The organism is Nocardia sp. NPDC004711 (assembly GCF_053601595.1).
Genome location: NZ_JBSGCB010000009.1, coordinates 1 through 54,703, shown reverse-complemented (window position 1 = coordinate 54,703; position 54,703 = coordinate 1). Strand labels below are relative to the sequence as shown.

Sequence of the window (54,703 nt, the reverse complement as noted above, 5' to 3'; positions counted from 1 at the left end):
TCGCTGGGCACCGGCGTGACCCGGTCGCCACTCCGGTCGGGTCATCACCGCGGCGCAGTCGCCGATCAGGCTCCGGGATCCGCGTTCGCCAGGTGAGGGGTGCGGTTCAATCCTCTTCCGGCGGAGTGGGTATCAGGGTGGCGATGTCTCCATAGGTTGTCACCGGTTCGACTCGGCCGCCGTCGCGGACCGTGCGCGCGGCGGTCACGGCCGCGTCGAGTGCGGCGCGGTAGAGGAGGGAACCGGTGCTGACGCGTTTGACGCCGAGGCGTGCCAGTTCGGCGAGGGGGCGTTGGGCAAGGACGTTGAGCGGCACGGGAATCGATCGGACCAGAGCGGTGATGTCGTCGTCGCGGATGACGCCGGGTACGAAGATGCCGTCGGCGCCGGCGTCGACGTAACGATGCGCACGATCGAGGGTGGTGTCGTGGTCGCGGCCCAGCCAGTAGGTGTCGACGCGGGCGTTGACGAACAGTCCGGGCGCACCGTCCTTGAGTCCGCGGACCAGGTCGGCGTGTGCGCGGGCATCGCCCACCGCGTCCTCCACGTTCACCCCGGCGACGCCCAGGTCCCACAGTCGCGCGGCCAATTTGCGCGGGTCGGCGCCGAACCCGGATTCGATGTCGACGGTCACCGGGACCGGGAGCCGCACGAGTGCGCCTGCCAGCGCGAGGGTTTCGTGCAGCGTCGATCCAGCCTCGTCCGGCAGTCCGTGTGCCGCGGCCACGCCGAGACTGGTGGTGCCGATCGCCGGGAACCCGTCCGCGACCAGCGCGGCCGCCGTGGCGAAATCCCAGGCATTGGGCAGCAGCAGCGGCTCGTCCTGATAGTGCAGCTGGTGGAAGCGCGAAACCGGCGGTACCGGAAGATCCAACATGATCATCACGTTAGAGCCGGAAAGGTTCGGCAGGCACCGAAGTGTCGCGGACGCAGAGTCGGGCTCCCGGTCCGAATAGGCTCGGCCCGTCGGCAATCGCGGTGGACAGGGCGAATGCCCGGACCGATGCCGTAGTGGTGGCCGGCGGATTCGCCGAGGTTGCCGGGATCGCTGGGCACGAGTCTGTGACCATCGCCTCCTCAGGAAGCTGATTCGAGCGATTCCTCGGCCGTGTGGTGCTCGAGACCGGCCGCGGTCGCGTGTGCGCCGGGAGCCTTTGCCGGATCATCGAGTCCCCCGGGATAGTGCTCCGCGGTGAAATGGCGATCGATCGTCCGGGCGATGTCGGTGAGGGCGTCGAGTTGTTCCGGGCAGAGCACGTCGGCGAAGCAGTGGCGAATACCCGCCACGTAGGAGGGCCAGGCGGCCTGGAAGGCAGCACGGCCCGCATCGGTCAGGACGACGTCATAGCCCCGGGCGTCCCCCTCGCTGGGCGCGCGCACGACCGTGCCGCGCGTCTCCATCCGAGAGACCTGGCGGGAGAGGCGGCTTCGTTCCCACTGCAGGGCAGCGGCCATATCGCGGGCGCGCAACCGGTGCCCCGGGGTGTTGGACAGCCTGAGCAGGATCACGAAATCCGCCTCGGTCAGCCCGAAGTCGCGGACCAGCATGCGGGCCAGCACCACATTGATCTCGATGCGCATGTGCTGGAACGCGACCCAGGCGCGGGTCTCCCGCTCGTTCAGCGACTCCTGATCCATGACAGGGAGCCTACCCGGGATCGCTCTTTTTGTTGACATGTAACTCTCTGGCGGCCTACAGTGGGTTTTGTTTACATAGCAACAAAAAGTGGATGAAGGCCGCGCCGTTCGGCAGGGAGTTCGCACTGTCGCCACCGACGGCCGGCCGGGCCACCACCACTCGATCCCGGCGTACGCCAGGGACCGTGAACGACAGGAGTTCGACATGAGCGAGGCGCTCGACTGGAACGCACAGACGATCGCGGAGTTTCGAGCGAACGGCGGCAAGGTCGGCGGAGTGTTCGAGGGTGCGCCGATCGTCCTGCTGCATCATCGCGGCCGCAAGAGCGGTCGGGAGTACGTCAGCCCGGTGATGTACCTCCCGGACGACACCGAACCGGACATCATCTACGTCTTCGCCACCAGCGGCGGAGCACCCACCAACCCCGACTGGTACTACAACGTGACCACTGCCGGCGACGGCCGCATCGAACGCGGAACCGAGGCGTATCGGGTGACCGCGCGCGAAGTGCCCGGTGCTGAGCGCGATCGCATCTACGCCGAGCAAGCGCGGCGGTATGCGGGCTTCGCCGAATACGAACGCCAAACCACCGGCGTGCGCACCATTCCCGTTCTCGAACTCCGCCCTGCGGGAACGGAATAGCCGCCATGCCCACGTCATCGAATGCGGCCGGCCCGGTCCTCGTGGTCGGCGCTACCGGTCGTTCGGGATCCCAGGTCGTCGGCGATACGACGCGGCAAACCGAAGTCTTCGGGCAGCCACCGACCACCGAGGACGTCACCGAACACCTTGCCGCACAACTACTTGCGACAGCTGGCTCCGTATCCGCGCGCTGACGGGCCCGGCCCGTCCGGGGTGTTGTCAGGCGAATCCACCCGAAGGAGAGTCGAAGATCATGGCAAAGGCAGTCAGGTACAACGAGTTCGGCGGAATCGACGTGCTGCGGGTCGACGAGGTCGAACGCCCGGTGCCCGGCGACGGGCAGGTCCTCGTCCGGGTCAGGGCAGCCGGTATCAACCCCAGCGAGGCGGTCATCCGCACGGGAGCACTGGCCGACATGTTCCCCTCGACATTCCCCTCCGGGCAGGGCAGCGATCTCGCCGGGGTCATCGAGGAGATCGGCACCGGCGTCGGCGGATACTCCCCCGGCGACGAGGTGATCGGATTCTCGGAGAACCGGGCCGCCCAGGCCGAGCTGGTCCTCGTCGAGGCCGCCAATCTCACCCGCAAGCCGGAGAACGTCCCGTGGGAGGTGGCCGGCGGCCTGTACGTCGCGGGTGTAACCGCATGGGGCGCAGTGCGTTCCGTCCGCCTCGCGCCGGGCGAGACCGTCGTCGTCTCCGGGGCCGCCGGGGGTGTCGGCTCGCTCGCCGTCCAGCTCGCGCGCCGTGCCGGGGCCACCGTCATCGGCCTGGCGAGCGAGCGCAACCACGCGTGGCTGCGCAGCCGCGGCGTGATCCCGATCGCGTACGGCGACGACGTCGCGGACCGGATCAAGGCCGCCGCCCCCGGCGGTGTCGACGCCTTCATCGACACCTTCGGCAACGGGTACGTCGAGCTGGCCCTCGCCCTCGGCGTCGCGACCGAGCGGATCGACACCATCGCCGATTACGCCGCAGCCGCGCAGTACGGAGTGAAGACCGACGGCGGAGCGGAGGCCGGGCCCGGCGGCGCGATACTCACCGAGCTGGCCGGCCTGATCGCCGGCGGACATCTCGAAGTCCCGATCGCGAACGTCTACCCGCTGGCACAGGTCCGCGAGGCCTACACCGAACTCGAACGCCGCCACACCCACGGCAAGATCGTCCTCAGGCCCTAGTCGTGGCGGAGCCGGTCCGGGACAGTGTCAGAGACGACTGCGCAGCGTGGGCACGCCGGGTCCGGTCAGATCGTCGCAATAGGCGGCTCTACCCGCCATCGCCATGGTCAAGGCGATCGTCGTTCCGCTGACCAGAGGGCCGGCTCCGAGGGCGAAGGGTCCGTCGGTCGCTTCCAGCCGCAGATCTTCGATAGCGCTGCGGCTGCGAACGGTGAAGTCCCGGCTCGCGAAGAACCGGGCGACCTCGGTGACGGCCTCGACCGAGGGCTGGCGCGGCAGTCCCAGCGGACGGCGGATGTCCTGGCCGTGGACGACCACCTCACCGAGCCAGGCGGCCGTATGGCCGAACGGCGCGATGGTGCTGGTGATGATCGCCCGGAACCGGTCCAACGTCTCCGCCGGAGTCGCGCCGCGATGCTCGGCCAGCCGCCGGGCATTGTGTTTCTCGAAGTCGAAGCGGGCCCCGAAAGCGCTGACCAGCCACCGGATTCGGCCGGTACTCGCCGCCGCGGTGAGGTGGGCGACGACCTCTTCCACCGTCCACTCTCCGCACAGCGACCGCACCGCCCACTGCCGATCGGTCAGATCGGCGAGATCATCGGCCAGCGCCGCACGTTCGGCGTGAGCCATGGCCCACAACTCGTCACGAGAAATAGCGTTCGACACTCGAAATAACCTCCCGGCTCAGCGCAGCCTGCCGGTGCGAGCGCGGTCATGGCCCGGCCATCGATCCGTCACGTCACAGCGGCATGGCTGCGGTTCGTTGTTCCTCCGTACTGACCGCGCCACTCGCCCAAACTCATCGGCCCACGCTATCGCCGAACCCGCACAGCAAGATATCGCCGGGCTATCCCACACGATCCGCGAAGTTCAGCAGGTGCGCGGCCAGCGCGCCGGGAGCGGACAGGAACGGGGAGTGCCCGGTGGGCAGCGAGACCGTGTCGGTGATGCCGTCACGCCGGTAGAGGGTCTGCTGGACATCGGCGGGGAGGAGCGCGTCCGCCGAGGTGATCACTCCCAATCGTGGGAGGGCCAGGTATCGGTCGGTGGTGTGGTCGATGCGGCTGGTGATGGTCGCGGTCGGCTCGGGGGTGAGCAGCCGGAGCGCGAGGGCGATATCGATTGCGTCGCAGTCGTTGTAGAAGTATCGCGTGGCCGCCTCGTGCGCGATGTCGAAGGTCTCGGCGTCCACGTCGGCCGAGATGTGGGGACCCAGCGTCACCAGGATGTCCGCCAGGGCCGGATCGGTGGCGAGGGACTGCCCGCCCGCGACCACGTCGGCGGCGACGTAGGCGACCCCAGCGATCCGGTCCGCATAGCGTTCCGCGGCCGCCTTCACCGTGACACCGCCCATCGAGTGACCGACCAGAATCGCCTTGTCCGCCAGCGAATTCAGGACCGATCCCACGCGATCGAGATAGGCGGCACCGGTCAATCCCTTGGCCGGGGTGCGGTCTCTGCCGTGGCCCGGCAGGTCGGGTGTCACGACCGTGTGCCCGCGGGATTCGAGCACCGGCACGATCTTGTACCAGCACCACGCGCCATGGCTCCCACCGTGAATCAGCACGAATGTGCTCATGCCGAAGCCCTCAGTTCTTTCCGCGGACGTCGATCGGCGTCAGGTTCCACCCGGCGACGCGGTGCTCGATCCGGCGTTTGAGGTCTTCCGGATAGCTGGTCGCGAAGTCGCTTCGCAACGGAATGTCCTGTGGTGCGAGGTCGATCGGCCAGGTGCAGTCGAGCAGGACGTTCGCGCCGCCGCCCCCGAGGGCGCGCTGCGGGCCCGGCGGCAGGTAGGGCTGCAAGGGTGCGTTGTAGAAGCCGGGGTAGACGTGGATGTCCCGTGCCGGATGGCATTTGGCCACGATGGCGTGCAGGACGGCATCGGTGTCCATGGGGTCGACATCGGTGTTCACCACGATGACGTAGGGCGTGAGTTTGCTACCGGCCGCGTCGGACCAGATCGTGGCAGCGATGCGCTGCGGGAGCCCCGCGATCGGGGTGTCGGTCGAGACGACGACGGCCATCCCGTTGCCGGCCCGGGGTACCCCGACCTTGTCGATGGGCAGTCTGGCCTGCAGCAGGGCGCGTTTGAAGTTCGCCGCCATCTGGATCTGCGGGAACACCATGTCCATCGGGATGCCCATGCTGCACGTCGGCAGGATCGCCCGGTGCCGGTAGGTGACGGCGGTGACCCGCACGACCGGGGCCGGGGCCGGATCGGACACCAGGTAGCCCGGGTATTCGGCGAACGGCCCCTCGGGCAGGACGTCACCCGGGGACACCGTGCCCTCGACCACGATCTCGGCGTCGGCGGGGACGGTGAGATCGACGGTCTTGCACCGCACGAGTTCGACCGGGCGGCCGCGCATTCCGCCCGCGATGTCGACCTCCGAGACTCCGGGCGGCGCGCCCGGACCGCCCAGGATCGTGTAGAGCGGGTCACCGCCGAAGAACATGGCGTACGGCATGGGCCGGTCGTCGCGGTGGTAGGCGGCCATGATGCGGCCGCCGTGGTTGATCTGCGGATGCAGGGTGATGCCGAGCGCCCGGGGTCCGTGGATCATGCCGCGGTAGATGCCCCAGTTGGTCCAGTCGCTGTCGGGGTCCTTGGTGACGCTGACGCCGAAGGTGCCCAGATACCGGCCGCCGTCACCGGGATGGCCGTGGATGGCGGGCAGTCCGGTGAGGTCGGCGTCGTCGCCGAGCAGGACGTTCTGCTGGCACTCCCCCTCCGCGACGACGACGGGTTCGGTAGTACGGCCGAATCGTTCGCGATAGCAGTCGATGATGTCGTGCACATCGGTGTCGGCGGGCAGGCCGAGCGCGATCGCGACACCCGGGAAGGTCGCGAACATGTTGGCCGCCAAGCGCATTCCGGGAATCGTATCCTTGATGTGGCTGTAGATCGGTCCGGGCAGCCCGGACTCGAGGAGGTGGCGGTTGATCGCGCCGGCCTCGAGGTACGGGTCGACGGGCTCGTCGATGCCATGCATCAGCCCCGCCACGGTGAGGGTGTCCAGAAATGCTCGGAAATCGGTGCGGGCGTGGTTCATCAATCCTCTTCGGGAGTGTGCCAGCGGGCGAAAAGGTGGTGGTCGATGCCGAATTGGTCGAGGATCTTGCCGGCGGTCTGCCGGAGCAGGTCATCGATGGTCCGGGGCCGGTGATAGAAGGCCGGCACCGGCGGCAGTACCGTCGCCCCGGCGAGGGTGACGGTTTCCATGTTCCGGATGTGGATCAGGTTGAGCGGTGTCTCGCGCACCGCCAGCACCAGGGGGCGGCGTTCCTTGAGGGTGACGTCCGCCGCCCGGGCCAGCAGGTTGTCGCCGTGTCCGGTGGCCACGGCCGCGAGCGTGCGCGCCGAACACGGCACCACGGCCATGCCCAGGGTCCGGAAGGATCCCGAGGAGATGGCGGCGGCCAGGTCGGCGGGGTGGTGGACGACATCGGCCAGGGCTGCCACCTCCTCGACGCTCGATCCGGTTTCGAGCCGGATGCAGCGCCGCGCCCCGTGCGAGATGACCAGATGCGTTTCCACCGCCCGGGATTCGGCCAGCGCACGCAGCAGGGTGATGCCCAGCTGCGGTGCGCTCGACCCGGAGATGCCGACGACCAGGCGGGGCTTGGAGGCGTTCAATCCGTCCCGCACCAGTCGATCGCGGCTACCGCGTATGTCTTTGCGGCACAGACCAGTTCATCGATCGCGCAGCGCTCGTCCACCGCGTGCGCCATGACGAGCGGGCCCGGTCCCAGCCCGACGGCGGGGATGCCGGCGGCGGTGAACCAGGTGAGATCGGTGGCCGACGGGAAGGGCCGCACCTCGGGCACACCCGCGAAGGCGGTGTCGAGCGTGGCCCGTTCGCGAGCCGCGCAGACCGTCCGGGTGAACGGATGATCGCCGTCGGTGCGCCCGCCCGGATAGTGCATCGGCCAGTCGATGCGCGGCGGGTTGGCGCGCAGCCACGGGTCCTGCTGCGCGATGCCGGTGACCGTCTGCACGACTTCGGACTGGATCTCGGCCACCGCCGCGGCCGGCGGATAGAAGATCGCGTAGTCGAGGGTGGTCTCGTCGGGAATGAACGCGACATTGTGGCTACCGCGCGCACCGCCGTCGATCACATCGAGGCCAATGGTGAACTGGCCCTTGTCGAACAGCGGATCGACGCGGCTCGTCACCCACTCGTCCTCCAGCCGGCGCAACCCGTCATGGATGCGCAGGGCCGCGTCGATCGCGCTGGCGGCGACAGGTTCGCCGGGATGCCCGGCCCGCATCAGGGACCGCATCGACGCGTGCGCCGAACGCCCCGTCACCGTAATGCGCATGACCAGCACGCCGGGAGTCGCGGGCATGACGGTCAGCGGGACGCGGGCGCCGGTGGGCTCGGCGATGATCGCCGCGTCCGCGGTGAAGCCGCGCTCGAGGACCGCGGAGGTCCCCATGTGGTGTTCGAGATTCTCCTCGCCCGCCACGCCCTGCAGGATCAGGTCGCCGCGCAGCCGCACCCCGGCCTGCCGTAATGCCATGGCGGCGAACGCCTGCGCGATCAGTCCGCCCTTCATGTCCACCGAGCCCCGGCCCCACACGTGGGTGTCGTCGACGAAGGCCGTGAACGGGTCGTGCGTCCACTGCGCGGCGTCATCGGCCGGAACGACATCGACATGACCGTTGAAGATCAGCGACCGCCCGCCGCCACTACCCCGCAGCACCCCGACGACATTGTCGCGGCCCGGCGCCTTGCCGAACAGCTGGGTCTGCGCGCCCGCCTGCCGGTACAGCCCGGCCAGCAGCCCGGAGACCTCCGATTCGCCGCCGGCCAGGTCGTCGTAGTCCTGGTCCGGGTAGGTGGGGTTCACGCTGCGGATGGCGATGGCATCGGCGAGCGTAGCCACCAATTCATCACGCAGGCTGTCGATCCGATCGAGCACCCGATCCGTTGCCCGGGCGTTCACGCGCGCACCTCCTCGGTCTCTTCGGCTGCGGCGAGATCGCCGCTGTCGTGGACGACCGTGCCGCCCAGATAGGTGCGCAGCACCGTGGTGTCCCGCAGGTCGTCGATCGGGCACGTCACCGGATCGCGGTCCACGATCACCACATCGGCGTGGTTTCCCGGTGCGAGCGAACCGATTCCGGGCCAGCCGAGCACCTTCGCCGCGCCCGTGGTCCACATGCGCAGCGCGTCGGCGCGGGACACCTTCTGGTCGGGTCCGTCATTGCGATGGTCGCTGCCCGCGAACCGGTGGGTGTGCGCGAGTTCGATCTGCTCCCAGGGGTTCTTCGGTCCCCAATCCGATCCGCCCGCCAGATCCAGGCCGCATTCGGTGAGCCGGTGCAGCGGTTCCAGGTCGCGCCAGACGTGCTCGCCCATCCGCTCGCCGTACATCGCGCCCTTCCCCCACGCGAAGCCCGCACTGGTGGTGACCTGGAAGCCGAGGTCGGCGTAGCGGCGGGCCTGCTGCGGGGTGATCGTCATGGCGTGCTGCAGAATCCAGTGCCGGTCGCGGAAATCGTGTTCGCGCACCACGCGTTCGGCGATGTCGAGGAAGTCGTCGTGCTCACGGTAGGCGCCGAGGCACAGGTTCGCGCGAATGTCGTTGGCGGCGCAGAACCTGACGAACGCCTCCTCCTTCTCGAGCGACACGAAACGCACACCGCGCGTGGGACGGCCGAAGGGGTCGGAGTAGGTCTCGTAGGTGGCGAAGTAGCCCGAGAAGCAGGGGCCGCCGGGACTGAGGGTGAGGCCGTCGACGCGCAGCAGATCGTCCTCGAGATCCGAGGACAGCGCGGCGAGGTGGCGCAGCCGGTCGTCGAACTCGGCGCCGGTCAGCGGATCGAAGGGATAGAAGATCACCGACTCGGCATCCAGCGTCGCCTGGACGCGCAGCGTCAGGGCATCGGTGGCGCGCAGATGCCGGTACAGCGCAAGGTGTTCCGGTTCCATGGCGTGGCCCTCGTACACGCTGGTCACACCCTGCGCCGAGTAACGGGCCATTTCGGCGGTCGTCCCGGCAACCGCGTTCGCCATGTCCGGCGGTGGCAGTTTGGTGAGGATCTGACCCCAGAAGGGGTCGTAGGTGTAGTAGTTCGTCACGGGTCCGCGCAGGATTCCGGTCAGGTCGCCGGATTCGTTCTTCTCGATCTCGACATCGCAGACCCGGTCCGGGATGAACGCGGTGAGCCCGACGGCACGCAGGCCGGCGGTGTTGAACGCCACCACATTCGGCATGCGTGGCGCCCAGGCCTGGATGAGCACCGGATGCGCGTCGGTCGCCGTGTCGAGGGTCCACCGATCGGGCAGGCGTCGCTCGTGCAGATCCCGCTCGGAGCGGCGGATGAAGTAGTGCGGCTCGCCCACCGGCGTGCACATGATCCACTGCCCCGGCGGCGTGTGCGCGGCCTTGGCCCGGATCCGCGCCACGATGTCCGCGTGATCGACCGCGTCGGTCAGATCCACCAGCCCGCCCGCCAGCATCCCGAAGTGCATGACGTGCGGGTGGGTGTCGATGAGGCCGGGCAGCACCACGCCGTCGCCCGCCTCGACGTGCAGGGCATCCGGTCCCGCCGCCGCCCGCATGGCGTCCCGGTCCCCCGCTGCCAGAACGCGTCCCCCGGACAGCACGAGTGCCTCGGCTTCCGGGGTGTTCGGATCGAGCGTGCGTACCCGCCCGGTGATGATCGTGTTGGTCATAGCTGTCCTCCGCTGCCAACCAGTTGTGTTCACTGCTGCGCACACCGTACCTCGAGTTTTCTCCAAATGGAGAAGTTTGGTGAATCGAGGTCGACGGTACGATGACCCCCATGACGACGTCCGTGCGCGAGCCGCGGATGGCCCGGGGGGCCGCCCGCCGCGAGGCCCTGCTGGAGGCCGCGATCCGACTACTGGCCCGCGAAGGCGCCCGCGCCGTGACCCACCGCGCCGTCGCCGCGGAGGCGGGAACCACTCACGGCAATGCCCGCTACTACTTCGGCACGCTCGACCAACTGCTCGACGAAGCCCTGCGCCGGCTGGCCGCGCGGCAGATCGACGAGGTACGCGCCCTGTTCGACAGCCTGCCCGATGTGGATGTCCCCCAACGGATTTCACGCCTCGTCGACTACGTGACCGGAACCCTGGCCGGGGACCGTGACGCCGCCGTCGCCCGCTACGAGTTCTTCCTGGAAGTCGCCCGCCGCCCCAACCTCCGGGCCAGCCTCGACGAATGGGGAGCCACCCAGCGCGCCGCCTTCGCCGGTGAACTCCGCGGCGCCGGAGCCGCCGACCCCGAGGCCGCCGCCGCCGATCTCCTCACCCTCGTCAACGGCCTGATCCTCGAGCAACTCGCCCTGCCCGCCGACGATTTCGAATCCGCCCGCCTCCGACCGGCCATCGCCCGCTTCTTCCCCTGAGCCGCTGCTGCGGCACATGACGTCGGCGCGCGTCATCGCCCTGAACGTCTCCGACGACAGGTTCGAGTTTGCGAAATTCGCTGGGGCACAGGAGGCAGCGCTGTCGGACGACTGGGCGGCCGAGAACGTCCGCGAGACCACCGGCGGACGCCGGAGCGAGCTCGGTGCTGGATTTCGTCGGCCATCAGCCGACCGTCGATATCGCGATGGCGGGGGGAGACGGAAAGTCCACGGCGCGAGTCGGATTCGGCATCAGCCCGTACGAGGCGGCGGTCACCGCCCCGTCCTGGGGTTCATGCTGTGAGCCGATCGAGCTGATCGGTCTCGCGCAGGAGGGTGTCTTCGAGATCGCGACCGAGCGCTTCGGGCTCGACGTAGGCCCGGAAGCCTATCGGGGGCCGACGGCGGGCACGCTGCGCGGCCGCGCCGTCATCGTGCCCTGGATACCGCTGCCTGCGCGGGCTACCGGTCGGCGGTGAGATGGACGGGCAGCGAGGCGTGTCCGTTGGAGATGAAGCTGGGCAGCGCCGGGAGTTCGTCCACCGGGACGGCCAGGCGCAGGTCGGGGAAGCGGTGGAAGAGCTGTGGGAGTGCGATGTTCGCCTCCAGGCGGGCCAGGGGCGCGCCGAGGCAGTGGTGGACGCCGTGACCGAAAGCCATGTGGCTCTTGTTCTCCCGGGTGAGGTCGAATTCGGTGGCCGTGTCGCCGTGCACCTTCACATCCCGACCGGGGGCGGCGTAGCAGACGATGATGGGGTCGCCCTTGGCGATGTGGACGTCCTCGTAGTCGATGTCCTCGACGGCGAACCGCAGCGGGGCGTGCACGACCGCGGTCTCGAAACGCAATGACTCCTCGACCAGTTCGGGCCAGGCGACATCCCCGCCGCGCAACGCCTTCAGCTGATCGGGGTGCCCGAGGGCGGCGGTGATGGCCTGGTCGAGCAGGTTGATGGTGGTTTCGTGGCCCGCGCTGATGACCAGCAGCAGGGTGTCCACCAGTTCCTGCTCGGCCAGTCGCGAACCGTCCTCGTCGTCGCGGGCGGCGATGAGCGCGCTGGTCAGGTCGTCGCCGGGCTCGGCCCGCTTGCGGGCGACGAGTTCGCCGAGCAGGCGGTAGAGCTCGAAGTAGTTGGCCGCCGCTTCCTCCGCGCCGAGGGTGGTGTCGAACAGCCTGTCGGCGCAGACCCGCAGGCCGGGCAGCATCTCGTCCGGGACACCCATCAATTCGGAGATGACGCGGATGGGCAGCCGGTAGCAGAACGTCTCGCGCAGGTCGACCACCTCACCGGCCGGCAGCGCGGCCAGCGTGTCGAGCAGTTCCGCGGTGATGGCCTCGATCTGCGGCTGCAGGGCGGCGCTGCGGCGCGCGGTGAAGGCGGGGGCGACGAGCTTGCGCAGTCGCCGGTGGTCGGCGCCGTAGGCGGTGAACATATTGTTCACCGCCACCCACGCGAACAGCGGCCAGTCGGTCTGCACCTCACCGTTGATGAACGCGGGCCAGTGCTGACGCGCGTCCTTGGACACGCGGGCGTCGGTGAGCAGCAGTTCGAGCAGACGGGTATCGGTGACCGACCACGCGCGCACCCCACCGGGCAGCTCCACCAGGGTGGCGGGCCCGCGCTCGCGGAGCCGGGCGATCTCGCCCTGGGTGTCGACGCCGGTGGGGTCGAGGGTGATGGGTTCGGCGGGCATCGGTGTTCTCCTCAGTTCACGTGCATGGGCAGGGCCGGCGGGAAAACGACGGGGAGTGCGCTCAGCGCGCGATGGAAAGGCCCCGGCCGCCAGATCAATTCGGCATCGGGGACGGCGAGCCGCAGTTCCGGCAGCGCGTCGAGCAGCTGGTCGATGGCGTCCTGGGCGATGAGGTAGGCCGGTGACCGGGCCGGGCAGGCGTGCGGTCCGACGCTCCACGCGAGATGCGCGCGGTTGTCGGTGAATTCGCGCGCGCCGACCGCGGGATCGTTGTTGCAGGCCGCCATGCTCACCACCACCGGCTGATGCGCGGGCAGCCACACGCCGTCGACGAGAATCGGATGCCGCGGATAACTGACGCAGTAGTTGGCGCCGGGCGGGTCGGTGAACAGCACCTCGTCCAGGGCGCCGCGGGTGGACAGGCTGCCGCCCAGCAGGTTTCCCGCGAACCGGGTGTCGGTGAGCATGAGCCGCAGGGTGTTGACGATGAGGTTCTGCTCGGGCTCGATGCCCGCGCCGTAGAGGGTGACGATCTGGTGGATCATCTCCTCGTCGGTGAGCTGCGCCGGGTGCGCGACCAGCCGCGACACGACGTCGTCGCCGGGCTGGGCGCGTTTGAGCACGACCAGCTCCAGCACCGCCGAGGTGATCATCTGGTTCCCGGCCTCGGCGTCGACGCCCTCCCAGATCGCCGCCTGACCGGCCGCGATGCGCTGCCCGATGGCCGGCGGGCAGCCCAGCAGTGCGTTGACCATGTGGAACGCGAGCGGAAACGCGTACTGCGACACCAGATCCGCACTCCCGTCCGCGCAGAACGCGTTGATCAGCGGTACCGCGACCCGTTCCACGGTGGCGTGCAGGGCGTGCGGATCCACCGCGTCGAGTGCGGCCACATTGACGGTCCGGTACCGCCGATGATCGGATCCACTGCTGCGCAGCGCATTGGGCCGCCATTCGAGCATCGGCATGACCGGGCTGTCCGGCGGCGCGGTGCGCTGCCATACGCGCGGATCGGCGGGAAAATGCTCCGGGTCGTTGAGGATTCGCAGTGCCGTCCGGTACCCGATCACCAGCGTGGCCGGCACTCCCGGCGCCAGCTCCACCGGCGCCAGCGATCCGAATCGCGCCCGCAGCTCACGATAGATACGATGTGGATCCGCCGCGAACTCGGCCGAGTACAGCGGCACGCGTGATTCTCCACCCACGGCCTGTGCCCCGTCGGCAACGCCGCCATGCGTCATAACCAGTCAATTCTCTTGTGCTCCAGCCGATCCCGGGACCGGCCTTCGCCACCGTAACAGAGGGACCGGTGTACGCGACGGCAACGAGCCAGAACGGCGAACTCACGCTCGGCGCGGGCCGCGAGGTGGCCGTTCGCCCCGCCTCAGCCGATGATCATGTCGGCGGCAGAGCGCAGTCCGGCCGCCGCGAATTCGGGGATCCGGGTGTCGTCGAGTGCGGTCCCGATCAGCATCCGGCGCTGCCCGATCATCCGCTCCACTTCGAAACGTGCGGTGACGGACAGGATGTCGCGGCAGAGCGCGGCGCCGGACTCGTCCAGGCGCGCGTTGCCGACGAGCCCGGTCAGGTGGTCACGGCGCTCGGGGGTGGCATGGCGCAGGGCCAGCGCGAGCAGGACCGTGTGCCTGCCCTCGCGCAGATCCTGCAGGCCGGCGTGGCCGACCGGCTCGACATCGTGGAAGACGTTGCGCAGCTCGTCCTGCAGCCGCGCGGCCTCGCCCAGCGGGCAGGCGTAGGCGGTCAGCGCCCCCATCACATCCGCGTCCGCGTCGGCCAGCGCCGCGTCGACGTGCAGGGGCCGCTCCACCATGCATGCCACGGTGCGATAGCGCAGGATCTCCAGCGCCTGATCCAGATCCGAGGTCGGGCGGCCGCTGGTGACCAGTTCCAGGTAGCGGCCGTAGTTCACCTCGGTGCGCAGGGTGTCGAGCACCGCCGCGGCCGCCGCGCTCTGCGCCGGGGAGAGTCCGGCGCCGTGCAGCAGCTCCTGGGCCCAGCCCAGGCCGCAGTCGCCGAGGACGATGGCGCTGCGCGCGCCGAACCGTTCGGCCGCGTGCCCGTCCCGGATCCGACGGCTGCGGTCGGCGGCGATGCGATGCACGGTGGGCCGCCCGTCGCGGGTGTCGCGATCGTCGAGGAGGTCGTCGTGGATCAGCGTGGCGGTGTGCAGGAGTTCGACCGCGGCCGCAGTCCGCACCACCGCGTCCGGCAGTTCGATCCCGCCGCCCGCGTACCAGCCGAGGACGCAGAACAGCGACCGGATCCGGTTCCCGCGGGCGAACAGGAAGGAGCGGACCGCGCCGACCACGTCCGCGGGCAGCCGGCAGGCCGCCGCCGATTCGGCCTTCCGGTCGAGGAATTCGTGCAGGGCGGCATCGATCCGCACGCGAATCGCGCCATGGTCGAGGGGTGAATCGGTCACGGCCGACACCGTCATCACAGTCTCCAATCCCGGGCGCCGAAAACGTCGAACAACTCCACCGCGTCCGGCCGGGCCGAACGGGACTGAAACCAAAGAGATTGTAATGGATATCACGGAGGTGGGTAAACCGGCACCGCCGCCACGCCAGGCGGCACACCGGCCCCGGCACGTCACGAATCCCTTTGTTGCACAAACCAATAGACGCACGGATGGTCGCCCGATCGTCGAATCCCGCGCGTCATCGGACCAAGCGTCCGGAACACGAACGGACGGGGGTGGGTCGGCGCACCCGATCGCCGATGTGCAGAATCGGACATATGCCTCACTCAAATCCGATCAGCGCCTGGAAATCTCTTCGCGAAGGCAACGAGCGTTTCGTACGGGGCACCCAGGTCCACCCCAGCCAGGGCGCCGGTCACCGCGCCGAGCTGGTCGGCGGCCAGCACCCCACCGCCATCCTGTTCGGCTGCGGCGATTCCCGGGTCGCCGCCGAGATCATCTTCGACCAGGGTCTCGGCGACATGTTCGTGGTCCGCACGGCCGGGCACGTCATCGACAGCTCGGTGCTGGGTTCCATCGAATACGGCGTGCAGGTGCTCAATGTCCCGCTGATCGTGGTGCTCGGCCACGACAGCTGCGGCGCCGTCAAGGCCACCCTCGACGCGCTCGACGGCGGGGCGGTCCCCGGCGGGTTCATCCGCAGCCTCGTCGAACGCGTCACCCCGTCGATCCTGCTCGGCCGCCGTGAGGGCCTCAGCACCGTCGACGAGCTCGAGGCCCGGCACGTGGCCGAGACCAGCCGCGTGCTGATGGAGCGCTCGCAGATCATCTCGCACGCGGTCGACTCCGGCCGCTGCGCCATCGCGGGCGTCACCTACCAGCTCGAGGACGGCCTCGCCCACCTCAACCAGGTCATCGGCAATATCGGCGAACAGCCCTGAAACCTGCCGCGCGTCGACCTGGAACCTGCCGCGCGTCGATTCGACACCGTGGCAGGTTCCCGAACCCCCTGCGCTGCAGCCCTTCTCGACGTCACGGGTGCGCGCCGACCGCCTGCACCCGGTCCTGACGGCGCGCGAGCACCGCGATGAGCACGACCATGGGGACCGCCGCGGCCAGGGTGACCCAGCCGGTGCCCAGGTTCAGGCCGTCGCTGCGGTCGGAGGCGAGCCAGTCGGTCACCGACGCGCCCAGCGGGCGGGTGACCACGTAGGCGGCCCAGAAGGCGAGCACCGGATCGATCCCGCCCCAGCGCCAGGCCACCGCCGGCACCGCGATCGCGACGGCGAACAGCAGTGACGACACCAGGTAGCCCAAATGCAGTGTCGCGGCGGTGAAGTCGCCGGCGACGGTGCCGAGCGCGAAGGTCACCACGACCGTGGTCCAGTAGAAGCCTTCGCGCCGGCGGGTATCGATACTGTGCACGTCCAGGGTGCCCTCGACGCGATACCAGAGCAGCAGCACGCCCGCGAGCAGGGCCAGGAACAGCACTGTCGAGATCCCCAGCGGAATTCCGACCACGAAATCCACGATGTCGGCGACCATGGTGCCGAAGATGGCCACCATGACCACGGCGGTCCAATAGGTCCAGACGCGGTAGCGGGGTGCGCGGATCTGGGCGGCCAGGCTCACGGTGAAGAGCACCAGCGCACCACCGACCGCCAGCAGCGGCGGCAGATGCTTGACGAGGAAGTCGGAGAAGGTCTCTCCCATTCCGGTGGAGAGCACCTTGATCACCCAGAACAGCGCGGTGATCTGCGGGACCTTGACGGGCAGCCCGGAGCGGGCCGAATCAGGAAGTGTCACACGGTTTGTCACGCCGACACTGTGCCGTCCGGCCGCTGAGAAACCGCTGTGAAGACCACCCTCCCGCCGCGGCCGCGGGCGTCGGCCCGCGGCCCCGAGGGCCTACGCGTGGTAGGGGTGACCGCCCAGCGAGGCGGTGTAGACCGCGACCCGGGAGCGGGCAATGCGCAGGTTGGCACGCTCGGATTCGGTGAGGTGGTGGCGCGCGCGAACCCGCCGCGCGGAGTCGCCGAGCACGGACAGGACGGTCAGCGGGGTACGGGTACGCGGAAATGCGATGACGGCCATGAGAGAACTCCTTCGGAGGATCGGCCCGCCACGGATCCGAATGCTTCAGGAAGCGCTCAGTGCGCGGCAAGCCGGGAACGACAATGGTTTTCGAACCGGACTGGGATGCGGACTATCGCCGGAACTCATTCGCCCCTCACCTCCTTGCTGCCTGGACGCACGCGCGTCGACCACATCCACGGGTGTCGCACCGGGCGGAGGGGATGAACAATGCCACGACCAGTGACAGTGCGGGCACCCCTCTCGTCAGAGCTTCGGCACTGCACGACGTATCCCTTCGCGGGAAGCCACTTCGGATCACCCCTTAATCCGGGGAGATCTGTCCTAACCCTGGGCGTCTCTCGACGTCGTCGGATCAGTGGCCTGTGTTCGTACAGGAGCCTCGCCTAGCGAGGTGCTGACCAGCCCATACTGAACCCGGGGACACGACCGAGTCAAATCACCCGGCGCTCGAAGTCGTCGATTTCACCGCCCCGCAGCCGGGCCGGCTTCCCTTCGAATCCACCGGATCCGTTCCATCGCAACGAAACTCGGCCAGGCCCCTGGTCCTTTCCGCCGCGCCTTCCAACGCTGGCACGGCCACCCGAGGGCCACCCTGGATGCCGCGTCCGCACCCGGAAGCCGCGACGGAAGGGGCGTGATCTGACCCACATCGCCAGCGGAGATCCGCGTAGGCTCGCTATCCTGTTCGAGCATGCGGCGGTGGGGCTCGCCGCTCCGAACTCCGGAACAACCGCAGCCACCGGCCGCCAACAGTCCCTACCCCACAATGACACCCTCGGGGTGCGCTGGAGTAGGAGACGCGTGTGAGCAGTGAGCTGGATTCGACCCATGGTGTCGAGACCTTCGAACCGATCGACCCCGATGTCGATCTGCATCAACCCGGGCAATCACAGGAACTGTCGCGATCGCACGGTGCGATCCTGGCCGTGATCTCGATCGGCGGGGCGCTCGGCGCGCTGGCCCGATACGGGCTCGCGCTGGAGTGGCCCACCCCGGTCGCCGGGTTCCCCTGGGCCACCTTCCTCACCAATGTGGCCGGCTGCTTCCTCATCGGTGTGCTGATGGTGATCGTCACCGAGACCATCACCGCCCACCCGCTGGTGCGCCCGTTCCTCGGCGTCGGCATCCTCGGCGGATTCACCACCTTCTCCACCTACGCCAACGAAACCCGCGGACTGCTGCAACCGGGCACGGTCGCAACGGCATTCACCTACATGGCCGCCACCCTGGTGTGCGCGTTGCTGGCGACCCTGGTCGCGGTCCGTCTCACCCGCGCGGCCTGCACCCACCAGATCGCCCGACGCCGGGAGGCCACCGCATGACCGCGTTGCTCGTCATTCTCGGGGCGATGGTCGGCGCCCCGGCGCGGTATCTCACCGATCGCGCCATCCAGACCCGCCACGACAGCGTCTTCCCCTGGGGCACACTGACGGTCAACCTCACCGGCTGCCTGATCCTGGGCTCGCTCAGCGGCGCCGCGGTCTCGTCTCCCACCTACGCGCTCGTCGGCACCGGATTCTGTGGCGCACTGACCACGTACAGCACGTTCGGCTACGAGACCGTTCGTCTCGCCGAGCAGCGCTCGTATCTATACGCCACGCTCAATGTCGCCGTGAGCATCATCGCGGGGCTCGGCGCGGCGCTGCTCGGTTACACCACCGCCCACGCACTGGGGTAGGGCGGCAACACATCTCGATCGACACCGCTGGTAGTCCACGCCTGCGGAACTCGTCGGCCTCGGACCTCGGCCGCACCATTGCCCGACGCCCGGCGGTCACGGCGTGTTGCCGATTCCGAGGGAGTCCAGGATGTCGGCCGGACGCTCGACGAACAGCAGGTGGCCCGCGCCGGGCACGAGGTGCAGCCGGGCGTCCGGGAGCGCCGCGGCGAGCCGCCGGGCATCATCGGCGGGGACATTGCCGTCGACCTCACCGTGCCAGACCTGCACCGGCACAGTCACGTCGGTCAGCCGGAATCCCCATTCGCGGGTGAAGACCAGGCGAATGTCGGAAGCGAAACCGCGGCTGCCCTGCTCGAAACTGCGCCGCAGATTGGCCTCCAGCTTGTCGGCCAGCTCGGGATCGCTCTCGACCCGCTCGCGATCCACATCCGCCATTTGCGCGACCAATCCCGCGACCCCCTGCTGCCGGCGGATCACCAGCGACATCTCCAGCGCCATCGGATATACCAGAAAAGGGGCCCGCCGCAGGACATTCAGCCCCCGCCGACGCCGGCGCGCGACCGGATCGAGGTCCGCGGCGGCGGCCTGGTCACCGAGCGGCGCGGGCGCGGAAATGAGCGCCACACCCGTCACCCGCCCGGGCAGCCCGGCTGCGACGGCCAGCGCGAACGGCCCGCCACCACTCACCCCGATGACCCCGAATCGCCCCAGCCCCAGCCGATCCGCCAGCGCGGCCACCGTGCCCACCCAGTCCGCCACCCGCTCCCCCGCCGGCAGCGACGATTCCGCCATTCCGGGCCGGTCGACCGCGATGACGCGAATTCCCGCCGCCACCCCGGCCGCATCGAAAGCCTCACCCTCCAAATGTGTTCCGGGCACGCCGTGGCAGTACAGCACCGGTATTCCCGCTCCCGCACCGTACTCGGCATAGCTCACCCGGCAGTGCGGCAAAGCAATCGTTCGCGACGCAGCGGCACTCACGCCGAGCAGCCTAGGCCAAACCCGACCCCCGCAGGTCGAGGTCGAGCAACCATGTTCCACACCTGCCGGGTCGCCGCGGCGTCACCTGGGTTCGAGAAGGACGACCGCTATCACCCGCCTTCCCACGGGCCGGGTGGACGATGTGCCGTTGGAAGGCGCTGACTCACCTTCGCCGAACTCATGGCCCGGCGGCTTCGCAGGGATCCTTCCGGCCCCGCTGTGGCGGATCCTCCGCCCCGAGCGATCTCCCCGCTACAGATTCATGACGTCTGACCTGTGTTGTTGCCAGATCTGCGGAACGCCTGGACTATCGAAGGGGACGGGCTCGACGTGGTCGAGAAGTGTTGGGGCAGGGTGGCCCACGAGTGCCATGTGGTGAAACTCAATGGGCTGACCTGTGTGTCGCTCTTGTGCCACCGTGCCGGACCGGCCCACAGCGAGATGGTCGCCGCCTAATGAGCGAATACATGGCAATCGCTGTGTGGTGCCGTTGCACCGCCTCGCTCTGCGCCCGGCATCGAACCCGGTAGTGGAATTCGGCACGGAAGGATCGAAGGCGATGACCGACATGATGATCGACCCGGCGGCCGCGCGTAGCCAGTTCGCCCGCCCCGGGGCGGCGGCGCCCGCCCCGATACCGGCGCACGGCGAAATCTTCAGCCCGGCCACCGTCTGGCAGCAGGCGAAAACGGTGCTGGTGACCCGGACCACCGGCCCGCGCCGGCTGGTCACCGTGCCGCGGCTGGTGGTCCCCATCGGTGACAACGGTCTCGCCTTCCGGACCTCGTCGTTCTCCACCGAGGCCGAGCAACTCGCCGAGGACGGCCGGGTGCTGGTGCAGCCCGGCGACTGGCGCGGCAATCCCAAACTCGGTTCCCGCCAGCTCCAGGGCACGGCCCGCCTGCTCAGCACGGGCACTTTCGTGCCCCGGGTGCAGGCCGAGATCGAGGCCAAGTACGGGTGGCGCACCGCCCTCGCCCGAGCCGCGCACCGCCTCGCCAACGGGAACGCGCCCTACGGCAACCTCATCGTGCTGGTGACCGTGTTCGAACCCGGCCCGCTCGCCCTGCCCCCGATCGACTAGCCTACTGCCGCACGGGGTTTCACGACCGACCACTGGGTCACCGGCAGCTGTGGCCGCCAGGCGGTGAAGCCGCCCAGCGGCTCGGCCCGATACACCTGGAAACGGCGCAACGCACCGCCGTGCCGCTCGGCCAGGCGCAGCAGCAGCACATCGGATTCGGCGGTCACCGCGCTCGCGACCAGCCGGCCCCCCGGGCGCAGCCGCTCCCAGCAGGCGTCGAACATGTCGTCCTGGGTGAGCCCGCCGCCGATGAACAGCGCGTCCGGCGCGGGCAGCTCCGCGAACGACTCCGGGGCCGCCCCACGCACCTCGACACCCGGAACGCCCAGGGCCGTGGCATTGGCCGCAATCTGCTTGCGACGGCTCTCCATTCGCTCGAAGGCGACGGCGCGGCAGGCCGGGTTCGTGCGGCACCACTCGATGGCGACGGTGCCCGAGCCGCCCCCGACATCCCACAGCAGCTCGCCCGGTGTGGGCGCCAGCGCCGCGAGGGTGAGCGCCCGCACCTCGGCCTTGGTGAGCTGGCCGTCGCCGCCGTACACCTCGTCGGGCAGGCCCGGCATCCGCGTCAGGCGCGGCGAAACCCGGTCGGCGACACCGTCGATGGCCACGACGTTCAGCGCATCTCCGGCCGGATGGTCCCACCGCGCGGCGGTGCCGCGCACGATCCGCTCGTCCGGCCCGCCGAGCTGTTCCAGCACCGTGAGCGCCGACCCGCCGAAGCCATTGCGCGCCAGCAGCTCCGCGACCTGCGCCGGAGTGTGCTGGTCGGAGCTCAGCACCAGCACCCGGCGCCCGCCGGACAATTCCGGGAGCACCGTCTCGACAGGCCGCCCGACCGCGCTCACCACCGGCGTCTCGTTGAGTGCCCAGCCCAGCCGTGCACACGCCAGCGACGCCGACGACGGCGACGGCAGCACCCGCAGGGCCTGCGCCCCAAGCAGTTTCGTCAAGGTCACGCCGATACCGAAGAACATGGGGTCGCCGCTGGCCAGCACACCGAGCCGCCGCCCCGCGTACCGTTCCAGCAGCCCCGGCAGCGCGGGCACCAGCGGCGAAGGCCACGGCACCCGCTCCGCCCGCGCCGCATCCGCGGGGATCAGCACCAATTGCCGTGCGGAGCCCAGCAATACCTCACACGCGGCGATCTCGCGCCGCGCCGCGCCGCCCAGACCGTCCCAGCCGTCAGCACCGATGCCGATCACCGGAATCGGCACCGACGGGCGTGAGGTTCCGGTCATCGCGGCATCCGCCGCCACACCGAGTACGGCACATAGCGCATGGCCACGAACAGCAGCCGAATCCGCCGCGGCACCGCCACATCCCGCACCCGCCGATACAGCCCCGCCACCACCGCGTCGGCCACCTGATCGGGTGTGCTCGACAGCGGCGCGGGCTCCATCCCGGCCGTCATCCGCCCGATAACGAATCCGGATCGCACCATGAGCAGGTGAACTCCGCTGCCGTGCAACGCCATCTGCAACCCGGACGCGAACCCGTCCAGACCGGTCTTCGCCGAGCCGTACACGTAGTTCCCGCGCCGCACCCGCACGCCCGCGATGGAACTGAACACCACGATCTGACCGTCGCCCTGCTCGCGCAGCAGATTCGCCAGACTGGTGAGCACGCTCACCTGGGCGACGAAATCGGTCAGCACGATCTCGACCGCGTGCGCCGGATCCTCCTCGGCCCGAGCCTGATCCCCGAGAATCCCGAACGCCACCACCGCCACGCCGATGCGTCCGTGCTCGGCGATGATCTTCTCCAGCAGCGGCTGGTGCGATGCCATGTCGTCGGCATCGAACTCGACGCAGTGCACCGCCGCCGCCTCGGCGATCAGTAACTCCTTCGTCTGTTCCTGTAGCTGGTCACTGCGGCGCGCCGCCAGAATCACCACCCGGCCGGGCGACAGCCGTCGCGCCACCTCCAGCCCGATCTCACTGCGCCCGCCGAGCACCAGCACGACGCCCTTGTCGACGTCCCGCGATCCGAAACCCATGGCCCACAGTTTGCCACCCGGGCACCGCTGTCCGGTGCTCCCGAGGCCGGATTGCTAGCGTCGGATCATGACCAGCACCGCCGCACGCCCGGAACTGTCGCCCGCCGCCGCCGACTTCGTCACCGAACGCCACCTGGCCACCCTCTCCACACTGCGCGCCGACGGCACCCCGCACGTGGTCGCGGTCGGGTTCACCTGGGATCCGGAGGCCGGCATCGCACGCATCATCACCAATGACGGGTCGGTCAAGGTCAACAATGTGCGGCGCTCGGGCTACGCGGCGGTGAGTCAGGTCGACGGCCCGCGCTGGATCACCCTCGAGGGTCCCGCCACCGTGCTCGACGACCCCGATTCGGTGGCCGACGCGGTCGAGCGCTACGCCGGGCGCTACCGGCAGCCCCGGGAGAACCCGACCCGCGTCGTGATCGCCATCGATGTGCAGCGCGTGATGGCCAGCAGCGTCTTCAAGGGCGATTCCGCCGGGCACTGACACCCGATCCCGGTTGGTGCGCGACCGGTTGCTTTGCGGCACACGGCACGTCCGATCTCTCGAATGCGCACCAGCGAGGGAGAGCCATGCCCACGCTCCGAGAGGTGTTGCAGGCACACGTCGACGACGGCGGTGTGCCCGGCGCGGTCGGCCTGATCGCGCATGGCGACCGGGTGGAGACCGCCGCCGTCGGCCTGGCCCACGCGGGCGGGACGGTCCCGATGACCGCGGATTCACTGTTCCGCTGGGCGTCCATCACCAAGCCGCTGACCGCCGCGGCCGTGCTGATGCTCGTCGAGGACGGGGTGATCGGGTTGCACGACCCCATCGCCCCGTGGCTGCCCGAGCTCACCCGCCCACGCGTGGTCCGCACCCCCGGCAGTCCCCTCGACGAGGTGGTGCCCGCCCATCGCCCGATCACCGTCTTCGACCTGCTCACCTCCCGGGCGGGCTACGGCTGGGCCTCCGATTTCGAGCTGCCCGCGGTCCGGGCGCTGTTCCCCGTGCAGCGCGACGGCCGGGAACCGCAGAGCTACCCGCCCATGGACGAGTGGCCGGCCGAGCTGGCCGCGCCGCCACTTTCGACGTGCAGGCCACCGGCAGAGGGACCCCCGAACCCCCGGGGATTAGCCGTTGATCACCGAGGCTGCGGGCCGAAGGCGATCGGGCGCTATAGGCGGGTCAGTCCGTGCGGGCGGTTGTTCATCGACTCGCAGCCGTCCTCGGTGACGATCACGATGTCCTCGATGCGCGCGCCCCAGGCCCCCGGGAAGTAGATGCCCGGCTCGATGCTGAAGGCCATGCCCGGTGCGAGGACCAGGTCGTTGCCGGCCACGATGTAGGGCTCCTCGTGCACCGACAGTCCGATGCCGTGGCCGGTGCGGTGCACGAAGTAGTCGGCCAGCTCGGCCGCGGCCAGGACATCGCGGGCGGCGGCGTCGATGGATTCGGCGGTGACGCCCGGGCGCACGGCGGCCACCGCGGCGGCCTGGGCGCGTTCCAGTTCGGCGAACTGCGCGGCGACCTCCTCGCTCGGCTCGCCCAGCACGTAGGTGCGGGTGGAATCGGAGAAGTAGCCGGGCTCGACCGGACCGCCGATATCGATCACCACCACGTCACCCGGCTCGATCACCCGATCCGACACCAGGTGGTGCGGGTCCGCGCCGTGCGGGCCGCTGCCCACGATGACGAATTCGGCCTCGGTGTGGCCCTCCTCGACAATGGCGGCCGCGATATCCGCGCCCACCTCGGCCTCGGTGCGGCCGGGACGCAGGAACTCGGCCATGCGGGCGTGCACCCGGTCGATGGCCGCGCCGGCCCGGCGCAGGGCCTCGATCTCGCTGGGGTCCTTCACCATTCGCAGCTCCCGCAGCAGCGGGGTCGCCGAAACCGGTAGCGAGCCAAGCTGATCGGCGATGGGCAGCAGGTGCAGGGCGGGCATGACATCGGTGACCGCCACCCGCGCACCGGCATTGAGCACGTTCCGGACAATGCGATACGGGTCCACCCCGTCCACCCAGTCCACGATCTGCAACCCGAGCTCACCGGCCGCCGATCCCTTCAGCGAGGCCAGCTCCAGCTTCGGGATCACCACCGAGGGCGTCTCCCCGCTGGCCGGGATCACCAGACAGGTCAGTCGCTCGAAGGACTGCGCCCGCGACCCCATGAGGAACCGCAGGTCAGGACCCGGTGTGATGAGCAACGCGTCGAGATGGGCGTGGCGCGCCAACTGGGCCGCCCGCTCCAACCGTGACCCGTAGACCTCCGCCGCGAACCGTGACTCGTCATGAGCGCTCATGCCCACCGACGCTACTCCCCAACCCCGCCACCCTCCAGCCACTGTCGAACTTCGCACCCCACCACTGTGTGCCACCACCGGACAACACCCCGAGCCCCCTGCCGCTCAGCACTTTTCGGCCCACATGCGAGCCAGTGCGGCTTCGACCGCACCAACGCGCCACCACACCGGGTCCCGCGAGCAATCCCCCGGCGGCACCCGCGTGGGACGACGACCGGCGGACACGCGGCGCTGCGCGGACCTGTCGGCCGGTCCCGGTAGGGTCGACCGCTATGAGCACCCCTGCCGCCGGTCCGCTGCTGCTGCTCGATGGGGCCAGTCTGTGGTTCCGGGCGTTCTATGCGATCCCGGAGAAGATCACCGCGCCCGACGGGCGGCCGGTCAATGCGCTACGCGGGTTCACCGACATGGTCGCCGCGCTGGTCAAGCAGCACGCGCCGAGCCGGTTGGTGGTGTGCCTGGACCTGGACTGGCGGCCGCAGTTCCGGGTGGACCTGCTGCCGTCGTACAAGGCCCACCGGGTGGCCGAGGACGCCGGCGAGCCGGTCGCCGGGGTCGTGGCCGAGGAAGTGCCGGACACCCTCACCCCGCAGGTCGACATGATCATGGAGGTGCTCGAAGCCGCCGGCATCGCGACCGCCGGCGCCGAGGGCCTCGAGGCCGACGACGTGATCGGCACCCTGGCCACCCGGGAGGGCACCGACGAGGTGATCGTCGTCAGCGGCGATCGGGACCTGCTCCAGCTGGTCCGCGACACCCCCGCACCCCCGGTGCGCGTCTTCTACGTCGGCCGCGGCCTGGCCAAGGCGGAGCTCTGGGGCCCGGCCGAGGTCTCCGCCAAATACGGTGTGCCGGAAGAGAATGCGGGCCCCGCCTACGCCGATATGGCCACCCTGCGCGGCGACGCCTCCGACGGCCTGCCCGGCGTCGCGGGCATCGGCGACAAGTCCGCCGCCCAGCTCATCTCCCGTTTCGGCTCGGTGGAGGCCCTGCGCGCCGCGGCCGCCGATCCGGACTCCGATCTCGCCAAGGGCGTGCGCGCGAAACTCGTTGCCGCCGACGACTATCTGAAGGCCGCGGCCCCCGTCGTCCGGGTCGTCCGGGATGCCGACGTCGCACACTCGGGCCCGGACCTGCTGCCCGTCACTCCGGCGGACCCGGATCGCCTCACGGAACTCGCCATCGCCTACAACGCCGAGAACCCGGTCAAGCGGCTCATCACCGCCATGGCCAAGCGCTGATCAGTGTCGTAGCGGGCCCACGGGCCAGGTCTCGGGCTTGCCGTCGAGATCGGTGATGGCGGCCTCGGTGAAATAGCCGTCCTGCAGATTGCGCAGGGTGATGTGGGTGGTGCCGCTGGCAGTGTTCCCAGCGGCGCAGCTCGGCTGGCACACGCGCCGGTACTCGGTACCGTCACCTTCGGCGGTGTCGGGACCCCAACTGCTCCAGGTGATGTCGCGGACGCTGAGCCCGCCGTCGCCACACGCCAGCACCATGGCGGCAGGCTGTACATCGGCCTTGTTGGTAATGCAGTCGTTGACCACGGGACCGGTTGCCTTGGCCCCCGCGAACGGCGCGGACGCCAGCCCGGCGCTCGCCACGGCCACCACGGTCGCGGTCCAGCCCACGATACGAACAGTCGAATTCATCTTGCCCCCCGATCACGATCAACGAGAAGATTTCGGCCCACTGTACTCGTCAGCGACGATTAGCCAACCCCTGGCAAACGCGAGAGCCCGGCCGCGATCGTCCGATCACGCCCGGGCCCAACACAATTGCCCAGTTTCCCCCGCCCGAAAAAAATCAGCTGGGGCGGCCGACCTCGTAGGTACCGTCATCCTTGGTGATCTTGATGGTCACCTTCTTGCTCTCGCCACCCACCTTGAGGGTGCAGTCGAAGGTCTTGTCGACCTCGACCTTCTGACCCGATGGGCAGCTCACGTCCTGGACGTCGTCGATGCCGTAGGAGTCCTTGAGCACCTTCTGCACCCCGGACTGCACGGCCTTGTTGTCCAGCTGGTCCTTGCTCAGCAACCAGGCCAGACCACCGCCGGCCGCGGCCAGGACCACCACGACGGCGACCACGATCCCGATGATCAGACCGGTCTTCTTCTTGCCGGCGGGCGGCTGCTGCGGCTGCGGCCACTGCTGGCCCGCCTGCTGGTTCCAGTCCTGCTGACCCGGCTGTCCGGGCTGACCCTGCTGCGGCCACTGCGGCTGCGACTGCCCCCACTGCTGGTCGCCCTGCGGCTGCTGCCACTGCGGCTGGCTCTGCCCCCACGGCTGCTGCACCGGCTGCTGCGGCTGCGACTGCGCCCAGGGCTGCTGCGGCTGGCCCTGCCCCCACTGCTGGGCCGGCTGCTGCTGCGACGGGTCGCCCCACTGCGTGGTCGGCTGCGCGGGCTGCTGGCCACCCCACTGCTGAGTCGGTCCGGCGCCGGGCGCGGGCTGCTGGCCGCCCCACTGCTGCGTCGGATCGTTGCCTCCCCCTTGACCAGGGGCGTCATTCGGTCCGTACGGGCCGCTCATCTGCTTGCCTCCAATAGCAATCCGTTGTACTCACGCTAGCCCCCCGAGCGGGAACACGCTCGTGTCCCCACTGCGGTCGGTACATCCAAGAATCAAAGCACAGTCGTATCTACTACGCCGCGTCCACGGCTACGACACCCCGGCGGATGGCCCGCACCGCCTTGCTCGCGGTGGCCGCCACCTCGAGGTCGTCGGCGGTGCTGTGAATCTGGTCCAGCAGATCGATCACCTGGCGGCACCAGCGCACGAAATCGCCCGCGGAGAGCGGGTTTCCGCGATCACCGCTGGCGAGCAACGCATCGGCAAGATCGTCGCCGCGAGCCCAGGTGTAGACACCCGTGACGAAACCGAGGTCGGGTTCCCGGGTGGGCTGCACCCGGTGCCGGGACTCGTCGGCGCGCAACTGCGACCACACCCCGATGGTGGCGTCCACGGCCCGGCGAATCGGCGCGGTCGGGCCCGAAGCGCCCAGGTAGCCGCCCTCCTGCCGGGATTCGTACACCAGGATGGACACCACCGCGGCCAGCTCGGCCGGGCCGAGCCCGCGCCACAGTCCCTGCCGGAGGCTTTCCGCCACAACCAGATCCGCCTCGGCGTAGATGCGGGCCAGGCGGCGGCCGTCCTGGGTGACCTCGCCGTGCTCGACGTAGCCGCGCTCCTCGAGCAGCCCGAGGATGCGGTCGAAGGTGCGTGCCAGGGAGTTGGTGGTGGCCGCCACCTGCTGGCGCAGGTGCTCGGTCTCGCGCTCGACCCGGTTGTAGCGTTCGCCGATACGCGCCAGCTGCTCCCGGTCCGGCCGCGCGTGCGCCGGATGATTGCGCAATGCCCGCCGCAGGGTCTGCAGCTCGCGGTCGTCGGCGGCCTTGGACTTGCCACCGCCCTGCCGCCCGCGCCGGGGCGCGGTGATGCCGGTGCTGCGCAGCGCGGATGCCAGGTCACGGCGCACCCGCGCGGTGCGGTGGTCGACATGCTTGGGCAGCCGCAGCCGGCCCAGCGATTCGGCCGGGGTCGGGAAGTCGGCGGCCGAGACCCGGCCCGCCCATTTGTCCTCGGTGAGCACCAGCGGACGCGGATCACCCGGTGTCGCATCGGGTTCCAGGATCACGGCCAGACCCTGCCGGCGTCCGGACGGAATCGCCACCACGTCCCCGCGCCGCAACGCGGTGAGCGCCGACACCGCGGCCTGCCGCCGGTCGGTGCGGCCCTGCCGTTCCAGGTGCCGCTCGCGGTCCCGGACGCGTTCGCGCAGCTGGATGTATTCGAAGAAGCTCTCGTCGCCGAGCTGCGAGCGCAGCTTGCGGAGCTGGTCCTCGTTGCGTTCGATGCCCCGTACCAGGCCCACGACCGACCGGTCGGCCTGGAACTGGGCGAAGGACCGCTCCAGCAGCGCCCGCGACTCCACCGCGCCCATGCGATCGACCAGATTGATCGACATGTTGTAGCCCGGCCGGAACGACGACCGCAGCGGATAGGTCCGCGTCGAGGCCAGACCCGCCACCGCGCTGGTGTCCACCTCCGGCTGCCACAGCACCACCGCGTGGCCCTCGACGTCGATCCCGCGCCGCCCGGCCCGCCCGGTGAGCTGCGTGTACTCCCCCGGCGTCAGCTCGGCGTGGCTCTCGCCGTTGAACTTCACCAGCCGCTCGAGCACCACGGTCCGCGCCGGCATATTGATGCCGAGAGCCAGTGTCTCCGTGGCGAACACGGCCCGCACCAGCCCGCGCACGAACAGTTCCTCGACCGTGTGCCGGAAGGCGGGCAACATGCCTGCGTGGTGCGCGGCGAAACCGCGGTGCAGCGCCTCGCGCCACTCCCAGTACCCGAGCACCTCGAGGTCACTGCGCGGCAGGTCCCCGGTGTGCTTCTCGATGATCGCGTCGATCTGCTCGCGATCGTCCTCGCGCGAGAGATCCAGCCGCGAGCGCACGCACTGTGCCAGTGCCCCATCGCATCCGGCGCGGCTGAAGATGAACGTGATCGCCGGCAGCAGCCCCTCGTCGTCGAGCCGGGCGATCACCTCCGGCCGCGGCATGGGCCGGAACGAGCGCCGCGGCCCGCCGCGACCACGACCCGGCACCGCCCAATTGTCCATCCGGTCAACGGCTTCGCGGTGCTTGATGTAGCGCTGCAGGTCCCCGTCCACGATCACCTTGGCGTCGCTGGACTTCGGGTCGAACAGATCGAACATGCGCCTACCGACCATGACGTGCTGCCACAGCGGCACCGGCCGGGTCTCGTCCACGATCACCGCGGTGTCACCGCGCACGGTCTCCATCCACGCGCCGAACTCCTCGGCATTGGAGACCGTCGCGGACAGGCTGACCAGGCGCACCTCCGGCGGCAGGTGCAGGATGACCTCCTCCCACACCGCGCCGCGGAAGCGGTCGGCCAGGTAGTGCACCTCGTCCATGACGACGTACGACAGCCCGCGCAGCGCATCGGAACTCGCGTACAACATGTTGCGCAGCACCTCGGTGGTCATCACCACCACCGAGGCGTCGGGATTGATGGACTGGTCGCCGGTCAGCAAGCCGACCTCGTCGCGGCCATAACGTTCGGTGAGATCGGCGAACTTCTGGTTCGACAGCGCCTTGATGGGCGTGGTGTAGAAACACTTCCCGCCCGCGGCCAGCGCCAGATGCACCGCGAACTCGCCGACCACGGTTTTGCCGGCGCCGGTGGGCGCGCAGACGAGCACACTGTGCCCGCCCTCGAGCGCCTCACACGACTGCCGCTGGAACGGATCGAGCTCGAATTTCAGTTCGGCGGCGAATGCCGCCAGTTCGCCAGTAAGCGACCTTGATGTCACTTTTCAGAGAGTATCGGAGTAATCCGACACGCCTCGCGTTGTTTTCTCGAGCGGTGCGGCAACCACGGGTTCCGCGGTCGGCACCGGGGTCGGGGCGTCGACACCGCCGGGCGCGGTGTCCAGCGGGGACGCCTCGTCGTCGGCCAGCTTGTCCCAGGCCTCCGCATTGCGGGCCCGGCGCTTGTCGTTGAGGCGCGCGAACTGCACCGCGACCTCGAACAGCAGCGTCAACGCGAGCGCCAGCGACAGCATGGAGATCGGGTCCTGCGGGGTCACGATCGCCGCGAACACGAACAGACCGAAGATCAGTCCGCGCCGCCACTTGGTGAGCCGCTGATAGGTCAGCACCCCGAGGAAGTTCAAACCCACGATGAGCAAAGGGGTTTCGAAGCTGACGCCGAAGATGACCAGCAGCTTGATGATGAAGCTGAAGTACTGCGCACCGCTCAGCGCGGTGATCTGCACGTTGTTGCCGATGGTCATCAGGAAGCTGAGTGCGTGGGCGACCACCCAGTACGCCAGCACCGCGCCGGTGACGAACAGCGCCGCGCCCGCCGCCACGAACGAGATCGCGTACTTGCGTTCCTTGGCGTACAGACCGGGCGTGATGAACGCCCACAGCTGATACAGCCAGAACGGGCTGGCCACCACCACACCCGCGGTGGTGCCGACCTTCAGGCGCAGCGTGAACTGCTCGAAGGGCGCGGTCGCCAGCAATCGGCAGGCACCGTCGGTGCTCAGATTGGCCCGCGAGGAGGCGGGCAGATCACAGTAGGGACCGCGCAGGATCTCACCGAGACTCTCGATCCCGAAGATCGAATGCGAGTACCAGAAGAACCCGAACAGGGTGCCGACCGCGACCCATGCCAGCGCGATGAGCAAGCGCCTGCGGAGCTCCGAGAGGTGCTCCACCAAGGACATGGTGCCGTCGGGGTTCGTGCGGCGCTTGCTGCGCCGGGGATCGAACGGGATGCGCATGTGTGTGTGACTGCCTCCGCCTTGCGGCCAAAGAAGACGCGGGCGCGACTGCACGCCCCTGAAGATCCGGAGAAACCGGACCCGGACACCGCCTCATCCGGGATGAGCGACGCTCATCCCGGCTGGTCGTGGCCTCAGGCCTTCTGCTGGTCGTTCGGCTGCGGCGTGGGCTGCACCGGCTGGGCGGGCGGCAGCTGGGCCGGCGGCTGCACCGGCTGGGCCTGGGCCTCGGGAGCGGCCTCGCCCGTCTTGCCCTCGTTCTGCATCTGGCTGACCTCGGTCTTGAAGATGCGCATCGAGCGACCCAGGCTACGGGCCGCGTCGGGCATGCGCTTCGAACCGAAGAACAGCAAGAAGATCAGCACGACGATCAGCAAGTGCCACGGGCTGATGGCGCCTGTCATTCCATTACCTCCAAAGACTCTGGTGAGTCCGATGCTACCGGACCCGCATATCGCGAAGCTTGTTGTCAACCCTTGTTCGCCGCGCCGTCACGCGCGGCGTCGGTGAGCTGTTCCAGCAATTCCGGGCCCGACCAGGTGCGCCGGTCGCCGTTCTCCGCAGCTGACACGAGTTCGATCAGCTTCTGGTTCACCGGCGTGGGTATTCCTACCATGGCCCCGAGACTCACGATTTCACCGCACAGCCAAGGGATTTCGGTTCTGCGCCCGGCGGCCAGGTCGTCGGCCATGGACGAGCGGGCCACCGGATCGACTGCCAGCACCTTTCCGGCAACCCGGCGGAAGACGCCATCGGGCACGGTCAGCAGCCGGGCCATCATCTCCGGCGGCAGCGGCGTGAGCCGGGCCGGGCGGATGCGGGCCGCCGCCATCACGGCCAGGGCCTCCCGCTGGGCCAGCGCCAGGCAGCGACGGTAGTCGCGGGCACCGAGCTCCTCGCGCAGCGGGCGGCCCGACAGCGCGTTGATGGGGTTGTTCAGATTCAGCAGCAGCTTCGCCCACTGGATGGGCAGCAGATCGGCATACCGTTCGAAGCCCAGCCCGGACTTGGCGAAGACCGGGCCGAACCGGTTGAGCACAGGGTCGTCGGCGACGTCGACCGTGCCCGCGGTGCCGCGATGGAAGCGGCCCTGACCGTGATGAACGACATTGAACATGACCATCCCGGCCAGCACCACACAGGTGGGCAGGAGCTCGCGGATGACCGCGTCGTTGCCGATACCGTTCTGCAGGCTGATCACCACCGTGCCGGGCCGCAGCAGGCCGGCCAGTTCGGCGGCGGCGGTGGCGGTGGCCGCGGATTTCACAGTGATCAGTACCAGATCGGCATCGCCGGCGGGCTCGGTGACCGCGCGGAAGGCGTCCGGTTCGACGCGCGCGTCATTGCCGTCCAGATCGGTGAGCCGCAGCCCGAAGGTGCGCAGTTCCTCCACCACGCGCGGCCGTCCGACAAAGGTGACCTCGGCCCCGGCCGCGGCGAGCCGGCCGCCGACGTAACAGCCGATGCTGCCCGCCCCCAGCACCGTCACACGGAAACTCAAGCGGGACCGACCCCCTCGAGCCCGGCGTAGGCGGCCAGCGCCGAGCTGGACCGCTCGCGCACCGCGGTCACCAGTTCGGCCGGGCCGAGCACGGTGACGCCGGCGCCGAAGCCGAGCAGCAGCCGCGCCATCCAGTCCAGGGTCGCGAAGCGCATGGTGGCCTCGACGCTGCCGTCCGGGTGGACGGTGACCCGGTGCATCGGGTACTGCTCGAGCACCCAGGCGTAGTCGGGGCGAATCAGCAAGCGCGCCAGCGGGACCGCGGGATCGTCGACGAACAGGTCCAGGGCGGCGGTCTCGTCCGCGGCGGCCTCGGCGGGCGGGCGGGCCGGCTCGTCGAGCTCGGTGGCCTCCTCGATGCGGTCGAGGCGGAACAGGCGCACGCCTTCGGCCTGCCGGCACCACGCCTGCAGGTAGCTGTTGTTGTCCACCAGCACGATTCGGATCGGGTCCACGATGCGCTCGGAGACCACGTCGCGGCTCGCCGAGTAGTAGACCAGGCATAGCGCGTGATCGTGCTCCAGCGCGGACCGGACGGTCGCCACAGCGGGGGCCTCGACCGGCACGGGGAGCGGCGGTCCGGCGAATTCCCGTCCGGTGATGGCGGATTCGATCTTCGCGATGGCGGCGTGCGCCGCGCTCGGATCCACCATGCCGGGCAGGTCCGCGATGGAGCGCAGCGCCACCAGCAGCGCGGTCGCCTCCAGCGAGGTGAGCCGCAGCGGTCGGTCGATGCCCGCGGAGAAGGTGACCTCGATGCTCTCCTCGGAGAACGACAGGTCGATGAGATCGCCCGGACCGTATCCGGGCAGGCCGCACATCCACAGCTGGTTGAGATCGGTCATCAGCTGCTTGGAGGACACGCCGAGTTCGGCCGCCGCCTCCGCCGCGCTGATGCCCGGATTGGCCTGGAAGTACGGAATCATGTTGAGCAGCCGGGCCAGCCGGGTCGAGAGCCGGCTGGTGCTGGCGGCCGCGCTCCCCCGCCGGTCCTTCGCACCCTCGGAAGCCCGTGCGCCGTCACCGGTTCCGCCCCGGCGCGCGCCGCCGGCGTCGATCACATTGTCTCCCCGGCGTTTCCGCGACGCAGCCTCACTCATGCCGACACCTCCGTCCGCTCCAGCACCGACTTCAGGCGCGCGATCACATTCTCGCGCAGGTCTTCCGGGGCGAGCACCAGGGCGTCCGCGCCGAGTCCGGTGATGAGCCGGGCCAGCCAGTCCCGGGATCGGATGGGCACCTCCACGATCGAGCCGGAACGTCCGCCGAGCGTGCGCTCCTCCATGACCGGTCCGAGCCGGCGGATCTCCTGCCCGCGGCCCTCGGCCACCCACACCGTGGCCGAGCCGCTGATCGGGGTCTGCGCGGTGACCTCGGCGACCACGGCCCGCAGGTCCAGGTCCTCGGGCTTGTGCACCGCATTGGCCGGGCCGTACTCGGTGACGTCCTCGTCGATGCGGGAGATGCGGAACACGCGCTGCGCGTTGCGGACATTGTCGTGCGCGACCAGATACCAGCGGCCGTGGTGGGTGACCACACCCCAGGGCTGCACGTCCCGTTCCACCGGATCCCCGTGGGACTGCCGGTGTTTGAACGTCACCGCCCGTCCGGCATCGATGGCCGCGAGCAGTTTGCCGAGCACCGGTTCCGAGCCGCGGGTGCGGGCCGGGACCGCGGGCACCGCCGACACCCCGGCGTCGGGCTCCACGTGAATACCGGCGGCGCGCAGCTTGAGCAGTCCGCCCTCGGCGGCCGCGGCCAGCTCCGGGGACTCCCACAGCTGCACCGCCACCGCGACGGCGGCGGACTCCTCGCTGGTCAGATCGATATCGGGCAGTTCGTACGCATCCCGGTTGATGCGGTAGCCCTCGACACCCGAATACCGGCTCACCGGACCGATTTCCAGGGGTATGCCCAGATCGCGCAGCTCGTTCTTGTCGCGCTCGAACATCCGGCTGAACGCCTCGTCGCTCGCGGACTCCTCGTACCCGGCGACCGACTCCCGGATACGCTCCGCGGTCAGGAACTGCCGGGTGGACAGCAGCGCGATAACCAGATTCATCAACCGCTCGACCTTGGATATCGCCACCCCGTAGAGAGTAATGGACTGGGTTCGATTTGCCTCCGCTGCGCTCCGGCAGGGTGCGCGGGGAGGCGGAGCCGTGAAGGTCTCGTTCTTCCCTCCCTCCGCTCCTCCGCTGCGCTCCCCTGCTCCACTCGGTCCGGAACGAGACGGGCCGCGAACCTTCGGGCGTCCTCCGAAATCGGAGAATCCGAGTGTTCGCGGCCCGTGATCAGGCAGAACAGCTCACATCGAGGCGATGAGGCGATCCACGCGCTCGTCGACCGAGCGGAACGGGTCCTTGCAGAGCACCGTGCGCTGGGCCTGATCGTTGAGCTTGAGGTGGACCCAGTCGACGGTGAAGTCGCGGCCCGCTTCCTGAGCGGCGGTGATGAAATCGCCGCGCAGCTTGGCGCGGGTGGTCTGCGGCGGCGTGGTCACCGCCGCGTCGACCGCCTCGTCCTCGGTGATCCGCTTGGCCAGACCCTTGCGGGCGAGCAGGTCGAAGACGCCGCGGCCGCGCTTGATGTCGTGGTAGGCCAGATCCAGCTGGGCGATCTTGGGATCGGACAGCTCCATGTTGTAGCGGTCCTGGTAGCGCTGGAACAGCTTGCGCTTGATGATCCAGTCGATCTCGGTGTCCACCTTGGCGAAGTCCTGCGCCTCGATGGCATCCAGGGTGCGGCCCCACAGATCCACCACGGCGTCGACCTGCGGGTCGCGGTCGCGGTTGCGCAGATGCTCGACGGCGCGGGCGTAGTACTCACGCTGGATGTCGAGCGCCGAGGCCTGCCGGCCACCGGCCAGCCGCACCGGGCGCCGGCCGGTCAGATCGTGCGACACCTCACGGATGGCGCGAATCGGGTTGTCCAGAGCGAAGTCTCGGAACGCGACACCCGCCTCGATCATCTCGAGCACCAGCGAGGCCGTGCCCACCTTGAGCATGGTGGTGGTCTCGGCCATGTTCGAGTCGCCCACGATCACGTGCAGGCGCCGGTACTTCTCGGCATCGGCGTGCGGTTCGTCGCGGGTGTTGATGATCGGCCGGGAACGGGTGGTCGCCGAGGAGACGCCCTCCCAGATGTGCTCGGCCCGCTGCGACAGGCAGAAGGTGGCCGCCTTCGGCGTCTGGAGCACCTTGCCCGCACCGCAGATCAGCTGGCGGGTTACCAGGAACGGCAGCAGCACGTCGGAGATCCGGGAGAACTCGCCCGCGCGGACCACGAGGAAGTTCTCGTGGCAGCCGTAGGAGTTGCCCGCCGAGTCGGTGTTGTTCTTGAACAGGTAGATATCGCCGCCGATACCCTCCTCCGCGAGCCGCTGCTCGGCGTCTATGAGCAGATCCTCCAGGACCCGCTCGCCGGCGCGGTCGTGGGTGACCAACTGCACCAGGCTGTCACATTCGGCCGTGGCGTACTCCGGATGGGAACCGACATCGAGGTAGAGCCGGGCACCATTACGAAGGAACACGTTCGAGCTACGGCCCCAGGAAACTACCCGGCGGAAGAGATACCGGGCCACCTCGTCAGGACTCAACCGACGGTGACCGTGGAACGTGCACGTCACCCCGAATTCGGTCTCGATCCCCATGATTCGTCGCTGCACCCTATCGACATTACAGCGGAGTTGTCGCCGGTAACGGGCTTGTCGGACAGCTGATGCAAACGTATTCACAACGATTTAGCACGGGATGCAACGTGGCACGCGCTCTACCCTGCGAAAAAGCAAGGCTCCTTTGCACTCTGCTATTGAGAGTGCAAAGGAGCCTTATCCCGAATAGCGGGATTTGCCTACGCCGGCGCGGGCCCTATGACGGGTCCCCGCTCGACGGCTTCTCGGCCTCGGCCGCCGCGTTCGCGGTCGGCGCCTGGCCGGTCACCAACTCCTGCAGCGCCGCGCCCTGGATGCGGCGGAACGCCCGCCGCGGCCGGGACTGCTCCAGGGTTGCCACCTCGAGCGAGGCGGAACCCAGGGTGCGCTGCTTGTCCTTGTCGCCCTCGGGGACGGCCTTCTGCAGCGCGGCCACCGCCGTGGAGATGGCCGATTGCAGATCCAGGCCCGGCTGGTAGGAGGCCTTGAGGGCGGTGGTGATGGGGTCGGTGTTGCCGCCCATCACCACGAATTCCCGCTCGTCGACGATGGATCCGTCGAAGTTGATGCGGTAGAGCACCGAGTTCGAGGACTGCTCCGGATAGCCCACCTCCGCGACGCAGATCTCCACCTCGTAGGGCTTGAGCTGGTCGGTGAAGATGGTGCCGAGGCTCTGCGCGTAGAGGTTGGCCAGGAAGCGGCCGGTGACATCGCGGCGGTCGAACTGGTAGCCGCGCAGATCCGCCTGCAGGATGCCCCCGCGGCGCAGCGCCTCGAACTCGTTGTACTTGCCGACCGCGGCGAATCCGACCCGGTCGTAGAGCTCACTGATCTTGTGGAGGGTGGCCGAGGGGTTCTCGGCCACGAACACCACACCCTTGTCGTACACCAGCACCACGACACTGCGGCCCCGTGCGATGCCCTTGCGCGCAAGTTCGGTCTTGTCGCGCATGATCTGTTCGGCCGACGCGTAATAAGGCAGTGTCATGCTTCGCCGATCCCCTCTGCCGCCAGCGCGGCCCGCTCCTCCACCATCGCCCGCGTGATCTCCTTCAGGCGCTCCTCGGTCACTTCCTCGGAGCCCTCGGCGTCGATCACGATCGCGGTCGGGTAGATGTTCCGCATCGTGTCGGGCCCACCGGTGGCGGTGTCGTCGTCAGCGGCGTCGAAGAGCGATTCGATCGCGATCCGCAGCGCCCGGTCCTGATCGATCCCGCGCGCGTAGGTCTTCTTCAGCGACGACTTGGCGAACAGTGAACCCGACCCCACCGCGGTGTACCCGAAGCGCTCTTCGCTGCGGCCGCCGACCACGTCGTAGGACACGATGCGCCCGGACTTGTCCGCGTCCTGCGCGTCCGGGTCGAAGCCGACCAGCAGCGGCACCACCGCGAGACCCTGCAGGGCCGCGGGGAGGTTGTCGCGCACCATCTTCGACAGCTTGTTGGACTTGCCGTCGAAGGTGAGGGGCACGCCCTCGATCTTCTCGTAGTACTCGAGTTCCACCGCGAACAGGCGGATCATCTCGATCGCCATTCCCGCGGTGCCGGCGATGCCGGCCGCGGAGTAGGTGTCGGTGATGTACACCTTCTCGATGTCGCGGCTGGCCAGCAGGTTGCCCTGGGTCGCCCGGCGATCGCCCGCGATCAGCACACCGCCGCGGTAACTGACCGCGACGATGGTGGTGCCGTGTGGCGCTATGTCCGACGGCACGCCCGGATTGGGGTGCGTGCCGTCGGGTCGGATTCCGTTGCCGGGCAACAGTTCCGGAGCGTGCAAACGCAGGTACTCGGAGAAGGAGGATTGGGCGAACCCCAACTGGAGCCGCAGGGGGTCACCTTGGGTCACTGGCCGCCCTTCTGCACGTATGCGCGGACGAAGTCCTCCGCGTTCTCCTCGAGCACGTCGTCGATCTCGTCGAGCAGGTCGTCGGTTTCCTCCGCCAGCTTCTCGCGACGCTCCTGTCCCGCCCCGCCGTCGCCGACCGGGCCCTCGTCCTCGTCGCCGCCACCGGCGCGCTTGGTCTGCTCTTGTGCCATAGCAGCCGACCTCCTCTGTGATCATCGGCGAGCACCGGAGAAGATCCGATGCTCGTCCCCCAACACTACCCACCAGCGGGGACAACATGCCGGATTAAGCGTCATTGTGCTGTTGCCGCGATCTCCCCGCCGCCATGTCGCGGACACGAAAAAGGGGCACGGGATTCAGTTCCCGTACCCCTTCCGCATGGCCTAGTGGGTCAGCTGCTGGACCAGTTCCGAGGCGGTGTGCACGCCGTCCAGGAGTTTGCCCACGTGGGACTTGGTGCCGCGGCGGGGCTCCAGGGTGGGGATGCGGACCAGGGAGTCACCGCCCAGGTCGAAGATGACCGAATCCCAGCTCGCGGCCGCGATATCCGCGCCGAAGCGGCGCAGGCACTCGCCGCGGAAGTAGGCGCGGGTGTCGGTGGGCGGGTTGGTCATGGCGTCGGTGACATCCTGCTCGGTCACCAGGCGCTGCATGGAGCCGCGGGCCACCAGGCGGTTGTAGAGGCCCTTGTCCAGGCGCACATCCGAGTACTGCAGGTCGACCAGGTGCAGCTTGGGGGCGGCCCAGGACAGGCCCTCACGGTTGCGCATGCCCTCGAGCAGGCGCAGTTTGGCGGTCCAGTCGAGCAGGTCCGCGGTTTCGAGGGGGTCACGCTCGAGCAGGTCCAGCACGTGGGCCCACTTCTCGATGACGTCCTTGGTGCGCTCGTCGTCGTTTCCGGTGCGGTCCATGAACTTCTCGACCCGGTCGAGGTAGATGCGTTGCAGCGCAAGGCCGGTCAGTTCGCGGCCGTCCGAAAGCGCAACGGTGGCACGCAGAGTCGGGTCGTGGCTGATGGTGTGCACGGCGGTGACCGGGCGGGCCAGCTGCAGATCCGAGAGATCCTCGCCGGCCTCGATCAGATCCAGCACCAGGGCGGTGGTGCCGACCTTGAGGTAGGTGGACCATTCGGCGAGGTTGGCGTCGCCGATGATGACGTGCAGGCGGCGGTACTTGTCGGCGTCGGCGTGCGGCTCGTCGCGGGTGTTGATGATGCCGCGCTTGAGGGTGGTCTCCAGGCCGACCTCGACCTCGATGTAGTCCGCGCGCTGCGACAGCTGGAAACCGGGCTGGTCACCGGACTGGCCGATGCCGACCCGGCCGGAGCCGCAGATCACCTGGCGGGACGCGAAGAACGGGGTCAGGCCCAGGATGATCTGGTTGAACGGGGTCTCGCGGCTCATGAGGTAGTTCTCGTGGGTGCCGTAGGAGGCGCCCTTGCCGTCGACGTTGTTCTTGTACAGCTGCATGCGCGGGGCGCCGGGGACGCTGGAGGCGAAGCGGGCGGCGGCCTCCATGACGCGCTCACCGGCCTTGTCCCAGATGACCGCGTCCAGCGGGTCGGTGACCTCGGGGGCGGAGTACTCCGGGTGGGCGTGGTCGACGTAGAGGCGGGCTCCGTTGGTGAGGATCATATTGGCCGCGCCGACTTCGTCGGCGTCGATCACCGGCGCGGGCCCGTTGAGCCGGCCGAGATCGAAACCGCGCGCGTCGCGCAACGGCGATTCCACCTCATAGTCCCAGCGTGTGCGCTTGGCGCGCGGCACGCCCTCGGCCGCGGCGTAGGCGAGCACCGCCTGGGTGGATGTGAGAATCGGGTTGGCCGACGGCTCGGTAGGCGTCGAAATGCCGTACTCGACCTCGATTCCGATGATGCGCTGCATGCGATCGAGCCTAGGCGAAAGGCACGCCCGGACGCGGGTGGACTGTCCGGGTTGGGGTCATTCGCTGGTCGTAGCCGGGGTCGTCCTCCCGGGCGATCCGCGCCGAACCGCGGCGACGGCACAATGACCGCCATGGTCGAATCGGCTTCCGCCCCGCGTCCGGCGCTCGCGCCCACCCCCGCCGCGGACCCGAATCCCGTTTCCGCGCAGCCGCGTTCGGGGCGGCTGGCGGCACTGGACGTGCTGCGCGGCATCGCCATCCTGGGGACGTTGGGCACCAATATCTGGATCTTCACCAATGCCGAAGGACTGCTCGGCTACATCTCGCGCGGTGACGAGCCGCACGGAGCCTGGTTGTGGACCGAGCGGCTGCTGCAGCAGCTGGCGCAGGGGAAGTTCCTGGGATTGTTGACCATCATGTTCGGCATCGGGCTGGCTATCCAGCAGCGATCGGCGGAGCGCGGCGGCCGGGCCTGGCCGGGCGGATATCCGGTGCGGGCCGGGCTGCTGCTGCTCGACGGGCTGGTCAACTTCTTCTTCGTCGCCGAGTTCGACGTGCTGATGGGGTATGCGCTCACCGGGCTGGTGGTGGCGTTCATCCTGGCGACGAGCCCGCAGGCGCAACGGCGCTGGCTGATGGTGGCGGCGGGCATCCACCTGACCATGCTGTCGCTGATCGCAATGGCGATCGTGCTGGGCCCCGGGGGCGGGGACGGCGGGCACAGGCCGCTGGACCCGAATCCGTATGCGGACGGGTCGTTCTGGGATCTGGTGGCCTTCCGCTGGGATCACGTGCTGCTGTTCCGGCTGGAGCCGATCTTCATCTTCCCGATGTCGATCGCGCTGTTCCTGGTGGGCGCGCGGCTGTTCCGGGCCGGGGTGTTCCGGCCCGAGGGCGCGCGAATCCGCAAGCGCCTCATGGTGATCGGGTTCGCGGTCGCCGCACCGGTCGATCTGATCCTGGGCCTGACCGGCGGCGACCTGATCCTGGTGACCCGCTACGGCACCGCGCCGCTGGTCTCGCTCGGCATCCTGGCTCTGGTCGCGGAGTGCTACGCGCACCGCCCGGACCCCGGGTTCGTCGCGCGCCGCTTCGCCGAAGTGGGCCGAATGGCGTTGAGCTGCTACATCGTTCAGAACCTGGTGTCGGGATTCCTGTGCTACGGCTGGGGTCTGGGGCTGGCGAGCCTGGTGTCGGCGAATGCGCGGGTGCCGTTCACCGCCGGGATCTATGTGCTGGTCTGCGCGCTCATGCTGGTGTTCGCCCATGTCTGGCTGCGCCGCTTCGACCGCGGACCGGTCGAGTGGCTGTGGAACCGCAGCTACCGCGCGCTCACCGGGCGCGGGAGCCGCTGATCACTCAGCGGCCGTCCGAGTCACTCAGCGGCCGTCCGAGCCTGTCGCGGCGGCAGGCGAGGCGGATTCGGTTGTGCTGGTTACACCACCCGCGCGGCCTCCGCGCGGGACAGCAGTTCACTCACCACGGTGTCGCGGGTGAGTGGGACATCCAGGCTGCGGGCGTTGCCCTCGAGCAGCGCCAGGACGGATTCGGCGAGGATGCCCTCGACTTGCTCGGAGGACAGAGTGGGGGCGGCGCGCCAGCTGTTGACCACGCCGTCGACGAAGCCGACGGTGCCGAAGGCCATGGGGCGGGCCCGATTCCGGTCGATGCCGAAGCGCTGTAGGGCGTCGGCGAACAGGTCGGCGAGCCGGCCGCCGATGCGGTCGCGAGCGCCGGCCAGGGCGGTCGAGGCCTCGCCGTGCGGGTCGCCGGAGGCCAGGAAGCGGTGCAGTTCCGGGTGGCGTTCGACCCAGCCGACGTAGCTGCCGACCGCGCCGCGCACCAGGTCGCGGACGGTGCCGTCGGGGTGTAGCCGCGGCAGCAGTTCGGCGGTCAGGGATTCCAGGATGTGGCGGCGGATGGCGTCGTCGAGGTCGGCGCGGCCGTCGAAGTGCCGGTAGACGACCGGGCGCGGGACCTGCAGGCGGTCGGCGATCTGCTGGACCGAGATCTCGGTGCCGTTCTCCTCGATGACGGCCAGCGCGGCATCGAGCATGTCGGCACGGCGCTGGGCCTTATGGCCGTTCCAGCGGGTGCTGCGACCGTCTGCCGCCCGCTCTCGGTCCCGGAGGGAGGGCTGCGCGGGTCTGCGTCGGGTGCCGGTCACGGGCCTCACGATACTCACCTCACCGTTGACCGAGACAGTATGTAGCACTAATCTGAGTGTAACAGCCGGTATCAGTAATGAATCAGGAGCTGTCATGGGCGACAACGCTGTCTCCGCCCCCACGGCCGCCGCACTGCCCGGGCGTGAGTCCTTCGCTCAGCGCTTGCTGACCGGATCGGTCAAGAAGTCCTACGACCCGGTCGTCGACATGGACTGGGACGCCCCGCTGGATCCGGACCAACTCTTCCTGCCGCCCGAGGTCATCTCGCTCTACGGCACCCCGCTGTGGGAGGGCATGACGCCCGCGCAGCGCCGCGAGCTCTCCCGCGAGGAGCTGGCCAATGTGCTGTCGGTCGGGATCTGGTTCGAGAACCTGCTCAACCGGCTGCTGCTGCGCGAGCTCATGGCAGGCGATCCGACCTCCCGGCATGCGCACTACACGCTCACCGAGATGGGCGACGAATGCCGGCACATGATGATGTTCGGCAAGCTCATCGAGCGCATCGGCACGCGGCCCTACTGGCCGAACCGGTTCGAGCGCTGGACGATCAGCGCCCTGCAGCTCTTCCTGCGAGGCTCGATGGTGTGGGTGGGCGCCCTGGTGGGCGAGGAGATCTTCGACGCGCTGCAGCGCCGCACCCTCGACGATCCACAGCTGCAGCCGCTGGTGGCGCGGGCCATGCGGATTCACGTCACCGAGGAGGCGCGGCACATCGGCTTCGCGCGCGCGGCCCTGGCAGACCGGGTGCCGACCATGTCGAAGGCCGAAGTGCACTACACGCGACTGTGTGTCGCGGTCGCCGCTCCCCTGTTCGTCTACCTGATGACCAACTGGCACATGTACGTCCGCGCGGGCATCGAGGACGGGCGGGCGGCCCGGAAGCTGGCCCGCGCCAACCCGCATTCGCGGCGGGCGCTCGGGCTCGGCGCCGCGAATCTCGGCACGTTCCTGGACGCGCAGGGGCTGATGGGGCCGATCGGCAAGCGTCTCTGGCGGCGGCGGGGGCTGCTGTGAGGTTCCGGCGGGCCCGGCGCGACTCCCCCGCACCGGCCGACCCGCCCGCCGGCTTCACCGAACCCGAAGCCGCACCGGACTATTCGGGGCCCGCACTGCTGGACGCCCCCGGCACGGAGGTGGCGGTGCGCGTGGCATTGACCGGGCATCTCGATCCGATCGACGGCCAATTCCATTGGCACGGGCGAATTTCCGCGGCCGACGGGAGCGAACTGCCCGATCCCGGCCGCGGGCAGGTGTTCCTGACCGTGCCGGGCGGTGCGCCCGCGCCCGGCGTGCTCCAGGAGCGGGACCCGTGGGGGAATCTGCGGATCGCCGGGATCGGCGCGCCACCGTTCCCGCTGTAGCGCACCGAGGTTCGAGCGCTACCCGGTGAGCCCGATGAGGTCGGCCATGGTCTCGACCGAGTAGGCGAAGAACGGCCCGGCCGGGTCCATCGTGTTGTCCAGCTGCCCGAACAGCTCGAAGGTGACCACGCCGAACAGCTGGGTCAGGCCCAGCATGGCGCGCGCCACCGCCGGTTCGGGCATGCCGGAGTTCAGGAATGCCGCGATCAGGGCGGATTGGGTCTCGAGTTCGGGGGTGAGGGTTTCCGTGGGCGTGGCCAGGGTGCCGGACTGCCAGGCCCGGTGGACGATGCCGAGGGCGGCGAGGGGCCCGCGTGACGCGGGTGCGACGGTGGTCTGCGGGGCGCGATAGCCCGGCACCGGCGATCCGTACACCAGCGCGTACTCGTGGGGGTGCGCGATCGCCCAGTCCCGCACGGCATTCGACAGGGCCCGCCACTGGGCACGGGGGGCGGCCTCGGTCGCGACCGCGTGCTCGACGGCATCGCCGAGGGCGTTGTAGGCCTCGATGATCAGCGTGGTCAGCAGCTCGTCGCGACTGGGGAAATACCGGTACAGCGCCGAGGACACCATGCCCAGCTCACGGGCGATGGCCCGCAGCGAGAGCGCGGGTGCGCCGGATTCGGCGAGCTGCCGGCGCGCGGCGTCGGTGATCTCGCGGGTGATCTCGGCGCGGGCGCGGGCACGGGCGGTACGGGGCACGCTCATTCCGACAGTGTGCCACGAATCGGATCACCGACAAGTTTCGAGAGCACTGCTCTTGACAGTCCGAGCGTCGTGCGCGCACACTGATCACATCAGAGAGCACCGCTCTCACAAGTCGAAGGAAGTGCCCTCATGGACGCCCACACCGCCGCCACCCGCTACCTCGGCCCGAAGGGCCTGGACCCCTATATGAACCGCTTCTTCAACCTGCTGCCCAAGCTCGGCATCAGCATCGCCGGCTCCCGGCTGCTGGCCGTGCGCGGCCGCAAGTCCGGCGAGTGGCGCACCACCCTGGTCAATGTCCTCACCACCGACGACGGCGCCCGCTACCTGGTCGCCCCGCGCGGGCACACCCAGTGGGTCCGCAACCTGCGCGTCGCGGGATCCGGCGAACTGCGCCTGGGCCGCAAGGTCCAGACCTTCACCGCCACCGAACTCCCCGACGCCGACAAGATCCCGGTGCTGCGCGCCTACCTCGACCGCTGGGGCTGGGAGGTCGGCCGCTTCTTCGAGGGCGTCACCAAGCACGCCACCGACGCCGAATTGGCCGACATCGCCCCGGGGTTCCCCGTTTTCGCGCTGGCCTGAGGCTCAGCGGAGTTCGTCGAGGGTTTCCTCGTCGCGGGCCAGATAGGCGCGGCCGTCGGCGGTGAAGACGATGGGGCGCTGGATCAGTCGCGGATGCGTGGCCAGGGCCTCGATCCACCGGTCGCGGTCGGCGGGGGTCCGGCCCCACGCCGAGACGCCGAGTTCCTTGGCCTCGGGTTCGGCGGTGCGGGTGATGTCCCACGGTTCGAGGCCGAGTTTGGTCAGGGCGGCGCGGATCTCGGTGGCCGAGGGCGGATTGTCGAGGTAGCGGCGCTCGACATAGTCGGCGCCGGTGTCGTCGAGCACCGCCTTGGCGGTACGGCTCTTGGAGCACTTCGGGTTGTGCCAGATTTCGGTCGCTGCCATGGGTTCAGCCTAGGCGGCGGCGACCGGGCCACCGCTCACCGGCACATCAGACCCAGTCGACGACCCAGCGGTAGGGGCGCATCCAGTACAGGCCGCCCTCGGGAACCGGCGCGCCCCAGCGCTGTTCGGCCTGGGTGAGCTGCCAGCGGTATTCGGGGGCGGGCTCGCCGCCGTGGATCTCGTAGAGGTGACGCCGCCAGGTGTTGATCATGGCGGGGACGGCCTGCTGGTCGTTCTCGTAGGCCCACTCCACGTTTCGCATCATGAGGCTGTCCACGGCATGGTTGGCGGCATTGGGGTCGCCGCTGCTCAGCGAGTGCAGGAAGGCCGCGACCAGGTTGTAGGCGATGGCGTCGTGGACCGAGGTCTGGCCGTTCTCGAGCGACCAGATGCCCAGGTAGGTCGGCCCCTGCTCGTCGATCCACACCGCGTGCGCCTCGCCGACCCGGTTGTCGAAGATGAGCGCGGTGAGCAGGCCCAGCGTGGACTTGCCCATGATGAGCGGATCGGGACTGCCGCTGGAGAGGGCGTCGTCGATGAGCGCCCGGTAGGCGGCCGCGGCGATGCCGGGCCGGTTGGCGTCCATGAGGGCGTCGGCGGTCTCGCCGCCGGCGAGCTGCGCGGCCGGCGGCTGGGACGGACCCGAGACCGCCTGCGGCGCACCGTCGCCGACCTGCAGGAACTGGGTCTGCATGGCGTCGGGGGCAATCGGATCCGACAGCGGCACGCCATTGCCCAGCGGGTCGTCCAGATCCAGGTTGACGGCGAGGGGTTCCTGCAGGCTGGGCGCGGTTTGCAGGTATTCCAGTGCCACCCGGGCGAATTCGTTGTCCTGACTCTCCAGCCATTCGCGCCCGGCGCGCAGGGTGTCGACGAGATGGCCGCCGACGCCCTGTTCGATGGCGGCGCACAGCGCGTAATAGCCGTAGCCGCGGTAGTCGTCGTGGCCGACGCCCTCGGTGATCAGCAGCTGCGCATATCTGCTTGCCAGATCGTGTCTTTCGATATCACCGAGCAGCGTGCACGCGGTCATGGCGGCCATCAGCACCTCGGCGTGTTCGCCGTGGGCGCGCCGCAGGTCGATGCAGCGGTCGGCCATGACGACGGCGCTGTCGGGCAGGCCCTGCTGGGTGGCGGCCTCGACGGCCATCGAGTACATGGTGGCCAGCGTGGCGGGCGGGATGTCGGCCGGGTAGCGGGCCGGGCCGTGTTCGGCCAGGCGCAGGGCCTGCGCGTAATCGCCCGCGCCGAAGGCCGATCGGAAGCGGTAGGAGACGATCCAGCCGTACTCCTTGGGATCGGGCGCCGCGTCGAGCCCGTCGTCGAACGCCGACAAACGGGCCAGCGCCTCGTCGGCCCGGCCGCTGTCCAGCATGCCGCTCGCCTCGTTCATCACCTCGACGAACGCATTTCGATCCATGGCCTACTCGCCTTCCCGCATATGTCAGCCCCGGATCGTATGACCGTGCCACCACACTGCGTGGCCAGTGAGGTCAAGGTCATAGTTCGACTCCACCCCACATGACCACGCGTTGTCATTCGCGTGGCACGTTGTGTCACAACGATATTCCCGCACCCCGACGCGAACCCGCCTCCCTGCGGGCCATTCTCGTGTCGCGGCCGATCCGTCCGGACCCCAATCTAACGACAACACGCCAGCCCGCCCCGCAACCACGCTCGGCGCGTCGGGGCTCACCTCACCGGGAGATGATTCGCACCGCATCACCGCACAGAGTGTGCATATCCTGCGGATCCGAGGTCCATTACGATCACGGGCGGCGGCTGCCGCATTGCCATTTCGGCCACGGCGGCGTCGATGGCGTATTTGTGACCATGCAGCCCCGCCGCGAGCAACAGCTCGGACGCCGCGCGGGCGCAGGCATCGTCGACTGCCTCTACGCGAATGATGGACAGCAACCCGGACAATCGCGACCGGTCAGTCTTTCGATGCGTAGCTTCGATGATCGTCAGGGCGCTGATCACTATCTCCATCCGACGCCCACGCGCCTCTGCGACCAGGGCGACAATCGCCGGATCGTCGGACAGCAGGCCCGACAGCCCCTCGCAGTCGAGCACAACCGTGCCCTGCAGCGAACTCTGCGACCGCGCTGCCTTCACCTTTCGCCCGGCCATGGATCCTCACCCGCGAGCGTCTGCTCGAACTGATCGACGGCGTGCCGCCGGGCGCCCTCCGGCAACTCGCCGTGGCGACGCTTGTAGTCGGCCAGGTACTCGTCCAGCAACAACCCTCGCAGTTCGCGCTCGACGGCGGAGGTGACGAACGCCGAGAACTCACGTTTCCCGACCCGTCGGCGAATCGCCTCGGCTGTCCCCTCGGGTAGGGACAGACTCACCCGCGTCGCGGGTCCTTCGCCGATTTCATAGACAGGCTGAGCCATGACCTCAGTTATCAATCGAAGTAGGAAAAGTAGGCCCGTTTACAGCGTCCGAGGCGTGGCGGCGGTGATGCCCAAGACCTTTCCTCGGCCTACAAGGCGGGGAGGGTGGTGCCCGGATCGGGGGTGAAGGTGACGATGCGCCGGCGGGGGTCACCGGGGAGTTCGAGGTTCTCGTAGGAGAAGCCGAGGTCGCCGGAGTGGGGGTGACGGACGAGCTTGCGGCCGTGGGTGCGGCGCTCGACATCGCCGGCGCGCCAGAGGGCGGCGAATTCCGTACTGCCGGTGGAGAGTTCGTCGACGAAGGCGATGGTGGCGGGGTCGGCGGGGTAGCGGCCCGCGACGCGGCGCAGCTGGGCGACGGTCGCGGCGGCGACATCGTCCCAGTCGCGGTAGAAGTCCCGGGCTGCGGGGTCGGAGAACAGTGCGCGGGACATGTTCTCGGCGGCCATGGGGCCGAACACGTAGTGCGCCAGCGGGTTCGCGGCGAGCACGTCGAACAGGTCGGTGATGACCAGGGCGGGCGCCTTGTCGATCAGGTCGAGCATGCGCAGCAGTTCGGGACGCGGTGCGGGAGCGGCGGTTTCGGCCGTGCGGGGCGGGCGGGCCAGGGTGTGCAGGTGCTCGGTCTCGACGGGGTTCAGCCGCAGCGCGGAGGCGAGGGAGTCGAGTACCTCGGTCGACGGGTTGGCGGCGCGGCGCTGTTCGAGGCGCTGGTAGTACTCGGCGCTGATGCCCGCGAGGTGCGCGAGTTCGGCGCGGCGCAGGCCGGGCACCCGGCGCAGACCGGACGGCGGCAGGCCCGACTCGTGCGGATCGACCCGCGCCCGCCGCGACTTCAGGAACTCCGCCAGGTCCGCGCGCACTGCCATGCCCGCAGTCTGGCACAGGGCGGCGGTGCGTGGCCCCGGGAGTACGAGGCACGGCGTGCACTGGTTACGTCCTGCCGCGGCGAGCAGGCTCGGTCTCGTGAACGAGAGATCGTCGAGGCGATCCCGCAGGCCCTCCGCTACGCGGGATTTCCGCGCGTCCTCTCCGCCATGAGCGTGGCCCGCGGCGTGCTCGCCGGCCGCGATCTGCTCCCCGTCACCACCGATTCGATTGCCCAGTAGGAGATCTGCCATGACCGCCACCGCTCAGCAGCGTGCCGACATCATCGACGCCGCCACCCGCCTGTTCTGGTTCATCGACATTCACGACTGGGACGCCTTCCCCGGTGTATTCGCCGAGGAGGTCACCCTCGATTACTCGAGCATCTGGGGCGGCGAGCCCGCGACCGTCACCCCGGCGCAGATCCGCGCCGACTGGGAGAAGCTGATCGGCAGCTTCGACGCCACCCAGCATTTGCTCGGCAATCACCTGGTCACCGTGGACGGCGACCGCGCGGAACTGACCGCGATCTTCCAGGCGATCCACCTCCTGGCCAATCGATTCGGTTCGCCGCGGTGGACGCTGGGCGGCACCTACCGCATCGGCCTGCACCTGGTCGGGGGCGAGTGGAAGGTGGATTCGATGGTGATGACAGCCCAGTGGGCCGACGGCAACAAGGACATCCTGACCCTGGCCTCGGGCGGGCAACGCCCTGCCGCGGCCTAGGAAAGCCCGGATGCGGCGAGAGGAATTCGGAAGGGGGAAGAGGGAGGAATGGAAAGGATCGTCATCCTTTCCCCTTCAACCATATAACACAGTGGGGGACTTGCGGCAAGGCCCCGGTATTGGCGCACAATCGCTGGCCGAGGGCTGCAACCTGCGCGAATGGGCGCGCGGGCGGGCAGCGGGGAATGGCTAGGCGGGAAGGTGTGGTGCTGGTGTCGGATCAGGGGTACGAGAAGGAACTGCTCGCGGAGCAGGAGTATGTGACCGGGCTGTACGCGCGGCTGGACGCCGAGCGGGCCCGGGTGAAGGGCCGCTACGGCGAGACGCTGCGTTCGCGCGGCACCACCCTGGTGGAGCGGGACGCTGAGGTGCGGGCGCTGGGCAAGGAGGTCCAGCGCCTCGAGGTGGCCGACAACGGGCTGTGTTTCGGGCGGCTGGACAGCGTGACCGGCGAGCACTCGTACATCGGGCGCCTCGGGATCTTCGACGAGGCGAACGAATTCGAACCGCTGCTGCTGGATTGGCGGGCGCCGGCGTCGCAGGCGTTCTATATCGCGACCGCCGCGAGCCCGGAGAACATGCGGCGTCGTCGCCAATTCCACACGCGCGGGCGGCTGGTGGCCGATTTCACCGACGAGGTGTTCGGCCGTCCCGGTGACGGCGAGCGCGGCGACGCGGCCCTGCTGGCCGCGGTCAACGCGCCGCGCAGCGAGGGTATGCGCGACATTGTGGCCACCATTCAGGCCGAGCAGGACCGGATCATCCGGCTCGATCACCCGGGCGTGCTGGTGATCGAGGGCGGGCCGGGCACCGGCAAGACCGTGGTGGCGCTGCACCGGGTCGCTTATCTGCTGTACACCCAGCGTGCGCAGATGGAACGCAACGGCGTGCTGGTGGTGGGCCCGAACACGGCCTTCCTCAGGCACATCGGGCGGGTGCTGCCGTCGCTGGGCGAGACGAACGTGGTGTTCACCACCGCCGGTGATCTCGTGCCCGGGCTGAGCATCACGGCCGAGGACGGACCGGAAGCGGCGCGGCTCAAGGGTTCCCTGCGCATCCTCGACGTGCTGAAGGCCGCGATCGCCGACCGTCAGCGGGTGCCGCAGGAGCCGATGTCGATCGAGTTGTCGGATGTGACGGTGCGCATCGGCGCGGATATCGCCGGCTGGGCGCGGGAGGAGGCGCGCGGTAGCGGGTTGCCGCACAACCAGGCTCGCGCGACCTTCCTCGAGGTGCTCACCTGGGCGCTCACCGAGCGGGCCATCAAGCGGATCGGCGAGGGCTGGCTGACCCGCGACGACCGTGAGGCCTGGGAGAACATGCGCACCGATCTGCGCACCGAACTCGCCGAGCACGAGGGCTTCACGGCGCTGATGGACGAGCTGTGGCCCACGCTGACACCGGAAACGCTGCTGGCGGAACTACTTTCGTCCGCCGACCGGCTGCGCGCGGCGGGCGCCGACGAGACGCTGTGGCGCGCGGACGGTGCGGCGTGGACGGTGTCCGATGTCCCGCTGCTCGACGAACTGGTCGATCTGCTGGGCCGTGACACCTCCGCCGAGGAGGCGGCGGCCGAGCGGGAACGCAAGGCCCAGGCCGCGTACGCCGAAGGCGTGCTCGACCTGCTGGTCGGCCGCGCCGACCACATGGACGACGAGGATCACCTGTTCGCCACCGACCTGCTATACGGCGACGACCTGGCCGAGCGCTTCCTGGAACGCGACACCCGGGAACTCGCCGAACGTGCTGCCGCGGACCGGGATTGGACCTACCGGCACATCGTGGTCGACGAGGCGCAGGAGCTGTCGGCGATGGACTGGCGGGTGCTGATGCGCCGCTGCCCGAGCCATTCCTTCACCGTGGTGGGCGATCTCGCGCAGCGCCGGTCCGCGGCGGGCGCAACCTCCTGGGACGCCATGCTGGAACCGTACGTCCCCGGCCGCTGGGCCTACCGCTCGCTGACGGTGAACTACCGCACCCCGGCGGAGATCATGGCCGTGGCCGCCGCTGTCCTGACCGGCTTCGCACCCGAGGTGACGCCGCCGGAGTCGGTGCGCTCCTGCGGCGTGCGGCCGTGGGCGCGACAGCTCACCCTCGGCGAGATGCCTTCGGCCATCGAGGAATTCACCCGCGACGAGGCGGGCCGCGAGGGCACCAGCATCGTGATCGGCCCGCCCGGCATGCCGGGCACGGTCCCCGCCTCCGAAACCAAGGGCCTCGAATTCGACGCGGTCCTGGTGGTCGAGCCCGAGCACATCCTCGCCGACGGCCCCCGCGGCGCGGCCGAACTCTACGTCGCCCTCACCCGCGCCACCCAGCGCCTCGGCGTCCTGCACGGGGGCCCGCTCCCACCGGCCCTCGCCGGCCTCTACACGTCGAAGTAGAGCTCGGCCTACATCCTGGACGTTTGCGGTAGGTAGATGGCCGTATCCGTTGCCTACCTGCATGTTTGGATGTCGGCACCGTTGGCGGGCCTGGGCCTCGGCGAGGCGCGCTGCGGACGGACCGCGGACGATTCCGGGCATTCGCGCAGAGGTTGTCCATGCGCTTACGTCCGGAACCTGTCGGACCGCTCGCCTACTATCGAAAGTTTGTTCGACTCGAGGTAGCCTTGTGATCATGCCGGAACTGCCTCGCCTGGAATGGGCACGCATGAATCTCGATCAGGTGCGTGCCCAGCTGCTCGCCGCGGCCTCCCGCGGCCGGTTCCTCACGCCCGAGCAGCTGGAGAATGCGGCGGGCAAGATCGAAGAGGGTTTGCGGGTCTACGAGGAGGAGACCGGCCACGCGGCACCCGAGCCTCGGCCGGACAGCCCGCGGCCGATCTGTCCGAACCCTCGCCGCTACCGGAGCCGTTGAGCAGGACGAGGCCCTCGTCCCGGCGCGGGAAATCCGTGATGACTTATGCTGAAAGCCCAGGTCCGCTGGGGTTAATGGTGGTACCAACCAGTCATTGGAGGTCCGTCATGTCCATATCGCTAACCGTGCAGCAGTGCCTGACGGATGCGGGCGCCGAGTATGAACTCGTACCGCATCCGCACAGCCACAACAGCTCAGAAACCGCCGAAACCGCCCATATCCCCGGCGACCGCCTCGCAAAGACAGTCCTCCTGGAAGACTCGCAAGGCTACGTCGCCGCCGTGCTGCCCGCCAGCCACCACCTACGACTCGCGAAGCTCTGGTCGCAAACGGGTCGGCGGCTGGTGCTCGCCAAGGAATCGAACTTCCGGGAAACCTTCACGGACTGCGAAGTCGGCGCTATCCCGCCCATGTGCACCGCCTACGGCATGACGACACTGATGGACGAGAGCCTCACCACGCAGCCGGATATCTACTTCGAGGCCGGTGATCATGAGACGCTCGTCCACCTGCAGACCGACCAGTTCATGCGTCTGATGGAACAGGCCGAGAAAGCACACTTTTCCCACCGCTCGCAAACCACCCGGCACTGAGTTCCCGCAACTACTGATGCAGCGGCGTCAACCGTACGTTCGACGACGGTGGCTGCAGCGATGCCGCCATGCCGGCTTGCATGAGGGCCGGCTTTCGCGAAATCCGTGCTCACGCAAGACATCTGGATTCATTGTCAGCTACGGCCCGTAGCCGTTCGCCCACTAGCGGCCCACCGATTGGCGGAATCGGTTGCCGAGGATGTCAACCCGACTGCCGAGGACAGCGACGGGGCGGGCCGGTTCGGCTGTTCGAGGTACTGTCACGCCCCCGCGAGTGGCTTCCATCGCGTATTGCTGTTCCCGCTGGTCCGTTCTCCCCCGAGCCCGGGTTTGGGTATGTTTCGTCGGCTTTGCGTACTGGTTGCCGAAAAGTTACTGACGTGCGGTGATGGATTGGGCAGAATGGCACCGGTCACACGAGTTCTTCCCGCAACAACCTCAGTGTCTCAATCCACACATCGTTGAAAGGGAGCTCGAACATGGCACAGGAAACCAGCGGTTCTGCGACGGCGGAAGCTCGACGCGGGGATATCGACGTACAGGCGGAAGTGGAATTGCTGCGGATGCGGATGGACGAAGCCCGGCAGGAGGCACAGAGCGCCCGCCAGTACGCGATGCAGGCCTCGGGTCTCGCACGCCAGGCGCAGGCGCAGGCCCGGCAGGTGCAGCATCAGGCCCAGCATGCGCAGCAGGACGCCAACCAGGCCAACCAGCAGGCACAGCAGGCCCGCCAGCAGGCGATGCTGGCCACCAACCAGGCCCAGCAGGCCCAGAGCGAGGCCGACCGGGCGCAAAGCCAGGCCCAGCAGGCCCAGGGCGAGGCCAATCAATCCCAGCAACGGGCCAGCACCGCCCAGGAGCAGGCCGACCAGGCCACCCAGTTGGCGCAGCAGGCCGAGGAACAGGCCAACCGGGCGCAGGACCGCGCCGGTCAGTGGGAGATACAGCTCCACCAGATCCGCCAGCAAGCCCGCCTCCAGCAGGGCCGCTGACCCGGCGAGGATGACGCAGTGACCACAGTTCTGGCGACCGGCCACACCGGGCACCCGGTGTGGCCGGTTCGCCGGCCCTGCTACCGAGGAGGTTCGCGGTGAGTGGCCCCGTTCCGCCGCCCGCGGACGAATCCGATGTCGACGTCGAGGTCATCGTGCCGGAGACCGTCAGTGCCGGGGTGTACGCCAACGGGTTCACCTGCTGGTACAACCGCACCGACTTCACCCTCGATTGCCTGGTCTACCTGCCCACCGAACCGGGCGCTGTCAACCCGGCCGGTCAACCCACGATGCGACAACCGGTGCAGGTCACCTCCCGGGTGAAGTTCCCACCCGCGCTGATCTTCCGGCTCATGCAAACCCTCAACGACAGCATGAGCAACTACGAACGCCAATTCGGCCCCATCACCCACCTCGGTGAATAACCTGCCCACGGAGAAATGCATGCAGACCCCGAAATCAAGCCCCATCATCATCATCGCCGGCCCGGCTGACCGTCCCGTCGTCTGCGACCCAGCCGTACGGTATCGGCCGCAGATAATCCCGGGCCGCCACTACCTCGTCGCCCCCGCCGCCCCGCACCCACAACCCGAACCTTCCTGAATATGACAGGCAGGGGGTTGTTCGCGGGCTTGCAACATTGTTGGCGTCTCCCGCCCATCACGCGCAGTTACGGCTGTCTCCTTACTGCCGGGCAAGGAGACAAGAACAGTTGCCGAAGGAGACATGCAGAAAACGCAGCGGCGGTGGCCATCATTCATTGATGGCCAC

Annotated in this window: 59 protein-coding genes and 1 riboswitch (1 of these 60 cut by a window edge); of the genes, 22 read left to right on the top strand and 37 right to left on the bottom strand. The window is 69.1% G+C overall.

The features are described 5' to 3' along the window. A protein-coding gene (locus ACWEKS_RS10760) for a nuclear transport factor 2 family protein (RefSeq protein WP_379380553.1) crosses the window boundary here: on the top strand, positions 1-19 show its final stretch. The gene continues 452 nt to the left of window position 1, outside the view; only the last 19 of its 471 coding nucleotides appear in the window; the start codon falls outside the window, past its left edge; the stop codon is at positions 17-19. A gap of 87 nt (positions 20-106) precedes the next feature. Here the strand turns inward: ACWEKS_RS10760 and ACWEKS_RS10755 are convergent, their stop codons facing one another. Then, the gene (locus ACWEKS_RS10755) at positions 107-877 is read right to left on the bottom strand and encodes an isocitrate lyase/PEP mutase family protein (protein ID WP_452339864.1); all 771 of its coding nucleotides are present in this window, start codon (positions 875-877) and stop codon (positions 107-109) included. A 200-nt stretch (positions 878-1,077) separates the two neighbouring features. Beyond that, positions 1,078-1,638: a MarR family winged helix-turn-helix transcriptional regulator gene (locus tag ACWEKS_RS10750; RefSeq protein WP_452339863.1), complete on the bottom strand. Its 561-nt coding sequence runs from the start codon at positions 1,636-1,638 to the stop codon at positions 1,078-1,080. Between the two features lie 205 nt (positions 1,639-1,843). Between ACWEKS_RS10750 and ACWEKS_RS10745 the strand changes: the two genes are divergently transcribed. Both ACWEKS_RS10745 and ACWEKS_RS10740 read left to right on the top strand, forming a co-directional pair. Further along, a complete protein-coding gene (locus ACWEKS_RS10745) occupies positions 1,844-2,281 on the top strand; it encodes a nitroreductase family deazaflavin-dependent oxidoreductase (RefSeq protein WP_452339862.1) in 438 nt (145 codons plus the stop codon). Between the two features lie 253 nt (positions 2,282-2,534). Beyond that, complete coding sequence (locus ACWEKS_RS10740) at positions 2,535-3,458, top strand: NADP-dependent oxidoreductase (protein ID WP_452339861.1); 924 nt, start codon at positions 2,535-2,537, stop codon at positions 3,456-3,458. Positions 3,459-3,485: 27 nt separating this feature from the next. Here ACWEKS_RS10740 and ACWEKS_RS10735 read toward each other — a convergent pair whose 3' ends face one another. The 6 genes from ACWEKS_RS10735 to ACWEKS_RS10710 form a co-directional block, all read right to left on the bottom strand. Next, positions 3,486-4,124: a maleylpyruvate isomerase family mycothiol-dependent enzyme gene (locus ACWEKS_RS10735; RefSeq protein WP_452339860.1), complete on the bottom strand. Its 639-nt coding sequence runs from the start codon at positions 4,122-4,124 to the stop codon at positions 3,486-3,488. 181 nt (positions 4,125-4,305) lie between these two features. Further along, complete coding sequence (locus tag ACWEKS_RS10730) at positions 4,306-5,037, bottom strand: alpha/beta fold hydrolase (protein ID WP_452339859.1); 732 nt, start codon at positions 5,035-5,037, stop codon at positions 4,306-4,308. A gap of 10 nt (positions 5,038-5,047) precedes the next feature. Next, positions 5,048-6,514, bottom strand: coding sequence for a UbiD family decarboxylase (locus ACWEKS_RS10725; RefSeq protein WP_452339858.1), 1,467 nt, complete (start codon positions 6,512-6,514; stop codon positions 5,048-5,050). Beyond that, positions 6,514-7,110 carry a UbiX family flavin prenyltransferase gene (locus tag ACWEKS_RS10720; RefSeq protein ID WP_452339857.1) on the bottom strand — a complete coding sequence of 199 codons (597 nt, stop codon included), beginning with the start codon at positions 7,108-7,110 and terminating at the stop codon, positions 6,514-6,516. The genes ACWEKS_RS10725 and ACWEKS_RS10720 overlap by 1 nt, the downstream gene beginning before the upstream one ends. After that, positions 7,095-8,411: a M20 family metallopeptidase gene (locus ACWEKS_RS10715; protein ID WP_452339856.1), complete on the bottom strand. Its 1,317-nt coding sequence runs from the start codon at positions 8,409-8,411 to the stop codon at positions 7,095-7,097. The genes ACWEKS_RS10720 and ACWEKS_RS10715 overlap by 16 nt, the downstream gene beginning before the upstream one ends. Then, positions 8,408-10,147, bottom strand: coding sequence for an amidohydrolase (locus tag ACWEKS_RS10710; RefSeq protein ID WP_452339855.1), 1,740 nt, complete (start codon positions 10,145-10,147; stop codon positions 8,408-8,410). The genes ACWEKS_RS10715 and ACWEKS_RS10710 overlap by 4 nt, the downstream gene beginning before the upstream one ends. Before the next feature lie 110 nt (positions 10,148-10,257). On the opposite strand from ACWEKS_RS10710, the gene ACWEKS_RS10705 reads away from it, so the two are divergent. Continuing rightward, positions 10,258-10,845, top strand: a complete 588-nt coding sequence (locus ACWEKS_RS10705) for a TetR/AcrR family transcriptional regulator (RefSeq protein WP_452339854.1) — start codon at positions 10,258-10,260, stop codon at positions 10,843-10,845. 164 nt (positions 10,846-11,009) lie between these two features. After that, on the top strand, positions 11,010-11,324 hold the full coding sequence (locus tag ACWEKS_RS10700; protein ID WP_452339853.1) for a hypothetical protein: 315 nt from the start codon (positions 11,010-11,012) through the stop codon (positions 11,322-11,324). Here the strand turns inward: ACWEKS_RS10700 and ACWEKS_RS10695 are convergent. From ACWEKS_RS10695 to ACWEKS_RS10685, 3 genes are all read right to left on the bottom strand, one after another. Continuing rightward, positions 11,308-12,537 (bottom strand): cytochrome P450 family protein, encoded by a 1,230-nt coding sequence (locus ACWEKS_RS10695; protein ID WP_452339852.1) that lies wholly within the window; start codon positions 12,535-12,537, stop codon positions 11,308-11,310. The genes ACWEKS_RS10700 and ACWEKS_RS10695 overlap by 17 nt on opposite strands. Before the next feature lie 11 nt (positions 12,538-12,548). Continuing rightward, a complete protein-coding gene (locus ACWEKS_RS10690; RefSeq protein WP_452339851.1) occupies positions 12,549-13,778 on the bottom strand; it encodes a cytochrome P450 in 1,230 nt (409 codons plus the stop codon). A gap of 143 nt (positions 13,779-13,921) precedes the next feature. Beyond that, positions 13,922-14,980, bottom strand: coding sequence for a polyprenyl synthetase family protein (locus ACWEKS_RS10685; protein WP_452339850.1), 1,059 nt, complete (start codon positions 14,978-14,980; stop codon positions 13,922-13,924). 317 nt (positions 14,981-15,297) lie between these two features. Here ACWEKS_RS10685 and ACWEKS_RS10680 point away from each other — a divergent pair, with 317 nt between their 5' ends. Further along, entirely contained in the window at positions 15,298-15,921 is a 624-nt protein-coding gene (locus tag ACWEKS_RS10680; protein WP_452339849.1) for a carbonic anhydrase, read from the top strand. A 91-nt stretch (positions 15,922-16,012) separates the two neighbouring features. Here the strand turns inward: ACWEKS_RS10680 and ACWEKS_RS10675 are convergent, their stop codons facing one another. Continuing rightward, on the bottom strand, positions 16,013-16,798 hold the full coding sequence (locus tag ACWEKS_RS10675; protein WP_452339848.1) for a COG4705 family protein: 786 nt from the start codon (positions 16,796-16,798) through the stop codon (positions 16,013-16,015). A gap of 90 nt (positions 16,799-16,888) precedes the next feature. Then, the gene (locus tag ACWEKS_RS10670; RefSeq protein ID WP_354833141.1) at positions 16,889-17,074 is read right to left on the bottom strand and encodes a hypothetical protein; all 186 of its coding nucleotides are present in this window, start codon (positions 17,072-17,074) and stop codon (positions 16,889-16,891) included. Between the two features lie 231 nt (positions 17,075-17,305). Beyond that, positions 17,306-17,475: riboswitch (M-box (ykoK) riboswitch) on the bottom strand. Positions 17,476-17,880: 405 nt separating this feature from the next. On the opposite strand from ACWEKS_RS10670, the gene ACWEKS_RS10665 reads away from it, so the two are divergent. Both ACWEKS_RS10665 and crcB read left to right on the top strand, forming a co-directional pair. Continuing rightward, the gene (locus tag ACWEKS_RS10665) at positions 17,881-18,399 is read left to right on the top strand and encodes a fluoride efflux transporter FluC (protein WP_452339847.1); all 519 of its coding nucleotides are present in this window, start codon (positions 17,881-17,883) and stop codon (positions 18,397-18,399) included. Then, positions 18,396-18,755, top strand: a complete 360-nt coding sequence (crcB, locus tag ACWEKS_RS10660; RefSeq protein WP_452339846.1) for a fluoride efflux transporter CrcB — start codon at positions 18,396-18,398, stop codon at positions 18,753-18,755. Before ACWEKS_RS10665 ends, crcB begins: the two co-directional genes overlap by 4 nt. Positions 18,756-18,851: 96 nt before the next feature. Here the strand turns inward: crcB and ACWEKS_RS10655 are convergent, their stop codons facing one another. Then, a complete protein-coding gene (locus ACWEKS_RS10655) occupies positions 18,852-19,739 on the bottom strand; it encodes an alpha/beta fold hydrolase (RefSeq protein ID WP_452339845.1) in 888 nt (295 codons plus the stop codon). Between the two features lie 559 nt (positions 19,740-20,298). On the opposite strand from ACWEKS_RS10655, the gene ACWEKS_RS10650 reads away from it, so the two are divergent. Further along, positions 20,299-20,823: a hypothetical protein gene (locus tag ACWEKS_RS10650; RefSeq protein ID WP_452339844.1), complete on the top strand. Its 525-nt coding sequence runs from the start codon at positions 20,299-20,301 to the stop codon at positions 20,821-20,823. Here ACWEKS_RS10650 and cbiE read toward each other — a convergent pair. Further along, the gene (cbiE, locus tag ACWEKS_RS10645; protein WP_452339843.1) at positions 20,820-22,064 is read right to left on the bottom strand and encodes a precorrin-6y C5,15-methyltransferase (decarboxylating) subunit CbiE; all 1,245 of its coding nucleotides are present in this window, start codon (positions 22,062-22,064) and stop codon (positions 20,820-20,822) included. The two genes, ACWEKS_RS10650 and cbiE, sit on opposite strands and share 4 nt — an antisense overlap. Next, a complete protein-coding gene (locus tag ACWEKS_RS10640; protein ID WP_379426801.1) occupies positions 22,061-22,822 on the bottom strand; it encodes an SDR family NAD(P)-dependent oxidoreductase in 762 nt (253 codons plus the stop codon). The genes cbiE and ACWEKS_RS10640 overlap by 4 nt, the downstream gene beginning before the upstream one ends. A gap of 67 nt (positions 22,823-22,889) precedes the next feature. Here ACWEKS_RS10640 and ACWEKS_RS10635 point away from each other — a divergent pair, with 67 nt between their 5' ends. After that, positions 22,890-23,312, top strand: coding sequence for a PPOX class F420-dependent oxidoreductase (locus ACWEKS_RS10635; RefSeq protein WP_452339842.1), 423 nt, complete (start codon positions 22,890-22,892; stop codon positions 23,310-23,312). An 86-nt stretch (positions 23,313-23,398) separates the two neighbouring features. Next, on the top strand, positions 23,399-24,088 hold the full coding sequence (locus ACWEKS_RS10630) for a serine hydrolase domain-containing protein (protein WP_452339841.1): 690 nt from the start codon (positions 23,399-23,401) through the stop codon (positions 24,086-24,088). On the opposite strand, the gene ACWEKS_RS10625 is transcribed toward ACWEKS_RS10630, so the two are convergent. After that, positions 23,983-25,110 carry a M24 family metallopeptidase gene (locus ACWEKS_RS10625; RefSeq protein ID WP_452339840.1) on the bottom strand — a complete coding sequence of 376 codons (1,128 nt, stop codon included), beginning with the start codon at positions 25,108-25,110 and terminating at the stop codon, positions 23,983-23,985. The two genes, ACWEKS_RS10630 and ACWEKS_RS10625, sit on opposite strands and share 106 nt — an antisense overlap. Before the next feature lie 272 nt (positions 25,111-25,382). On the opposite strand from ACWEKS_RS10625, the gene ACWEKS_RS10620 reads away from it, so the two are divergent. Next, a complete protein-coding gene (locus tag ACWEKS_RS10620) occupies positions 25,383-26,351 on the top strand; it encodes a 5'-3' exonuclease (protein WP_452339839.1) in 969 nt (322 codons plus the stop codon). Here the strand turns inward: ACWEKS_RS10620 and ACWEKS_RS10615 are convergent, their stop codons facing one another. The 13 genes from ACWEKS_RS10615 to dop form a co-directional block, all read right to left on the bottom strand. Continuing rightward, on the bottom strand, positions 26,352-26,738 hold the full coding sequence (locus ACWEKS_RS10615; RefSeq protein WP_452339838.1) for a hypothetical protein: 387 nt from the start codon (positions 26,736-26,738) through the stop codon (positions 26,352-26,354). It abuts the gene before it with no gap. Between the two features lie 175 nt (positions 26,739-26,913). Next, positions 26,914-27,639, bottom strand: coding sequence for a DUF4333 domain-containing protein (locus ACWEKS_RS10610; RefSeq protein ID WP_452339837.1), 726 nt, complete (start codon positions 27,637-27,639; stop codon positions 26,914-26,916). Positions 27,640-27,751: 112 nt separating this feature from the next. Next, positions 27,752-30,448 carry a DEAD/DEAH box helicase gene (locus tag ACWEKS_RS10605; protein WP_452339836.1) on the bottom strand — a complete coding sequence of 899 codons (2,697 nt, stop codon included), beginning with the start codon at positions 30,446-30,448 and terminating at the stop codon, positions 27,752-27,754. Positions 30,449-30,451: 3 nt separating this feature from the next. After that, a complete protein-coding gene (gene tatC / locus ACWEKS_RS10600; protein WP_452339835.1) occupies positions 30,452-31,426 on the bottom strand; it encodes a twin-arginine translocase subunit TatC in 975 nt (324 codons plus the stop codon). Between the two features lie 134 nt (positions 31,427-31,560). Continuing rightward, the gene (gene tatA / locus ACWEKS_RS10595) at positions 31,561-31,830 is read right to left on the bottom strand and encodes a Sec-independent protein translocase subunit TatA (protein WP_354832182.1); all 270 of its coding nucleotides are present in this window, start codon (positions 31,828-31,830) and stop codon (positions 31,561-31,563) included. A gap of 65 nt (positions 31,831-31,895) precedes the next feature. After that, complete coding sequence (locus ACWEKS_RS10590) at positions 31,896-32,927, bottom strand: 2-dehydropantoate 2-reductase (RefSeq protein ID WP_452339834.1); 1,032 nt, start codon at positions 32,925-32,927, stop codon at positions 31,896-31,898. Further along, positions 32,924-34,027, bottom strand: a complete 1,104-nt coding sequence (locus tag ACWEKS_RS10585) for a helix-turn-helix transcriptional regulator (protein ID WP_452339833.1) — start codon at positions 34,025-34,027, stop codon at positions 32,924-32,926. The genes ACWEKS_RS10590 and ACWEKS_RS10585 overlap by 4 nt, the downstream gene beginning before the upstream one ends. After that, entirely contained in the window at positions 34,024-35,016 is a 993-nt protein-coding gene (locus ACWEKS_RS10580; protein WP_364609941.1) for a helix-turn-helix transcriptional regulator, read from the bottom strand. Before ACWEKS_RS10580 ends, ACWEKS_RS10585 begins: the two co-directional genes overlap by 4 nt. A 219-nt stretch (positions 35,017-35,235) precedes the next feature. After that, entirely contained in the window at positions 35,236-36,594 is a 1,359-nt protein-coding gene (pafA, locus tag ACWEKS_RS10575; protein ID WP_433561033.1) for a Pup--protein ligase, read from the bottom strand. Positions 36,595-36,796: 202 nt separating this feature from the next. Next, on the bottom strand, positions 36,797-37,567 hold the full coding sequence (prcA, locus tag ACWEKS_RS10570; protein ID WP_452339832.1) for a proteasome subunit alpha: 771 nt from the start codon (positions 37,565-37,567) through the stop codon (positions 36,797-36,799). Next, on the bottom strand, positions 37,564-38,424 hold the full coding sequence (prcB, locus tag ACWEKS_RS10565; protein WP_452339831.1) for a proteasome subunit beta: 861 nt from the start codon (positions 38,422-38,424) through the stop codon (positions 37,564-37,566). Before prcB ends, prcA begins: the two co-directional genes overlap by 4 nt. Next, positions 38,421-38,615, bottom strand: coding sequence for a ubiquitin-like protein Pup (locus tag ACWEKS_RS10560; protein WP_033089305.1), 195 nt, complete (start codon positions 38,613-38,615; stop codon positions 38,421-38,423). The genes prcB and ACWEKS_RS10560 overlap by 4 nt, the downstream gene beginning before the upstream one ends. A 192-nt stretch (positions 38,616-38,807) precedes the next feature. Next, positions 38,808-40,307, bottom strand: coding sequence for a depupylase/deamidase Dop (dop, locus tag ACWEKS_RS10555; protein ID WP_354832167.1), 1,500 nt, complete (start codon positions 40,305-40,307; stop codon positions 38,808-38,810). Positions 40,308-40,439: 132 nt separating this feature from the next. On the opposite strand from dop, the gene ACWEKS_RS10550 reads away from it, so the two are divergent. Beyond that, positions 40,440-41,663 (top strand): DUF418 domain-containing protein, encoded by a 1,224-nt coding sequence (locus tag ACWEKS_RS10550; protein WP_452339830.1) that lies wholly within the window; start codon positions 40,440-40,442, stop codon positions 41,661-41,663. An 80-nt stretch (positions 41,664-41,743) separates the two neighbouring features. Here the strand turns inward: ACWEKS_RS10550 and ACWEKS_RS10545 are convergent, their stop codons facing one another. Then, positions 41,744-42,475, bottom strand: coding sequence for a TetR/AcrR family transcriptional regulator (locus tag ACWEKS_RS10545; protein ID WP_452339829.1), 732 nt, complete (start codon positions 42,473-42,475; stop codon positions 41,744-41,746). 94 nt (positions 42,476-42,569) lie between these two features. Between ACWEKS_RS10545 and ACWEKS_RS10540 the strand changes: the two genes are divergently transcribed. Both ACWEKS_RS10540 and ACWEKS_RS10535 read left to right on the top strand, forming a co-directional pair. Beyond that, a complete protein-coding gene (locus ACWEKS_RS10540; protein ID WP_452339828.1) occupies positions 42,570-43,490 on the top strand; it encodes an AurF N-oxygenase family protein in 921 nt (306 codons plus the stop codon). Continuing rightward, positions 43,487-43,837: a DUF4873 domain-containing protein gene (locus ACWEKS_RS10535; RefSeq protein WP_452339827.1), complete on the top strand. Its 351-nt coding sequence runs from the start codon at positions 43,487-43,489 to the stop codon at positions 43,835-43,837. The genes ACWEKS_RS10540 and ACWEKS_RS10535 overlap by 4 nt, the downstream gene beginning before the upstream one ends. 18 nt (positions 43,838-43,855) lie before the next feature. Here the strand turns inward: ACWEKS_RS10535 and ACWEKS_RS10530 are convergent, their stop codons facing one another. Further along, a complete protein-coding gene (locus ACWEKS_RS10530; protein ID WP_452339826.1) occupies positions 43,856-44,545 on the bottom strand; it encodes a TetR/AcrR family transcriptional regulator in 690 nt (229 codons plus the stop codon). A 129-nt stretch (positions 44,546-44,674) separates the two neighbouring features. On the opposite strand from ACWEKS_RS10530, the gene ACWEKS_RS10525 reads away from it, so the two are divergent. Then, positions 44,675-45,130: a nitroreductase family deazaflavin-dependent oxidoreductase gene (locus tag ACWEKS_RS10525; RefSeq protein ID WP_354832155.1), complete on the top strand. Its 456-nt coding sequence runs from the start codon at positions 44,675-44,677 to the stop codon at positions 45,128-45,130. A gap of 3 nt (positions 45,131-45,133) precedes the next feature. On the opposite strand, the gene ACWEKS_RS10520 is transcribed toward ACWEKS_RS10525, so the two are convergent. From ACWEKS_RS10520 to ACWEKS_RS10500, 5 genes are all read right to left on the bottom strand, one after another. Then, on the bottom strand, positions 45,134-45,496 hold the full coding sequence (locus ACWEKS_RS10520; RefSeq protein ID WP_452339825.1) for an arsenate reductase family protein: 363 nt from the start codon (positions 45,494-45,496) through the stop codon (positions 45,134-45,136). Positions 45,497-45,542: 46 nt separating this feature from the next. Further along, a complete protein-coding gene (locus ACWEKS_RS10515) occupies positions 45,543-46,916 on the bottom strand; it encodes a hypothetical protein (RefSeq protein ID WP_452339824.1) in 1,374 nt (457 codons plus the stop codon). A 302-nt stretch (positions 46,917-47,218) separates the two neighbouring features. Beyond that, entirely contained in the window at positions 47,219-47,629 is a 411-nt protein-coding gene (locus tag ACWEKS_RS10510; protein ID WP_452339823.1) for a DNA-binding protein, read from the bottom strand. Then, a complete protein-coding gene (locus ACWEKS_RS10505; RefSeq protein ID WP_452339822.1) occupies positions 47,611-47,895 on the bottom strand; it encodes a hypothetical protein in 285 nt (94 codons plus the stop codon). The genes ACWEKS_RS10510 and ACWEKS_RS10505 overlap by 19 nt, the downstream gene beginning before the upstream one ends. Before the next feature lie 89 nt (positions 47,896-47,984). Beyond that, positions 47,985-49,016: a helix-turn-helix domain-containing protein gene (locus ACWEKS_RS10500; protein WP_452339821.1), complete on the bottom strand. Its 1,032-nt coding sequence runs from the start codon at positions 49,014-49,016 to the stop codon at positions 47,985-47,987. On the opposite strand from ACWEKS_RS10500, the gene ACWEKS_RS10495 reads away from it, so the two are divergent. The 6 genes from ACWEKS_RS10495 (at position 49,015) to ACWEKS_RS10470 (ending at position 54,357) form a co-directional block, all read left to right on the top strand. Further along, positions 49,015-49,488 carry a nuclear transport factor 2 family protein gene (locus tag ACWEKS_RS10495; protein ID WP_452339820.1) on the top strand — a complete coding sequence of 158 codons (474 nt, stop codon included), beginning with the start codon at positions 49,015-49,017 and terminating at the stop codon, positions 49,486-49,488. The two genes, ACWEKS_RS10500 and ACWEKS_RS10495, sit on opposite strands and share 2 nt — an antisense overlap. Before the next feature lie 185 nt (positions 49,489-49,673). Continuing rightward, entirely contained in the window at positions 49,674-51,872 is a 2,199-nt protein-coding gene (gene helR / locus ACWEKS_RS10490) for an RNA polymerase recycling motor ATPase HelR (protein ID WP_452339819.1), read from the top strand. Between the two features lie 235 nt (positions 51,873-52,107). After that, positions 52,108-52,347, top strand: a complete 240-nt coding sequence (locus ACWEKS_RS10485) for a DUF6374 family protein (RefSeq protein WP_452339818.1) — start codon at positions 52,108-52,110, stop codon at positions 52,345-52,347. A gap of 107 nt (positions 52,348-52,454) precedes the next feature. After that, positions 52,455-52,940, top strand: coding sequence for an aminoacyl-tRNA deacylase (locus tag ACWEKS_RS10480; protein ID WP_452339817.1), 486 nt, complete (start codon positions 52,455-52,457; stop codon positions 52,938-52,940). A gap of 479 nt (positions 52,941-53,419) precedes the next feature. Then, complete coding sequence (locus tag ACWEKS_RS10475; RefSeq protein ID WP_452339816.1) at positions 53,420-53,932, top strand: hypothetical protein; 513 nt, start codon at positions 53,420-53,422, stop codon at positions 53,930-53,932. A 98-nt stretch (positions 53,933-54,030) separates the two neighbouring features. Beyond that, positions 54,031-54,357: a DUF3467 domain-containing protein gene (locus ACWEKS_RS10470; protein WP_364609878.1), complete on the top strand. Its 327-nt coding sequence runs from the start codon at positions 54,031-54,033 to the stop codon at positions 54,355-54,357. The last annotated feature ends 346 nt before the right edge of the window (positions 54,358-54,703 follow it).

What these genes read in the sequence shown, in the direction of transcription:
- ACWEKS_RS10755 (WP_452339864.1), bottom strand. Translation starts at nt 877, where the DNA reads ATGTTGGATCTTCCGGTACCGCCGGTTTCGCGCTTCCACCAGCTGCAC.
- ACWEKS_RS10750 (WP_452339863.1), bottom strand. Translation starts at nt 1,638, where the DNA reads ATGGATCAGGAGTCGCTGAACGAGCGGGAGACCCGCGCCTGGGTCGCG.
- ACWEKS_RS10745 (WP_452339862.1), top strand. Translation starts at nt 1,844, where the DNA reads ATGAGCGAGGCGCTCGACTGGAACGCACAGACGATCGCGGAGTTTCGA.
- ACWEKS_RS10740 (WP_452339861.1), top strand. Translation starts at nt 2,535, where the DNA reads ATGGCAAAGGCAGTCAGGTACAACGAGTTCGGCGGAATCGACGTGCTG.
- ACWEKS_RS10730 (WP_452339859.1), bottom strand. Translation starts at nt 5,037, where the DNA reads ATGAGCACATTCGTGCTGATTCACGGTGGGAGCCATGGCGCGTGGTGC.
- ACWEKS_RS10725 (WP_452339858.1), bottom strand. Translation starts at nt 6,514, where the DNA reads ATGAACCACGCCCGCACCGATTTCCGAGCATTTCTGGACACCCTCACC.
- ACWEKS_RS10710 (WP_452339855.1), bottom strand. Translation starts at nt 10,147, where the DNA reads ATGACCAACACGATCATCACCGGGCGGGTACGCACGCTCGATCCGAAC.
- ACWEKS_RS10705 (WP_452339854.1), top strand. Translation starts at nt 10,258, where the DNA reads ATGACGACGTCCGTGCGCGAGCCGCGGATGGCCCGGGGGGCCGCCCGC.
- ACWEKS_RS10695 (WP_452339852.1), bottom strand. Translation starts at nt 12,537, where the DNA reads ATGCCCGCCGAACCCATCACCCTCGACCCCACCGGCGTCGACACCCAG.
- ACWEKS_RS10690 (WP_452339851.1), bottom strand. Translation starts at nt 13,778, where the DNA reads ATGACGCATGGCGGCGTTGCCGACGGGGCACAGGCCGTGGGTGGAGAA.
- ACWEKS_RS10680 (WP_452339849.1), top strand. Translation starts at nt 15,298, where the DNA reads ATGCCTCACTCAAATCCGATCAGCGCCTGGAAATCTCTTCGCGAAGGC.
- ACWEKS_RS10670 (WP_354833141.1), bottom strand. Translation starts at nt 17,074, where the DNA reads ATGGCCGTCATCGCATTTCCGCGTACCCGTACCCCGCTGACCGTCCTG.
- crcB (WP_452339846.1), top strand. Translation starts at nt 18,396, where the DNA reads ATGACCGCGTTGCTCGTCATTCTCGGGGCGATGGTCGGCGCCCCGGCG.
- ACWEKS_RS10650 (WP_452339844.1), top strand. Translation starts at nt 20,299, where the DNA reads ATGACCGACATGATGATCGACCCGGCGGCCGCGCGTAGCCAGTTCGCC.
- cbiE (WP_452339843.1), bottom strand. Translation starts at nt 22,064, where the DNA reads ATGACCGGAACCTCACGCCCGTCGGTGCCGATTCCGGTGATCGGCATC.
- ACWEKS_RS10640 (WP_379426801.1), bottom strand. Translation starts at nt 22,822, where the DNA reads ATGGGTTTCGGATCGCGGGACGTCGACAAGGGCGTCGTGCTGGTGCTC.
- ACWEKS_RS10635 (WP_452339842.1), top strand. Translation starts at nt 22,890, where the DNA reads ATGACCAGCACCGCCGCACGCCCGGAACTGTCGCCCGCCGCCGCCGAC.
- ACWEKS_RS10630 (WP_452339841.1), top strand. Translation starts at nt 23,399, where the DNA reads ATGCCCACGCTCCGAGAGGTGTTGCAGGCACACGTCGACGACGGCGGT.
- ACWEKS_RS10625 (WP_452339840.1), bottom strand. Translation starts at nt 25,110, where the DNA reads ATGAGCGCTCATGACGAGTCACGGTTCGCGGCGGAGGTCTACGGGTCA.
- ACWEKS_RS10620 (WP_452339839.1), top strand. Translation starts at nt 25,383, where the DNA reads ATGAGCACCCCTGCCGCCGGTCCGCTGCTGCTGCTCGATGGGGCCAGT.
- ACWEKS_RS10610 (WP_452339837.1), bottom strand. Translation starts at nt 27,639, where the DNA reads ATGAGCGGCCCGTACGGACCGAATGACGCCCCTGGTCAAGGGGGAGGC.
- tatC (WP_452339835.1), bottom strand. Translation starts at nt 31,426, where the DNA reads ATGCGCATCCCGTTCGATCCCCGGCGCAGCAAGCGCCGCACGAACCCC.
- tatA (WP_354832182.1), bottom strand. Translation starts at nt 31,830, where the DNA reads ATGACAGGCGCCATCAGCCCGTGGCACTTGCTGATCGTCGTGCTGATC.
- ACWEKS_RS10585 (WP_452339833.1), bottom strand. Translation starts at nt 34,027, where the DNA reads ATGAGTGAGGCTGCGTCGCGGAAACGCCGGGGAGACAATGTGATCGAC.
- prcA (WP_452339832.1), bottom strand. Translation starts at nt 37,567, where the DNA reads ATGACACTGCCTTATTACGCGTCGGCCGAACAGATCATGCGCGACAAG.
- ACWEKS_RS10560 (WP_033089305.1), bottom strand. Translation starts at nt 38,615, where the DNA reads ATGGCACAAGAGCAGACCAAGCGCGCCGGTGGCGGCGACGAGGACGAG.
- dop (WP_354832167.1), bottom strand. Translation starts at nt 40,307, where the DNA reads ATGCAGCGCATCATCGGAATCGAGGTCGAGTACGGCATTTCGACGCCT.
- ACWEKS_RS10550 (WP_452339830.1), top strand. Translation starts at nt 40,440, where the DNA reads ATGGTCGAATCGGCTTCCGCCCCGCGTCCGGCGCTCGCGCCCACCCCC.
- ACWEKS_RS10540 (WP_452339828.1), top strand. Translation starts at nt 42,570, where the DNA reads ATGGGCGACAACGCTGTCTCCGCCCCCACGGCCGCCGCACTGCCCGGG.
- ACWEKS_RS10530 (WP_452339826.1), bottom strand. Translation starts at nt 44,545, where the DNA reads ATGAGCGTGCCCCGTACCGCCCGTGCCCGCGCCCGCGCCGAGATCACC.
- ACWEKS_RS10525 (WP_354832155.1), top strand. Translation starts at nt 44,675, where the DNA reads ATGGACGCCCACACCGCCGCCACCCGCTACCTCGGCCCGAAGGGCCTG.
- ACWEKS_RS10520 (WP_452339825.1), bottom strand. Translation starts at nt 45,496, where the DNA reads ATGGCAGCGACCGAAATCTGGCACAACCCGAAGTGCTCCAAGAGCCGT.
- ACWEKS_RS10515 (WP_452339824.1), bottom strand. Translation starts at nt 46,916, where the DNA reads ATGGATCGAAATGCGTTCGTCGAGGTGATGAACGAGGCGAGCGGCATG.
- ACWEKS_RS10510 (WP_452339823.1), bottom strand. Translation starts at nt 47,629, where the DNA reads ATGGCCGGGCGAAAGGTGAAGGCAGCGCGGTCGCAGAGTTCGCTGCAG.
- ACWEKS_RS10505 (WP_452339822.1), bottom strand. Translation starts at nt 47,895, where the DNA reads ATGGCTCAGCCTGTCTATGAAATCGGCGAAGGACCCGCGACGCGGGTG.
- ACWEKS_RS10495 (WP_452339820.1), top strand. Translation starts at nt 49,015, where the DNA reads ATGACCGCCACCGCTCAGCAGCGTGCCGACATCATCGACGCCGCCACC.
- ACWEKS_RS10500 (WP_452339821.1), bottom strand. Translation starts at nt 49,016, where the DNA reads ATGGCAGATCTCCTACTGGGCAATCGAATCGGTGGTGACGGGGAGCAG.
- helR (WP_452339819.1), top strand. Translation starts at nt 49,674, where the DNA reads ATGGCTAGGCGGGAAGGTGTGGTGCTGGTGTCGGATCAGGGGTACGAG.
- ACWEKS_RS10485 (WP_452339818.1), top strand. Translation starts at nt 52,108, where the DNA reads ATGCCGGAACTGCCTCGCCTGGAATGGGCACGCATGAATCTCGATCAG.
- ACWEKS_RS10480 (WP_452339817.1), top strand. Translation starts at nt 52,455, where the DNA reads ATGTCCATATCGCTAACCGTGCAGCAGTGCCTGACGGATGCGGGCGCC.
- ACWEKS_RS10475 (WP_452339816.1), top strand. Translation starts at nt 53,420, where the DNA reads ATGGCACAGGAAACCAGCGGTTCTGCGACGGCGGAAGCTCGACGCGGG.